At 55.8% G+C, this 57,671-nt stretch carries 49 protein-coding genes and 2 pseudogenes (1 of these 51 running past the window's edge); 41 read left to right on the top strand and 10 right to left on the bottom strand.

The annotated features are described in order from the left end of the window. The 13 genes from IAI51_RS13680 to IAI51_RS13620 all read left to right on the top strand — a co-directional run. Positions 1–3,644, top strand: the 3' portion of a protein-coding gene (locus IAI51_RS13680) for a hypothetical protein (protein ID WP_262410341.1). Its footprint begins 199 nt before the window's first position; the window shows 3,644 of its 3,843 coding nt (coding positions 200–3,843); its start codon lies off the left edge, out of view; the stop codon is at positions 3,642–3,644. Between the two features lie 110 nt (positions 3,645–3,754). Beyond that, entirely contained in the window at positions 3,755–5,053 is a 1,299-nt protein-coding gene (locus IAI51_RS13675; protein WP_187678967.1) for a glycosyltransferase, read from the top strand. A gap of 118 nt (positions 5,054–5,171) precedes the next feature. Then, complete coding sequence (locus tag IAI51_RS13670) at positions 5,172–6,062, top strand: phosphatidylinositol-specific phospholipase C domain-containing protein (protein WP_187678966.1); 891 nt, start codon at positions 5,172–5,174, stop codon at positions 6,060–6,062. A gap of 104 nt (positions 6,063–6,166) precedes the next feature. Next, complete coding sequence (locus IAI51_RS13665) at positions 6,167–7,078, top strand: phospholipase (protein WP_187678965.1); 912 nt, start codon at positions 6,167–6,169, stop codon at positions 7,076–7,078. A gap of 93 nt (positions 7,079–7,171) precedes the next feature. Continuing rightward, positions 7,172–8,074, top strand: a complete 903-nt coding sequence (locus IAI51_RS13660; RefSeq protein WP_187678964.1) for an AraC family transcriptional regulator — start codon at positions 7,172–7,174, stop codon at positions 8,072–8,074. Positions 8,075–8,329: 255 nt separating this feature from the next. Continuing rightward, positions 8,330–9,640, top strand: coding sequence for an ABC transporter substrate-binding protein (locus tag IAI51_RS13655; protein WP_187678963.1), 1,311 nt, complete (start codon positions 8,330–8,332; stop codon positions 9,638–9,640). Positions 9,641–9,814: 174 nt separating this feature from the next. Next, positions 9,815–10,741, top strand: coding sequence for a carbohydrate ABC transporter permease (locus IAI51_RS13650; RefSeq protein WP_187678962.1), 927 nt, complete (start codon positions 9,815–9,817; stop codon positions 10,739–10,741). An 8-nt stretch (positions 10,742–10,749) separates the two neighbouring features. Next, complete coding sequence (locus IAI51_RS13645; RefSeq protein ID WP_187678961.1) at positions 10,750–11,580, top strand: carbohydrate ABC transporter permease; 831 nt, start codon at positions 10,750–10,752, stop codon at positions 11,578–11,580. Between the two features lie 33 nt (positions 11,581–11,613). Then, the gene (locus IAI51_RS13640; protein WP_187678960.1) at positions 11,614–12,717 is read left to right on the top strand and encodes an ABC transporter ATP-binding protein; all 1,104 of its coding nucleotides are present in this window, start codon (positions 11,614–11,616) and stop codon (positions 12,715–12,717) included. 18 nt (positions 12,718–12,735) lie between these two features. Continuing rightward, positions 12,736–14,208 carry a mannitol dehydrogenase family protein gene (locus IAI51_RS13635; RefSeq protein ID WP_187678959.1) on the top strand — a complete coding sequence of 491 codons (1,473 nt, stop codon included), beginning with the start codon at positions 12,736–12,738 and terminating at the stop codon, positions 14,206–14,208. Positions 14,209–14,363: 155 nt separating this feature from the next. Then, the gene (gene xylB / locus IAI51_RS13630) at positions 14,364–15,860 is read left to right on the top strand and encodes a xylulokinase (RefSeq protein WP_187678958.1); all 1,497 of its coding nucleotides are present in this window, start codon (positions 14,364–14,366) and stop codon (positions 15,858–15,860) included. 13 nt (positions 15,861–15,873) lie between these two features. Further along, positions 15,874–16,812 carry a carbohydrate kinase family protein gene (locus IAI51_RS13625; protein ID WP_187678957.1) on the top strand — a complete coding sequence of 313 codons (939 nt, stop codon included), beginning with the start codon at positions 15,874–15,876 and terminating at the stop codon, positions 16,810–16,812. Between the two features lie 45 nt (positions 16,813–16,857). Continuing rightward, positions 16,858–17,478, top strand: a complete 621-nt coding sequence (locus IAI51_RS13620) for a hypothetical protein (RefSeq protein WP_187678956.1) — start codon at positions 16,858–16,860, stop codon at positions 17,476–17,478. Positions 17,479–17,621: 143 nt separating this feature from the next. Here the strand turns inward: IAI51_RS13620 and IAI51_RS13615 are convergent, their stop codons facing one another. Then, positions 17,622–18,923 (bottom strand): OprD family porin, encoded by a 1,302-nt coding sequence (locus IAI51_RS13615; protein ID WP_187678955.1) that lies wholly within the window; start codon positions 18,921–18,923, stop codon positions 17,622–17,624. A 375-nt stretch (positions 18,924–19,298) separates the two neighbouring features. On the opposite strand from IAI51_RS13615, the gene tssI reads away from it, so the two are divergent. The 10 genes and pseudogenes from tssI (at position 19,299) to IAI51_RS13565 (ending at position 29,451) form a co-directional block, all read left to right on the top strand. Next, the gene (gene tssI, locus IAI51_RS13610) at positions 19,299–21,590 is read left to right on the top strand and encodes a type VI secretion system tip protein VgrG (RefSeq protein ID WP_187678954.1); all 2,292 of its coding nucleotides are present in this window, start codon (positions 19,299–19,301) and stop codon (positions 21,588–21,590) included. Continuing rightward, positions 21,587–23,149 (top strand): hypothetical protein, encoded by a 1,563-nt coding sequence (locus IAI51_RS13605; protein WP_187678953.1) that lies wholly within the window; start codon positions 21,587–21,589, stop codon positions 23,147–23,149. Before tssI ends, IAI51_RS13605 begins: the two co-directional genes overlap by 4 nt. Positions 23,150–23,154: 5 nt before the next feature. Next, positions 23,155–24,096, top strand: coding sequence for a PoNe immunity protein domain-containing protein (locus IAI51_RS13600; protein ID WP_187678952.1), 942 nt, complete (start codon positions 23,155–23,157; stop codon positions 24,094–24,096). A gap of 300 nt (positions 24,097–24,396) precedes the next feature. Next, positions 24,397–25,230 (top strand): type VI immunity family protein, encoded by an 834-nt coding sequence (locus IAI51_RS13595; protein WP_410458006.1) that lies wholly within the window; start codon positions 24,397–24,399, stop codon positions 25,228–25,230. Between the two features lie 17 nt (positions 25,231–25,247). Further along, a pseudogene (locus IAI51_RS13590) lies at positions 25,248–25,708 on the top strand (PoNe immunity protein domain-containing protein); the annotation flags it as partial. A gap of 40 nt (positions 25,709–25,748) precedes the next feature. Continuing rightward, on the top strand, positions 25,749–26,408 hold the full coding sequence (locus IAI51_RS13585) for a hypothetical protein (RefSeq protein ID WP_187678950.1): 660 nt from the start codon (positions 25,749–25,751) through the stop codon (positions 26,406–26,408). Between the two features lie 79 nt (positions 26,409–26,487). After that, positions 26,488–27,261, top strand: coding sequence for a PoNe immunity protein domain-containing protein (locus IAI51_RS13580; RefSeq protein ID WP_187678949.1), 774 nt, complete (start codon positions 26,488–26,490; stop codon positions 27,259–27,261). 32 nt (positions 27,262–27,293) lie between these two features. Further along, on the top strand, positions 27,294–28,100 hold the full coding sequence (locus tag IAI51_RS13575) for a PoNe immunity protein domain-containing protein (RefSeq protein WP_187678948.1): 807 nt from the start codon (positions 27,294–27,296) through the stop codon (positions 28,098–28,100). Then, entirely contained in the window at positions 28,097–28,630 is a 534-nt protein-coding gene (locus IAI51_RS13570) for a hypothetical protein (RefSeq protein ID WP_187678947.1), read from the top strand. The genes IAI51_RS13575 and IAI51_RS13570 overlap by 4 nt, the downstream gene beginning before the upstream one ends. Before the next feature lie 26 nt (positions 28,631–28,656). After that, entirely contained in the window at positions 28,657–29,451 is a 795-nt protein-coding gene (locus IAI51_RS13565) for a PoNe immunity protein domain-containing protein (RefSeq protein WP_187678946.1), read from the top strand. Between the two features lie 62 nt (positions 29,452–29,513). Here IAI51_RS13565 and IAI51_RS13560 read toward each other — a convergent pair whose 3' ends face one another. Further along, positions 29,514–29,810 carry a hypothetical protein gene (locus tag IAI51_RS13560; protein WP_187678945.1) on the bottom strand — a complete coding sequence of 99 codons (297 nt, stop codon included), beginning with the start codon at positions 29,808–29,810 and terminating at the stop codon, positions 29,514–29,516. A 496-nt stretch (positions 29,811–30,306) separates the two neighbouring features. Here IAI51_RS13560 and IAI51_RS13555 point away from each other — a divergent pair, with 496 nt between their 5' ends. Next, a complete protein-coding gene (locus tag IAI51_RS13555) occupies positions 30,307–30,576 on the top strand; it encodes a DUF2790 domain-containing protein (RefSeq protein ID WP_187678944.1) in 270 nt (89 codons plus the stop codon). Between the two features lie 91 nt (positions 30,577–30,667). After that, positions 30,668–31,066, top strand: a complete 399-nt coding sequence (locus IAI51_RS13550) for a hypothetical protein (protein WP_100846026.1) — start codon at positions 30,668–30,670, stop codon at positions 31,064–31,066. Here the strand turns inward: IAI51_RS13550 and IAI51_RS13545 are convergent. Beyond that, positions 31,063–31,332 carry a DUF1652 domain-containing protein gene (locus tag IAI51_RS13545; protein ID WP_187678943.1) on the bottom strand — a complete coding sequence of 90 codons (270 nt, stop codon included), beginning with the start codon at positions 31,330–31,332 and terminating at the stop codon, positions 31,063–31,065. The genes IAI51_RS13550 and IAI51_RS13545 overlap by 4 nt on opposite strands. Positions 31,333–31,703: 371 nt before the next feature. Here IAI51_RS13545 and eco point away from each other — a divergent pair, with 371 nt between their 5' ends. Next, entirely contained in the window at positions 31,704–32,189 is a 486-nt protein-coding gene (eco, locus tag IAI51_RS13540; protein ID WP_187678942.1) for a serine protease inhibitor ecotin, read from the top strand. Positions 32,190–32,406: 217 nt separating this feature from the next. Beyond that, entirely contained in the window at positions 32,407–32,883 is a 477-nt protein-coding gene (locus tag IAI51_RS13535) for a hypothetical protein (RefSeq protein ID WP_187678941.1), read from the top strand. A gap of 70 nt (positions 32,884–32,953) precedes the next feature. Here IAI51_RS13535 and ilvA read toward each other — a convergent pair. Beyond that, positions 32,954–33,937: pseudogene (gene ilvA, locus IAI51_RS13530) on the bottom strand (threonine ammonia-lyase, biosynthetic); the annotation flags it as partial. Between the two features lie 289 nt (positions 33,938–34,226). Here ilvA and IAI51_RS13525 point away from each other — a divergent pair. Further along, positions 34,227–34,562: a DUF2834 domain-containing protein gene (locus tag IAI51_RS13525; protein WP_187679004.1), complete on the top strand. Its 336-nt coding sequence runs from the start codon at positions 34,227–34,229 to the stop codon at positions 34,560–34,562. A gap of 61 nt (positions 34,563–34,623) precedes the next feature. Here IAI51_RS13525 and IAI51_RS13520 read toward each other — a convergent pair whose 3' ends face one another. Next, positions 34,624–35,397, bottom strand: a complete 774-nt coding sequence (locus tag IAI51_RS13520) for a class I SAM-dependent methyltransferase (RefSeq protein WP_187678939.1) — start codon at positions 35,395–35,397, stop codon at positions 34,624–34,626. 159 nt (positions 35,398–35,556) lie between these two features. Here IAI51_RS13520 and IAI51_RS13515 point away from each other — a divergent pair, with 159 nt between their 5' ends. Genes IAI51_RS13515 through pncA form a run of 4 tightly spaced genes read left to right on the top strand, consistent with a single transcriptional unit; the run spans position 35,557 to position 38,073 of the window. Beyond that, positions 35,557–36,090: a tetratricopeptide repeat protein gene (locus IAI51_RS13515; protein ID WP_187678938.1), complete on the top strand. Its 534-nt coding sequence runs from the start codon at positions 35,557–35,559 to the stop codon at positions 36,088–36,090. Between the two features lie 19 nt (positions 36,091–36,109). Continuing rightward, positions 36,110–36,640: an RNA polymerase sigma factor gene (locus IAI51_RS13510; RefSeq protein ID WP_410458005.1), complete on the top strand. Its 531-nt coding sequence runs from the start codon at positions 36,110–36,112 to the stop codon at positions 36,638–36,640. After that, positions 36,637–37,395: an anti-sigma factor family protein gene (locus IAI51_RS13505; RefSeq protein WP_187678937.1), complete on the top strand. Its 759-nt coding sequence runs from the start codon at positions 36,637–36,639 to the stop codon at positions 37,393–37,395. The genes IAI51_RS13510 and IAI51_RS13505 overlap by 4 nt, the downstream gene beginning before the upstream one ends. A 51-nt stretch (positions 37,396–37,446) precedes the next feature. Continuing rightward, positions 37,447–38,073, top strand: a complete 627-nt coding sequence (gene pncA / locus IAI51_RS13500; protein WP_187678936.1) for a bifunctional nicotinamidase/pyrazinamidase — start codon at positions 37,447–37,449, stop codon at positions 38,071–38,073. Positions 38,074–38,104: 31 nt separating this feature from the next. Here pncA and IAI51_RS13495 read toward each other — a convergent pair whose 3' ends face one another. Further along, positions 38,105–39,406, bottom strand: a complete 1,302-nt coding sequence (locus IAI51_RS13495) for an ATP-binding protein (protein WP_187678935.1) — start codon at positions 39,404–39,406, stop codon at positions 38,105–38,107. 4 nt (positions 39,407–39,410) lie between these two features. Beyond that, on the bottom strand, positions 39,411–40,112 hold the full coding sequence (locus IAI51_RS13490; RefSeq protein ID WP_187678934.1) for a response regulator transcription factor: 702 nt from the start codon (positions 40,110–40,112) through the stop codon (positions 39,411–39,413). A gap of 293 nt (positions 40,113–40,405) precedes the next feature. Between IAI51_RS13490 and IAI51_RS13485 the strand changes: the two genes are divergently transcribed. The 4 genes from IAI51_RS13485 (at position 40,406) to IAI51_RS13470 (ending at position 46,334) form a co-directional block, all read left to right on the top strand. After that, on the top strand, positions 40,406–41,563 hold the full coding sequence (locus IAI51_RS13485) for an efflux RND transporter periplasmic adaptor subunit (protein WP_187678933.1): 1,158 nt from the start codon (positions 40,406–40,408) through the stop codon (positions 41,561–41,563). Between the two features lie 15 nt (positions 41,564–41,578). Beyond that, entirely contained in the window at positions 41,579–44,677 is a 3,099-nt protein-coding gene (locus tag IAI51_RS13480) for an efflux RND transporter permease subunit (RefSeq protein ID WP_187678932.1), read from the top strand. 171 nt (positions 44,678–44,848) lie between these two features. After that, a complete protein-coding gene (locus IAI51_RS13475) occupies positions 44,849–45,490 on the top strand; it encodes a DUF1345 domain-containing protein (RefSeq protein WP_187678931.1) in 642 nt (213 codons plus the stop codon). A gap of 379 nt (positions 45,491–45,869) precedes the next feature. Further along, a complete protein-coding gene (locus IAI51_RS13470; protein ID WP_187678930.1) occupies positions 45,870–46,334 on the top strand; it encodes a hypothetical protein in 465 nt (154 codons plus the stop codon). A gap of 63 nt (positions 46,335–46,397) precedes the next feature. Here IAI51_RS13470 and IAI51_RS13465 read toward each other — a convergent pair whose 3' ends face one another. The 3 genes from IAI51_RS13465 to IAI51_RS13455 form a co-directional block, all read right to left on the bottom strand. Beyond that, the gene (locus IAI51_RS13465; protein ID WP_262410339.1) at positions 46,398–48,806 is read right to left on the bottom strand and encodes an autotransporter outer membrane beta-barrel domain-containing protein; all 2,409 of its coding nucleotides are present in this window, start codon (positions 48,804–48,806) and stop codon (positions 46,398–46,400) included. A gap of 133 nt (positions 48,807–48,939) precedes the next feature. Beyond that, entirely contained in the window at positions 48,940–50,949 is a 2,010-nt protein-coding gene (locus IAI51_RS13460; protein WP_187678929.1) for a hypothetical protein, read from the bottom strand. Between the two features lie 149 nt (positions 50,950–51,098). After that, positions 51,099–51,923 carry a hypothetical protein gene (locus tag IAI51_RS13455; RefSeq protein ID WP_187678928.1) on the bottom strand — a complete coding sequence of 275 codons (825 nt, stop codon included), beginning with the start codon at positions 51,921–51,923 and terminating at the stop codon, positions 51,099–51,101. A 230-nt stretch (positions 51,924–52,153) separates the two neighbouring features. Between IAI51_RS13455 and IAI51_RS13450 the strand changes: the two genes are divergently transcribed. The 5 genes from IAI51_RS13450 to IAI51_RS13430 all read left to right on the top strand — a co-directional run bounded on the left by IAI51_RS13450 (position 52,154) and on the right by IAI51_RS13430 (position 57,428). Further along, positions 52,154–53,179, top strand: coding sequence for a LacI family DNA-binding transcriptional regulator (locus IAI51_RS13450; RefSeq protein WP_187678927.1), 1,026 nt, complete (start codon positions 52,154–52,156; stop codon positions 53,177–53,179). A 110-nt stretch (positions 53,180–53,289) separates the two neighbouring features. Then, entirely contained in the window at positions 53,290–54,072 is a 783-nt protein-coding gene (locus IAI51_RS13445; protein ID WP_187678926.1) for a sugar phosphate isomerase/epimerase family protein, read from the top strand. Then, a complete protein-coding gene (locus tag IAI51_RS13440) occupies positions 54,065–55,084 on the top strand; it encodes a sugar kinase (RefSeq protein ID WP_187678925.1) in 1,020 nt (339 codons plus the stop codon). Before IAI51_RS13445 ends, IAI51_RS13440 begins: the two co-directional genes overlap by 8 nt. A 54-nt stretch (positions 55,085–55,138) precedes the next feature. Next, positions 55,139–56,437 (top strand): MFS transporter, encoded by a 1,299-nt coding sequence (locus tag IAI51_RS13435; RefSeq protein WP_187678924.1) that lies wholly within the window; start codon positions 55,139–55,141, stop codon positions 56,435–56,437. A gap of 13 nt (positions 56,438–56,450) precedes the next feature. Further along, positions 56,451–57,428: a 2-hydroxyacid dehydrogenase gene (locus tag IAI51_RS13430; protein WP_187678923.1), complete on the top strand. Its 978-nt coding sequence runs from the start codon at positions 56,451–56,453 to the stop codon at positions 57,426–57,428. Positions 57,429–57,671 lie beyond the last annotated feature (243 nt).

The raw sequence follows: 57,671 nt of genomic DNA, 5'->3' as shown, positions 1-57,671 counted from the left end.
GATCGACACTTGAAGATGCCATACTCCCCGGCAGGCACTTGCTGCAACGAATGTCCGAACAAACTTCCTTCAAAAAACTGATGGCAACATTGAGACTTTCCGAACACTCAGTTTTCGAAGTGACAACCGAAGGCGAAATTAACGCAAAACACTCGGGTAATACCGTGGATTTGGCAAACGCCTTCAAACGCGCACCGGATCTGCAAGACGATCTGCAGATACTGGTTGAAATGGCCGAATTGACCGGTGGCACGATTTCCACCGCAGACCAGATCGATTTGGCGCAATGGCTGGCTTTCCACGGCTACATCATCCCTCACAATGCCGCCGAAGCGTCCCGTCTTGTGGCTTTCATGGAAGCCAAACCTCATGCAAGCCCAGAGTTGGGCAACTATTGGGAAATGATAAAGACTGGAGAAGGCAACTCGGCGACGCTTTCTGCAACTGAGCGCAGTGAGTTCCGCAAACTCATCGCCAGTTACATCAAGAATCAGTCGTTACTGGAGCATTTGTCGGAGAGCATTTTTGGCGGGCGAACTGCGCCCTTCACACGTGCCGAGGCTGAGGAAATTATTAAGGCACTTGTTTCCAGCCCCATCGCTGCTCACTGGGCCGACGCTTACGTAGTAGATCTCGGCTGGTACGGCGCTCGCGACAACCAACCGCAATCGGAAACGTCGCGCAAGCAGGTAATCCTGACTTCGCTGCTGCTCAATCTTCATCCTCAAGTCGGGGAAGATGTACCGCGAAATCATGTTGCCGGTTTCGATTTGTATGCTGCCGAGCATCTGGAAAAATCCTTCGCCGAGATTCAAACCGATTTCGAGAATCACCTGATCGAGCACCACAGGGTGAGTAAAAAGAATGCAGCATTGGCCGCTCACTTATTGCTGGCGGAGCCTGCGCCGGAATTTTTGGTCAAAGGTCTGCCTGCCACCCTGCTAGTGGGCACGCCGCAATGCGTGGAATTTTGCCGAATCGTGGCGGTGCAAGAAATCATTGCGCCAGGCTCGACTCGATCCATGACTTACGCGCAATTGCAGCAACTTTCGACACTGGAACCAGTGACCGAATCACGCAAGATGCTCGACGCTCTGGCCGCCGTGGATCCTGTGATTGATTGGGCTGTGCTCAACAAAATCGTCACGCCTGATGACGTCGAAAAATCTGTCACTGACTCACTGAAAGTCGCCACGGACGCCTACGCCCGACATGCGAGGACACTTGCCGAAAACGCTGAAACACTGACGCGTCCCCTGCCAACGCGCAAAAGCGTCGCACTGGATATCCTCAAGCAAGTTGCCAAGGGTTGCACTTATCTTGAAAGCGACGTCCTTCAGCAAACGCGTAATCGCCCGCTGGAAGACGCTTACATTTCGCTAAAAATGTCACCTGTCGAGTTGCATATGTCCAACGATCTGGCGACCGGCAATTGGGATTTGAAACAAGGGGAAAGCATCTATACAGCGTTCCCCAACATGCGCCGTAATCTGGTTTCTCCCGACGGTGAGTTCTACCGTCAGTTCAATCGGGCCTATCTGGTGCATGCGCAAGCGATGAATACGCATTTGAAGCAAGCATTTACTTCAATGCCATTGCTCGACCGGATTCGATTGCTGAAGGGTCAGGTGACGATGTTTACCGTCAGACCCTTGGTCGCGAAACGCCAATCGATTAACGGTATTTCCGCAAACCCAATCGCGTCGACCATTGACACCATCTTGAAGGTGACTGAGCGTGAACCGACGGAAAGTCATAGAGAAATAGATGATGCAAAGGGTCGCTACGGGGTAGTGATCTGCTGCGAATTCGAAGGCCGGGTAACCTGTTACGAATTATTCACTCTGCACGGAATCTGTCGCGAAAACACTGAACTGGCAAAGCTTGTTCAGAGGGAAAAGCTGTTAAGCGCACCCAGTCGCAGCAATGCGACGAACTACTCTGCGCCTGCGAAAGTTCATCAACTACCGACGAACATAGAGTGTTACACCCATGGTGTTACGCCCGGTCTCATCGAGGCCAGTTCCGGTGTGATCGACAAAATTGCCGAGTTGCCAGCCTTGGCGCCGCTGTCGCCAATCAACGGTTATTACCAGAGTTTCTACTCAACAGAGTTCGACCGCCTGGTGAACTTCGTACTCAAGCACAGACCCGTCGCGACTTACGATGAGTTGGTTAAAGAGTGCTGGGGACAGACCCGGCTGGAGGCATTGCGTGCAAAACGGGAAAAAGACCTGGATACGTTTCTGAACGTTGTCGTGCCCTTCAAGTCATGCATCGAAGATCTCAATTCAGGCGACCTGGATCGTCAATTTGACGGAATCAAGGCCTGTACCCTGGAAGCCGCCATGACCTTTCTGTTAGTAGTCGGAGCCATTGCGAAGATCGCCAGCCTGGCGGCCAAGAGCATGAGTATTGCCACGAAGGCCAGCAAGATAGCTTCCACAGGCGCTGGATTGGTCAGCAACTTACTCAATCCGCTGGATGGCGCAACCGATTTGCTTGTGAATGGTGCCAAACTTTTGCGCAAAGGTTGGCACAGCGGTGTGGCTGCACTCGAAAGCGCTATTTACGATGCACGCAAATGGTCGGGAAAGACGCCCTATCACGCACTTTCGGCGGCTGTCGATCCAGACACTATTCGCCTGGGCATCCGACAAACTGCGCAAGAATCCGCAGACGTATTCCAGGTTTGGGGAATACGCCACAGTGATGAATGGTACGCTTTGAACCGTTTGGGCGAACCATGCGGCCCCGAGTTAAGAAACCTGAAACTGGTCAACAAATTCAACGTTCCAAACCCTTTCAAGCGAGCAAAACCGTTCAGCTACACCCGTGGATATTTGAAAAAAGCCATTCCCCACGCCAAGAGTAAAATCGACAACACGATCCAGTTACTCTTGGATGGTCATAACGATGATGTCAGATCCGTCATCAAGCATGTCTTCGGCATTGATTCGAGTGAGGCCATTGAACGCATAACCAGGAACTTGCGCGCCATGCGCAAGGACCTTGATTCGGTAGGTTTGCATAACATGGTCTTTCGGCCACCTGGTTCCGATGTAATCGCTGCGTTACAACCTCAAGCCTATAAACGTTGGCAAGCGGCCGTACGCTCAGGCGAGAAGCTGGACATCAACTCAAGAACATTCCTGTCCATTTATCCTGACAACCTGGATGAATTTTACACGGTGGCGAAATTCGATGACGCCAGGGTCGGCGATGTCCTCGTGCATGAGATGTCTCATGGTGCGCCGGACACGCTTGATTTGTACTACAGTGAGATAGTGCGAGATGCCATCCCGGCAGAATACAACGCGGTCGGGTTATTGGAATTTGCCAGAGACGCGCACAAGGCCCATCCTCAAAATTTAAGTAACCCCCATTTCCGCTTCGGTGTTTTAAAGGATTTCGAGGAGTTTAAATCAACGATTTCGAGCCGACCAAAAATCGTGCAGGAGCACCCGGCATTGGTAAACGCCGAATCCTATTCATTGGCGGTTTCGTTGATCGACCAACATACAACCAGCCCTGCAACATTTATGTTCAACCTATCCACCATCACCAACTCGATCAATAACACAGCTCCCGGCGAATTTCTTTCCGGGCCGATCCTGCTCAATCTGGCCAAACCAAACTTTTAAACCCCGCAGATTTTCAGGGCCGCATCACTGATAGAGGGCGCAAGCAACCACCACTGTGGTTTAATTGCGCCCTTTTTTCGCCCCCGCTTTGCTGCATAGGATCATAGCTAATGACTCAGCCCGTCACCAAAGTCCTGGTCATCGGATATGTCTGGCCTGAGCCGCGCTCGTCAGCAGCCAGTGGGCACGTCATGCAGATCCTCGAAACATTTTTGCAGCAGGGTTGGGACATCACTTTCAGCAGCCCCGCCGGTCCCGGCGAACATAAGGCCGACCTGTCTGCGCTGGGCATTCACGAAGTACCCATTGAACTCAATAACAGCAGTTTCGACGTATTCATCAGTGAACTGGCGCCGGATATTGTGCTGTTCGACCAGTTCATGATGGAGGAGCAGTTCGGCTGGCGGGTTGAAAAGCAGTGTCCCCACGCACTTAGGGTGCTTGAAACCTCTGACCTGCAAAGCCTGCGGCATGCTCGCCATCAGCGACTCAAGGATCACCTGAAAGCCAGCAGCGACCAGAATGACTTCAGCGAGTTGTTTGCGCCTGCACTGCGCGAAGAGTTTGAGTTGATGGCCGATACCGATCTGGCCAAACGGGAAATCGCGGCGTTGTACCGTTGCGATCTGAACTTGATGATCTCCGAAGTTGAAATCGCGTTGCTGGTCCAGGAGTTCGGCTTGCCGCGTCAATTGCTGCATTGGTGCCCGCTGATGGTTGATTTACCAAGCGCCCCGCCTACCGCATTCGCCGATCGAGCGCATTTCCTGAGCATCGGCAACTTCCGGCATGCGCCCAACTGGGATGCTGTGCTCTGGATGAAGTCCACTGTCTGGCCGCTCATTCGTCAGCAATTGCCGGATGCGCAGTTGCACATCTATGGCGCGTACACGCCGCCCAAGGCCACGGCTTTGCACAACGCCGCGCAGGGTTTTCACGTCATGAACTGGGCCGAAGATGCGTTGCAGGTCATGTCGGCTGCACGGGTGTGCCTGGCGCCGTTGCGTTTCGGGGCCGGGATCAAGGGCAAACTGGTTGATGCGATGCTGTGCGGCACCCCAAGTGTCACGACGCCGATCGGTGCCGAAGGCATGTATGGCGAACACCTTTGGTCCGGTGCTGTCGCACGCACCGCAAGCGACATCGCCGACAGCGCCGTTCGGTTATATAAGGATCAAACACTTTGGCAAGCGGCTCAGCAGGCAGGAACCACGTTGCTCAGCGAGCGCTATCAATACGTTGTACACGGTCAGGCACTTATTGAAAGACTGCGCTATTGCCAGCAGCATTTACAAACACTTAGAACCAGCAATTTTACCGGAAGCATGTTGCGCCACCACTTTCATAAAAGCACCCAATACATGTCGCAGTGGATTGAAGCAAAAAACCGAAACTCACCTACTGACTGAACAGATAACTCCACCCCGTACACAGCTTGCATTAATACAAGCATTGGCCAAATAAGTATTAGGCACTATAAACCTCCTGCGCGCACAACTTAATTAATATTTAACGCAGGACAATCAAATGAATAACACCCAGTACGAAACCTCGCCTCTTCATCGATGGATGACCGCAACTCCACAAATCAACAACTTGTCACTACTGGAACTTACATTGCCCGGCACGCATAATGCCGGGTGTGACAAGAAAGCCTCTTACGTATTCCCGGTTGCAAACTGGACCGTATGCCAGGATGACTCTTTTTATTCACAGCTCAAACTTGGCTCCAGGGCTCTGGATGTACGACTCGAGTATCACGACAAGGCAAAAGGCTTCAATCAGTTCCGCTTTCAACATAACGGTTTCCTCTCCTCTCGAACGCTTGAGGACTTACTGCGCGACCTCAACAAATTTCTGGAAGAAAACCCGGATGAATTCATAATTCTGGACTTTCACGAACTGAAAAAAGGGGACAGTGAGTTCAATCAAATCAAATTCAGAGATTTGATGCTGCAACATCTCGGCCAACGGATGATTCCAGCCCGCAACGTGCACCTGACGCTTGGGGAGCTAAAGCAAGCAAGTCCTCTACAACGAATCGTGGTGTCCGCTTCCATGAGAACGGACGTGCTTGACTATCGGATTCACTCGCCTATTCGTCATAAGTGGATCGGGGAAACACTTGTTTCCACCTCTGATTTACATAAGTACATCAAAAGTGTGGTGAGCGAGCCTGTCAGCAAGTCGCAACTCTGGTCGCTGTCAGCAACGACCTATACTCGAGGCGGGCCACAACGAATTCTCAATGATCTGGACAACTGGTTCTCCCCTGCCAAATCGGACTGGGCCCAAAAGTGCAACATCATCAATTTCGACTTCATTAAAGACTCGAACATCGTGTTCTATTGCCAATCGGCCAGCATTAATAAAGCCAATGAGAAATCGCTGATAGCACCTCGTGTGCAAGCAGATTAAGTTCACTGTGTGAGCACTCCTTTACGAATTGATGGACGGCCAAACGGTTCGTCCATCCTCTAATGCCATTACGATTTCCAGTATTCCCACACAGGATTCAGCAAATGCATGATCTTGACCTTCAACACTTCCAGCCCAATCGATGGATGGCCGCCACACCGCCACTCGATAACTTGTCATTATTCGAGATGACTTTACCGGGCACGCATAATGCCGGTTGTGATTGGGAGGCCTCTTACAGCCCCTCGATCGCCGCAAACTGGGCGGTCTGCCAGGATGTGCCGTTTTACTCCCAGCTCAATCGCGGTGCCAGGGCACTTGATCTGCGATTGGTGTATGACAGCCACGCCACAGGGCTGGCGAAATTTCGATTCTTTCATGACAAGGTCTGGTCATCGCGCACATTGGAAGATCTCATTCGTGATCTCAAAGGTTTTCTTGAGCGCAGTTACAATGAATTTATCGTCCTTGACTTTCACGAATTAAGGGACGGCGACACGCCCTTCGACTTCAAGTACTTCAACGACGTGATGTTGCAACATCTCGGCGAGTACATAATTCCTGAAAAAAACAAACATCTGAGCCTCGGCGAATTGAAGAACATCAGCCGAATGCAACGTTTGCTGGTGGCAACCCCCTCTCATTCCAACATCGACTGGGAGTGGTTTTGCCACCAGGTGATTCATAAGTGGGCTGGTAACGCCTATGTTCTGGAAACATTGCTGCCGACGTTTACGCTACAAAACTACCTGACCGAGGTGATGAAGAGGCCGCCTTCGAGAACCTTGCTTTGGTCGCTCTCCGCAGCCATCTGGAATGCAACCGGCCCTCAACGGATTTATGAAAAGCTCGACGCCTGGTTTGATCCGGCGAACAGTGATTGGGCGCAAAACTGCAACATCATCAATTTCGACTTCATTAAAAATTCGAACATCGTGTTGTTTTGCCAGCAAGCCAACCTGCAGAAAGCGATTGCGAAGTCCACGGTAACGCTTCACCCGCAGCACGTTGGCTGAACCTGCGCAACGGATGTCCATCGCGGCAAACTGGCGCCCGGCAGGACAAACGAGGCATGATCGCAAGGCTCCTACGAAAAGAAGCTACCCGCCATGACCCGAACTGCCCGCGTGACCGACCCTTCATACGAGTTGATGGATGACCACAACGGGTTGTCCATCATCTACCGCCAGCATGGTTTCCCCTGCCCACTGGTGCGCTGGCATTTCCACAAGGAATACGAACTGCATCTGATCGTCGCCAGCTCTGGCAAAGTGTTCATAGGCGACTACATCGGCAACTTCTATCCCGAGACCCTGTTTCTGACGGGTCCCAATCTGCCGCACAACTGGATCAGCCAGGTGGCCGAAGACGAAGTGGTGGAAAAGCGCGACATGCTCGTCAATTTTACCGATGAGTTGTTCGAGAGCGGCCATCAGGTATTCGCTGAACTCCGAACGCTTGCACCGCTCTTGGAGCGCGCTCAGTACGGCATCGAATTCCGCTGCAAGCGTACGATCCGTCAAGCCATGACGTTGATGCAGCGTATCGCCGATACTCAAGGCATCACCCGGCTCGGGCACTTCTTCATCCTGATGGAGTTGCTCGCCGCCAGCGATGATTTCCAGTTGTTGTCCGGCGCCACCACGCCGCAACTGGCCGATGAACACAACATCGATCGCACCAACCGCGCCGTCGATTACATCTTCAGCCACTACGCCCGGGATATTTCGCTGGAAGAAGTCGCCGAGCATCTGGGCATGACGCCGACGTATTTCAGTCGCGTGTTCAAACAGGCGACCGGGCGCAACTTCATCGAATTCGTCAATCGTTTGCGCATCAGTAAGTCCTGCGAACTGCTGGCGGACGGCGATAAACCGGTGACCGATGTGTGCTTTGAGTCAGGTTTCAACAATATTTCCAACTTCAATCGGCGCTTTCAACAGCTCAAGGGCATGACCCCTTCGCACTATCGGCGCCTCGCCGTACAGCGACTGACTGAACAGAACCATTAATGAGACTTCCACAGGTTCTGACCTGTTTTTGCAGCGAAAACCTGTACGCATTCGTTAGGCTCCTCGCTCTGAAATCCCCTTCCCTGCGTTAACTCCCTCAAAGCTCAGTGCAAAAAAGTATTGATAAAAGTGCGATGGATGATTTGTCAGTCTGTCGATTGAAGGCTGTAATCAGTGCACATTCTTCCTGCACAGGAAGACACAAAAACAATAACTGTCCTTCTGCCCCCTCTGGGTTCAGAAAAGGAGTGCACGATGCAACCCACTGCAAAAGCTCTGCTTGCCCTCACCTGCATGACCCTCAGCAGCGTCAGCCTTGGCGCCCAGACCCTGACCATCGCCACCGTCAACAACAGCGACATGATCCGCATGCAAAAACTCTCGAAAACCTTCGAGACCGAGCATCCGGACATCAAGCTCAATTGGGTGGTGCTGGAAGAGAACGTCCTGCGCCAGCGCCTGACCACCGACATCGCCACCCAGGGTGGCCAGTTCGATGTGTTGACCATCGGCATGTACGAAGCGGCACTGTGGGGGGGCAAGGGTTGGCTGGAACCGATGAAGGATCTGCCGGCCAGTTACGCCCTCGACGATGTATTCCCGTCAGTGCGTGAAGGCCTGTCGGTCAAGGGTTCGCTCTACGCCCTGCCGTTCTACGCCGAAAGCTCGATCACCTATTACCGCACCGACCTGTTCAAGGATGCCGGCCTGACCATGCCCGAGCGTCCGACCTGGGAACAGATCGCCGGCTTCGCCGAAAAACTCACCAACAAGGATAAAGAGCAGTACGGCATCTGCCTGCGTGGCAAGGCTGGCTGGGGCGAGAACATGGCGTTGGTTACCACGGTCGCCAACGCCTATGGCGCACGCTGGTTCGATGAGCAGTGGAAGCCGGAATTCAGCGGCCCCGAGTGGAAGAACGCGCTGAATTTCTACGTCAACACCATGAAGAAATCCGGCCCGCCGGGTGCTTCCAGCAACGGTTTCAACGAGAACCTCGCCCTGTTCAACAGTGGCAAGTGCGCGATCTGGGTTGACGCTTCCGTCGCCGGCTCATTCGTGACCGACAAGACCCAGAGCAAGGTCGCCGATCACGTCGGCTTCACCTTCGCACCGCATCAGGTCACCGATAAAGGTTCGGCGTGGCTGTATTCGTGGGCGCTGGCGATTCCAACCAGCTCCAAGGCCAAGGATGCGGCAAAAGAGTTCAGCGCCTGGGCGACTTCCAAGGAATACGGTGAACTGGTGGCCAAAACCGACGGCATCGCCAACGTACCACCAGGCACTCGCGCCTCGACTTACAGCGACGCCTACATGAGCGCTGCGCCGTTCGCCAAGGTCACCCTCGAGTCGTTGAAAGCTGCAGACCCGAGCAAACCGACGCTGAAACCGGTGCCTTACATCGGCATTCAACTGGTGACCATTCCTGAATTCCAGGGGATCGGCACCCAGGTCGGCAAGTCCTTCTCGGCAGCGCTGATCGGCCAGACCACGGTCGACCAGGCGCTCACCGCCGCGCAGCAAACCACCGAACGCGAGATGAAGCGCGCCGGTTACCCGAAGTAACCGAACACTTCCCCTGTGGGAGCTGGCTTGCCCGCGATGGCGCCAGCAAAGTCAGCATCGCTGTCGGCTGACATACCGCTATCGCTGGCAAGCCAGCTCCCACAGGGTCCGCGTCGATGTCAGGAATGTTGTTTGTCCTGAACATGTATATGCACCCAACCGGTTGTGATCACCATGAATACTTCAACTGCCAAAGCCCACATCGACCTCGCCAAGCCACAGCGTAAAAACCGCGTAGCCAATCCCGGCTGGTTTCTGGTCAGCCCTTCGGTGGCCCTGCTGCTGCTGTGGATGATCGTGCCGCTGGGCATGACTATTTACTTTTCGATGATCCGCTACAACCTGCTCAACCCCGGCGAAAACGAGTTCGTCGGGTTTGAGAACTTCTCCTACTTCCTGACCGACTCGGGCTTCATGCCCGGCGCCACCAACACCCTGTTGCTGGTCGGCAGTGTGCTGCTGATCAGCGTGGTGTTGGGCGTGTTGATCAGCGCACTGCTGGAGGCCAGTGAATTCCTTGGTCGCGGCATCGTGCGGGTCATGCTGATCTCGCCGTTTTTTATCATGCCCACGGTCGGTGCGCTGATCTGGAAAAACCTGATCTTTCATCCGGTGTCCGGAATCCTCGCCTACATCTGGAAACTGTTCGGCGCGCAACCGGTGGACTGGCTGGCGCACTACCCGCTGCTGTCGATCATCATCATTGTCTCGTGGCAATGGCTGCCCTTCGCGATCCTGATCCTGATGACCGCCATGCAGTCCCTCGACCAGGAACAGAAGGAAGCGGCACGCCTGGATGGCGCAGGCCCGATTGCGATCTTCTGGCACCTGACCCTGCCGCATCTGGCCCGGCCGATTGCCGTGGTGGTGATGATCGAGACGATCTTCCTGCTGTCGGTGTTTGCCGAGATTTTCACCACCACCAACGGCGGCCCCGGCTACGCCTCGACCAACCTCGCCTACCTGATCTACAACCAGGCGCTGGTGCAGTTCGACGTCGGTATGGCGTCGGCGGGCGGCTTGATTGCCGTGGTCATCGCCAACATCGCCGCGATCATTCTGGTGCGGATGATCGGCAAAAACCTGACTGACAAAGCCTGAGGCCCGCCATGACTCTTCAACAATCCCGCCGGCTGCAAAGCCTGCTGCTCGGCACCTTGGCCTGGGCCATCGCGATCGTGATTTTCTTCCCGATCTTCTGGATGGTGATGACCAGTTTCAAAACCGAAATCGACGCCTTCGCCACGCCGCCGCAGTTCATCTTCACGCCAACGCTGGAGAACTACCTGCACATCAACGAGCGCAGCGACTACTTCAGCTTTGCCTGGAACTCGGTGGTGATTTCCTTCAGCGCCACAGCTCTGTGCCTGCTGATCGCAGTGCCGGCGGCCTATTCGATGGCGTTCTACGAAACCCAGCGCACCAAAGGCACGCTGCTGTGGATGCTGTCGACCAAGATGTTGCCGCCAGTGGGCGTGCTGATGCCGATCTACTTGCTGGCCAAGAGTTTCGGCCTGCTCGACACGCGCATTTCACTGATCGTGATCTACACGCTGATCAACCTGCCGATCGTGGTCTGGATGATTTACACCTACTTCAAGGACATCCCCAAAGACATCCTCGAAGCCGCCCGCCTCGACGGCGCCACGCTGTGGCAGGAAATGATCCGTGTGCTGCTGCCGATCGCCAAGGGTGGTCTTGCCTCGACCGTGCTGCTGTCGCTGATCCTGTGCTGGAACGAGGCCTTCTGGTCGCTGAACCTGACCTCGTCGAAAGCCGCGCCACTGACCGCGCTGATCGCCTCGTATTCAAGTCCCGAAGGATTGTTCTGGGCCAAGTTGTCGGCGGTGTCGACCCTGGCCTGTGCGCCGATCCTGATCTTCGGCTGGATCAGCCAGAAACAACTGGTGCGCGGCCTGTCGTTCGGCGCCGTGAAATAGCCCTCAAAGAATAAGCACAAAAGGAGCGCCACCATGGCCAACCTGAAAATCAAGAATCTGCAAAAAGGCTTCGAAGGTTTTTCCATCATCAAGGGCATCGACCTTGAGGTGAACGATAAGGAATTCGTGGTCTTCGTCGGCCCGTCCGGCTGCGGCAAATCCACCCTGCTGCGCCTGATCGCCGGCCTGGAAGAAGTCAGCGGCGGCACCATCGAACTCGATGGCCGCGACATCACTGAAGTCAGCCCGGCCAAGCGCGATCTGGCGATGGTGTTCCAGACTTACGCGCTGTATCCGCACATGACCGTGAAAAAGAACATGTCTTTCGCCCTCGATCTGGCCGGCGTACCGAAAGCCGAGGTTGAGAAAAAAGTCGGCGAAGCCGCACGCATTCTTGAACTGGGGCCGATGCTTGAGCGCAAACCGAAGCAGCTCTCTGGCGGTCAGCGCCAGCGTGTCGCCATCGGCCGCGCGATTGTGCGCAACCCGAAAATCTTCCTGTTCGACGAACCGCTGTCCAACCTCGACGCCGCACTGCGGGTGCAGATGCGTCTGGAACTGCTGCGCCTGCACAAAGACCTGCAAGCCACGATGATCTACGTCACCCACGACCAAGTCGAAGCGATGACCATGGCCGACAAAGTCGTGGTGCTCAATGGCGGCAAAATCGAACAAGTCGGCTCGCCGCTGGACCTGTATCACAACCCGGCCAACCTGTTCGTCGCCGGGTTCCTCGGCACGCCGAAGATGGGCTTCCTCAAGGGCAAGATCGCCCGGATCGATGGCCAAACCTGCGAAGTCGCACTGGACGCGGGCACCCGCATCACCCTGCCCTTCAACGCCGCCAACCTGGCCGTCGGCAGCGCCGTGACTCTGGGCATTCGCCCGGAGCATCTGGAACTGGCACAACCGGGGGACGGCACCCTGCAAGTCACCGCCGATGTCAGCGAACGGCTGGGCAGCGACACCTTCTGCCACGTCAAGACCAACGCCGGCGAAGCGCTGACCATGCGCGTGCGCGGTGACCTGGCCAGCCGTTATGGCGAGCAACTGAACCTGTATCTGGACGCCGCCCACTGCCACTTGTTCGATGCCGAAGGTGTGGCGCTGACCCGTCCGCTGCGTGCTGCGGCCTGATTTTTCGAGACTTGCCCAATGAAACTGAATAAACAGAACCTCAACCGCCTCGCCCCAGAAGTGAAACTGCCGGCCTACAGCCTCAGCGACACCCGTCAGGGCATCGCGCACATTGGCGTCGGCGGTTTCCATCGCGCGCATCAGGCGTATTACACCGATGCCTTGATGAATACCGGCGAAGCGCTGGACTGGGCGATCTGCGGGGTCGGCCTGCGCGCTGAAGATCGCCGCGCCCGCGACGACTTGAAGGAACAGGATTACCTGTTCACCCTGTTCGAACTCGGTGACAGCGACGATACCGAAGTCCGCGTGATCGGCGCGATTCGAGACATGCTGCTGGCCGAGGACAGCGCACAGGCGTTGATCGACAAACTCGCCGATCCGCAGATCCGCATCGTCTCGCTGACTATCACCGAGGGCGGTTACTGCATCGACGACAGCAACGGCGAATTCATGGCGCATCTGCCGCAGATTCAGCACGATCTGGCCAATCCCGACGCGCCGAAAACCGTGTTCGGCTTATTGTGCGCGGCCCTGGAAAAACGTCGGGCGGCGGGCATTCCGGCCTTCACCGTAATGTCCTGCGATAACCTGCCGCACAACGGCGCCGTGACTCGCAAGGCATTGCTGGCATTCGCCACGCTGCTCCATAGCGACCTGTGCAGCTGGATCGACGCCAACGTCAGTTTCCCCAACGCCATGGTCGACCGCATCACGCCGATGACCAGCACCGCGCATCGCCTGCAACTGGCCGACAAACACGGCGTAGACGACGCCTGGCCAGTGGTTTGCGAACCGTTTGTGCAGTGGGTGCTGGAGGACAAATTCGTCAACGGTCGCCCGGCCTGGGAAAAGGTCGGCGTGCAGTTCACCGACGACGTTTCGCCGTATGAAGAGATGAAGATCAAACTGCTCAACGGCAGCCATCTGGCGCTGACGTATCTGGGCTTTTTGAAGGGTTATCGCTTTGTCCACGAGACCATGAATGACCCGTTGTTCGTGCGTTACATGCGCGCTTACATGGATCTGGATGTCACGCCGCAACTGGCACCGGTACCGGGCATCGATTTGACCGAGTACAAGAACACGCTGGTGGCGCGGTTCTCCAATCAGGCGATTGCCGATCAGCTTGAGCGAGTGTGTTCGGATGGTTCGTCGAAGTTTCCCAAGTTCACCATTCCGACCATCAATCGATTGATTGCCGATGGCCAGGAAACCAAACGCGCGGCGTTGGTGGTCGCGGCTTGGGCGCTTTACTTGAAAGGCGTGGATGAGAATGGCGATACGTATTCGATTCCGGATCCTCGGGCGGCGTTTTGTCAGGCGTTGGTGGCGGATGACGCGTCGATGACTCAGCGTTTGCTGGGAGTTGAGGAGATTTTCGGGACGGCGATTGCGCAGTCGGCGGAGTTTGTGGCGGCGTTTGAGTGGTGCTGTGACAGTTTGCGCGAAGAAGGTGTGACGCGCACTTTGCAGCAGATTCTCGTCTGAGCGTTGCGTCGCAACCACTGGCGCCATCGCTGGCAAGCCAGCTCCCACAAGGTTCTCGGTTGCTTACACATTTGAGTACACCCAAAAACCTATGGGAGCTGGCTTGCCAGCGATTAGCTGCAACCGGATTGAACTGACACCCTGAGGATATCCCAGTGACAACCCGACATCTCTTCCTCGGCATCGACTGCGGCACCCAAGGCACCAAAGCGATCATCCTCGATGCCGCCAACGGTCAGGTGCTCGGCCAAGGCGCCGCCGCGCACACCATGATCAGCGGCGCCAACGGCCGCCGCGAACAAGACACGCAACAATGGCTGGAAGCCTTCGCACTCGCCACCCGTCGGGCACTGTTGGCGGCGAATGTCGACGGCCAGTCAATCCTCGGCATCGGCGTATCCGGCCAGCAACACGGCCTGGTTTTGCTCGACGATCAAGGCGAAGTCCTGCGCCCGGCCAAGCTCTGGTGCGACACCGAAACCAGCGCCGAAAACGATCGACTGCTCAGCCATCTGGGCGGTGAAGCAGGTTCGCTGGAACGCCTCGGCGTGGTCATTGCACCGGATTACACGGTGTCGAAACTGCTGTGGACCAAAGAGCAGCATCCGGAGGTGTTTTCACGCATCGTCCGCATCCTGCTGCCCCACGATTACCTCAATTTCTGGCTCACCGGCCGTTCGTGCAGTGAATACGGCGACGCCTCCGGCACCGGCTATTTCAACGTGCGCACCCGTCAGTGGGATTTGCAGCTGCTGCGCGACATCGACGCCAGCGGTCGCCTGCAAGCCGCGTTGCCTGAGTTGATCGATGCGCATGAAGCCGTGGGCACGATCCTGCCGGCCATCGCCGAACACCTCGGCATCAACCGCAACGCACTGGTCGCAAGCGGTGGCGGCGACAACATGATGGGCGCCATCGGCACCGGCAATATTCAACCCGGTGCGATCACCATGAGCCTCGGCTCTTCCGGCACCGTCTACGCCTACGCCGACGCGCCGAAAGTCAGCCCGGACGCCTCGGTCGCGACCTTCTGCTCCTCCAGCGGCGGCTGGCTCCCGCTGATCTGCACGATGAACCTGACCAACGCCACGGGCGCGATTCGCGACCTGTTCGACCTCGATCTCGAGCAATTCAACGACCTCGTCGCTCAGGCACCGATTGGCGCCGAAGGCGTGAGCATGCTGCCGTTCCTCAACGGCGAACGCGTTCCCGCCCTGCCCCATGCCACTGGCAGCCTGCACGGTTTGACGCTGGATAATCTGACCCAGGCCAATCTGTGCCGCGCCGCCGTCGAAGGCACCACCTTCGGCCTGCGTTATGGACTGGATTTGCTCCGTCAGAATGGTTTACAAAGCCGCAGCATTTGCCTGATCGGCGGCGGTTCGAAAAGTGCGGTGTGGCGACAGATCGTCGCCGACATCATGAACACGCCGGTGATCTGCACTGAGCAAAGCGAAGCTGCGGCCCTTGGTGCGGCGATTCAAGCAGCGTGGTGCAAGTCATGGTCGAACGGTCACGAGGACACACTGGCCGGCCTGTGCCAGCGCTGCGTGAAGCTCGACCTGAACAGTGAAACCCTGCCGGTCGCCGCCAATGTCGCGGCGTTTCAGCAGGCTTATGAACGCTATCAACAGCATGTCGCAACCCTATAAAGAGCAAACAATTATGTATTTGGTGTGTGGCGAAGCCCTGTTTGATTTTTTCAGCGAAGACGACGCCAGCGGTCTGGCATCGAAAGTGAATTTCAAGGCGATTGCCGGCGGCTCGCCGTTCAACGTCGCCGTGGGTTTGCGCCGTTTGGGCGTGGATTCAGCCTTGTTCGCCGGCCTGTCCACCGACTACCTCGGCCGCCGCTTGCAGCAAGTGCTTAAGGAAGAAGGCGTACGCCCGGACTTTCTGGTGGATTTCGCCGCGCCGACCACTCTGGCGATGGTCGCTGTCGGTGCCAACGGCTCGCCGCACTACAGCTTTCGCGGTGAAGGCTGTGCGGATCGGCAACTGAATCCAAGCCATCTGCCGTCGCTGGGCGACGAGGTGCGCGGCTTGCACATCGGTTCGTATTCATTGGTGGTGCAGCCGATTGCCGACACCCTGCTCGCCTTGGTCCAGCGTGAAAGCGGCAAACGCCTGATCACCCTCGATCCCAACGTACGCCTCAATCCCGAGCCGAATATCGACTTGTGGCGCGAGCGAATCGCCACGCTGGTGCAACTGGCGGATCTGATCAAAGTCAGCGACGAAGACTTGAGCCTGCTCTATCCCGAACAGGATCCGCAGCGCGTCATCGACGGCTGGCTGGAACATCGCTGCCAAGTCGTTTTCCTCACTCGCGGTGGCGAAGGCGCGACCGTGTTCAGCCGCGCCCATGGCTCATGGTCGGTGCCAGCCTGCTCGGTGAAGATCGCCGATACCGTCGGTGCCGGCGACACCTTCCAGGCCGCGCTGATCACTTGGCTGACCGAGCACGGTCTGGACTCGGCTGAGGGCGTGCAGCAACTCGGTCGCGAGCAAATCGACGGCATGCTCAAGTTCGCCGTGCAAGCCGCAGCGCTGACGTGCAGCAAGACCGGTCCGGATTTGCCCTATCGTCACCAATTGACCTGAGCGCGTAGACTGTCGCCCTTTTTCGCGCATGACGGATGACGGCTTTTGAATTCAGGGCAAACAGTTGGACTACTGGTACTCGCGGCGCTGTTGACGGGTTGCGGCACCTCGCCGCCCCGTTCGCCGGAAAACATCTGCGAGATCTTCCGGGAGAAAAGCGACTGGTACGACGCCGCGCAAGTTACGCAAAAGCGCTGGGGAGTGCCGATTCAGGTGCCCTTCGCGATCATGTATCAGGAATCCGGCTACCGTTACGACGCCAAGACCCCGCGTAAATACCTGCTCTGGGTAATTCCGTGGGGCCGGGTGTCGACCGCTTCGGGTTATGCCCAGGCCAAGGATGAAGTCTGGTCTGACTATCAGAAAAGCACCGGCAGAAATTGGGCAGACCGCGAAGACTTCGACGACGCCATCGACTTCGTCGGCTGGTACATGGACAAAACCACGTCGATCAATGGCGTCTACAAATACGACGCCTATGGCCAGTACCTCAACTACCACGAAGGCTGGGGCGGCTATCGCAACAAGACTTACGCCGCCAAAGCCTGGCTGATGCCGACGGCGCGCAAGGTGCAGAATCGCTCCGACATGTATGCCCAGCAATATGCCGGGTGCAAGGAAGATTTGAATCGCGGGTTCTGGAGCCGGTTCTGGCATTGGTTGTAACGGTGACTTCAAGGGCCTCATCGCGAGCAGGCTCACTCCTACATTGGATCAATGTCGAACACGATATCCGCGTCCACTGAAGATCCCCTGTAGGAGTGAGCCTGCTCGCGATAGCGCCCGATCAAGCACTACACATCTAAGGCTTACAACACCGAAAAGTTGTAACTCACAATCAACCGGGTCTCATCCACATCCCGGGCAAACTTCTCGTAGTTCGTCCGGTAAGTCGCATTACGCAAACGCACACTCACATCCTTGAACGTTCCCGCCTGAATCACGTACTTCAACTCACTGTCGCGTTCCCACTCTTTACCTTCCTGATCGCTGCCCAACACCTTGATGTGATCACCATTCACATAGCGGGTCAGGAAGCTCAGGCCATTGATGCCGATCGCCTTGAAGTCATAGTCATAACGCAACTGCCAGGAGCGCTCCTGCGCAGCAGCGAAGTCGTTGACCTGCACATAGTTGACCAGATACGGGTTGCTGCCATCGAGGTACGGCATCGAGTTGTCGCCGTTCATGCGCTGCCAACCGCCACTGAACGTGTGGCCGCTGATGGCGTAAGACAGCATGCCGCTCAACGCGCGGTTATCGATGGAACCGGCCCGTTCTGCGCCGCTGTCGGCACTCTTGATCAGGCGTACATCGGCCTTTAATACGCCGCCGCCCAAAGGCTGATTCCCCAACAGCCCGACGAAGTGCTGACGATAAATGTCCTCAAGTTCCGCGTAGTGATACTGCGCGGTCAGGCGATCATTGATCTTGTAGTCGAAGCCGTACATGTCGAAATGGTCGGCAGTGGTGTTGCACGCGTAGCGCTTGTTCTTGCAGTGCACGCGGATGTCTTGCGAATCGGTGGAATCACGCGCGGTGTACTTGTCCAGCCGCGCGGCCATGAAGGTCAGGTCCTTCACCTCTTTTGAGGTCAGCATCGCACCGTTGAACATCGTTGGAAGCAAACGCCCGTCGTTGTATTTGAGCAACGGCAGATCCGGTAGCAGCGCGCCGTATTTCAGCACCGTATCGGAGACGCGCACCTTGGCGGTCAACCCCAGCTTCGCGTACTGATCCTTCGATCCACGCGGGTCCTGCCCGCTGGAAGGCAGCAACCCGCTGTTGCTGCTGTCGGCGCTGGAATCGAGCTTGAAGCCGAGCATACCCAGCGCATCGATACCGAAACCCACAGTGCCTTCGGTGTAACCCGATTGCAGATTGAGAATGAAACCCTGAGCCGACTCTTCGCGCTTGGACGCGCCTTGATCGTTGGACGTGTGCCCATCACGGAAATCGCGGTTGAAATACACCGTGCGCGATTCGATTTTCGCCGTGCTGTCTTCAAGAAAACCGCTGGCCTGAACCGGCGCGGCAAAACCGGCGCACAACACAACGGCTCCGAAGCCCAATGACAGGCGCGGGGTGATGAGGGGAAATGGGGGACGCATCAAAAACTCCAACAATGCAGCGTTTGCGCACAGGCGCAATAAGCCAGAAAAATAGCTCCCGTCCCGGGTCAATACTGAGCCGAGAGGAAGTGAACACGCGGGGGTGAGTTGCAATGATGGCAGATGGCTTTGACGTGCCACAGGCGACTTTAGTCTGAAACTGACTGGCAATTCTTTAGCGCATGGCCAGTTGATTGCACCTGAACTTTTGTCGTAAAAATCCAGCAAACGCCCGGATTCATTAGAAAAAAAGGCCTGCCTAAGGGTTTTCCCTATGGGTCACGGGGCGCCTTCCTACGGCATTTGCGCCTTGAATGAGGCGGTTTAATCCTCCATCATCCGTCTCCTGCTTATTCAACGGACGGAATTCAAGGCATGCTGGACGCCAACGCAACCCACATCACCCTCACGCTCGAAGGTGCCAACGCCGACCTGCAAGTCCTTAGCTTCACCGGTCGCGAAGCCCTCAACGAACCGTTCCGTTTCGACCTCGAACTGGTCAGCGCCCGTCCCGACCTGAAACTCGAAGAGCTGTTGCACAAGCCCGGCGTCCTGACCTTCGGCGCCACTGGCGAAGGCAAGATCCATGGCCTGGTGTACCGCATCGAGCAAGGCGATTCCGGCAAAACCCTGACCCGCTACAGCATCAGCCTGGTGCCGCAACTGGCCTACCTGCGGCACAACCACGATCAGCAGATCTTCCAGCAACTGACCGTGCCGAAGATCATCGCCAGGGTGCTGGAGGATCGCGGCATTCTCGCCGACGCCTACAGCTTCCAGCTCGGCGCCGAATACCCGGAACGCGACTACTGCGTGCAGTACGACGAGTCCGACCTGCACTTTATCCAGCGACTGTGCGAAGAAGAAGGCATCCACTTCCACTTCCAGCACAGCAGCAGCGGCCACAAACTGGTATTCGGCGACGACCAGACCGTGTTCCGCAAACTCAAAGCCGTGAGCTACCAGCAAGACTCCGGCATGAGCGCCGACAAACCGGTGATCAAACGCTTCAACCTGCGCCTGGAAACCCGTACCACCCGCGTCAGCCGCCGCGACTACGACTTCGAAAAACCGAAGATCCTGCCCGAAGGCGCGGTCAAATCCGAGTTCGCCCCGGACCTTGAGGATTACGACTACCCCGGCCGTTTCACCACCCGCGAGCGCGGCAAGTTCCTCTCGACCCGCGCGCTGGAACGCCATCGCAGCGACTACAAACTCGCCGAAGGCAAAGGTGACGAACCAACCCTCACCAGCGGCCACTTCCTGACCCTCGCCGAACACCCGCGCGCCGAGTGGAACGATATGTGGTTGCTGCTGGAAGTCTTCCACGAAGGCAAACAACCGCAAGTGCTCGGCGAAAACGTCACCAGCGACGTCACCGACAACAAAAGCGATTTCCACCAGGGCTACCGCAACAGCTTCCTCGCCACCCCGTGGGACGCCCACTACCGCCCTGCCCTCGAACACCCGAAACCAAAAGTCCTCGGCAGCCAGACCGCCATCGTCACCGGCCCGGCCGGCGAAGAAATCCATTGCGATCAATACGGCCGCATCAAAGTCCAGTTCCACTGGGACCGCGACGGCCAGGGCGACGACAAAACCACCTGCTGGATGCGCGTCGCCAGCGGCTGGGCCGGCGCAGCCTACGGCGGCCTCGCCATCCCGCGCATCGGCATGGAAGTCCTCGTCACCTTCCTCGAAGGCGACCCCGACCAGCCACTCGTCACCGGCTGCCTGTACCACAAGGAAAACGTCGTCCCCTACGACCTCCCGGCGAACAAAACCCGCAGCACCTTCAAAACCCTCAGCTCACCGGGCGGCAAGGGCTATAACGAATTCCGCATCGAAGACAAAAAGGGTGTTGAACAGATCTACATCCACGCCCAGCGCGACTGGGACGAGAACATAGAGCACGACCAGAAGATTCGTGTCGGCAACGAGCGGCATGACACGGTTGAAGCCAACACCCTGAGCGAATTCAAGGTTGAGGAACACCGGATTACGCATCTGGATCGTATCAGTGAGATGCGTGCGGATGATCACCTGACGGTTGCGGTGACACAGCATGTGAAGGTGGGTACGGCGCAGTTTGTTGAGGCTGGGACGGAGATTCACTATCACGCTGGCGAAAAGGTTGTGATTGAGGGTGGCATGGAGCTGACCGCCAAGGCTGGTGGGAGTTTTGTGAAGGTTGATGCGGGTGGTGTGACCATCAGCGGGGCTGAGGTGAAGGTGAATACCGGCGGTGCGCCGGGTGTGGGGACCGGGATTGGGATTTTGATTCCGTTGATTCCGGGGTTGGCGGCAACGGACATTGCCGGCAAGTTGATGGAAACGGCCAAGGCCAATCCGACCTGGCTGGAACTCAACCTGCATTACGACAACCTTGAACCCGTGCCCGGCGCCTCATATCGCGTTGACTTTGCGGACGGCTCGACACGAGAAGGCGTGCTGGATGACGACGGGTTCGCCCGGTTGGAGGACGTGCCAAAAGGTCCGGCCAAAGTGTATTACGGCGAGGACCCGAGGCCGTACACCCGCGAAAGCGTCGCAGTCGTGCAGAACTCGGACGAAAAAGTTAACGAAGATTTACGCAAGCTCGGCCTGGACCCAAACCAGGTTGATTTACAAGCATTAGTGGAGAAAGCCGCAGGGAGGCTGACATGAGCGAGGCAGTAGCTGAGAGCGCAAACGACGGCGGCGAAGACCGTAGCGCCGCCTATCAAGAAGCCGCCGTTGAGCTGGCAAAAGGCATCGCGCTGGGTGCAGTGCCTTTCCTGGGTCAGGCCATCGACGCCTACGACACCATCGAATCCTCAATCGTCCTCTACAACGCAGAGTCGACCGATGGCAAGGAAGACGCACAGTTCGACCTGCTGATGGCCGTCATCGGCTGGATTCCCGGCCCGGGCGACGGTTTGAAAAAGAGCCTGCGAATCGTCAACAAAGACCCGCAACGCTATGCGCCAGTCCTGTTCGACCTGCTCCGCTTCGTCCTGCAAGAATGCGGAATCAAAACCAGCCCGGAAGAATTGCTCAAGCAAATATTCAACGCTGGCAAGCTACGCGGCGAACTCGATGAAATCATCACCGGCGTCAAAGGCTCCTCGACGTTCCAGAGCCTGCCCAACTGGGCAAAAACCTCCGTCGTCACCGTCCTCGCCTCCTCCCGCGACAACATGCCGGCCATGGTCGGGATCGTTGAAAAGCGACTGGTGAAATGGAAAGGCATGCAGCGCAATAGCTCGGCGGCCCCTTCCGGATCCAGCCACCCGAAAAGAGCGGAAAAACCTGCCAACAAAGACCCCGCCGTCGCCGTCAAGGGCACCGATAGCGCGAGCGGCACCCATTCCAACCAGGTCGAAGCCTCCAAAGTAGGCCTACAGGCCCCCTCCAGCATTTTGAATGAAGGATTGGGGGTTAGTGGCGAGCACATTGCGGACTACATCTGCGCAGTAGAGTTTGGCTGGGGCAAGGATTGGGACGGTCATGACAAGGGCGCTGATGGGAAGTGGCTTGAGGGTGAACCTAGTGCGAATAAGCTGGGGAAACTTTCCGCAGGCGGAAGTCCTAAAGCCAACCATATCCTTTATAAATTAACTGACGGTGCTAACGGAACGGGCATTGATGCGATCTGGAGAGCAAAGCCAGAAAATAACGGCGGGAAGAAATTTGCGATCGTCGAAGCGAAAGCGAGCCGTGATGAAGATGCACCAAAGTTTATGCGCAAACCAAATAACAAACGCCAACCAGGAATCAGCTCGAAATTGGGGGTATCCGGGGCGGTGGAGCCTAGCGAATTAATTGAGCCCATCGAACAAGAAACGCCTACGTCTCCGGAAAAAAGGTCCCTCAATTCTGGAAGACGCCAACCTTCGTCCGTAAAAGCAGTAAAAGCACCGACTGACAAAGCCATTTTGATATTCGTTCAAATGAGCAGACAGTGGATTGATAAAAATATCAAAAAATCTGTTTACGGGCCGACATTGACTCTTCTAATCAAGAGTTCGTATAGCCGTCATCTTTTTTATTGTCCTTTATACCACCCCAGTTTGAGCCCGAAAGAACATGCAAGCGCTAGACTAAGCAGCTCTAGCGAGGAGACTCATAGGGGCCACAAGGCATTCCATTACGGCGAAGAAGAAGTTAAAAAATTTGTAAATAAGCGCAAAAAATCGCTAATCAAAAAGCACGGGGCTTTAGCTTCCCTCGCGCTAGAGGCATAACGACTATGAAACAACGGCAAAAATTTTACAGCGAGAACCAGTACAGAAATTTCCTGAAGGAATATAACGAGGTTCTTGAACTATGCAAAACAATCACATTTGAATCAGACACCCCAGAAGAAGAGGCCTCATTAAGAGCAGGACATCTACAGAATCTGCTGCTTGATAAAATATTCGCTTCTTATACCGCCGGGGAAGGTATCGAGAGTCTGATACCTTTACTAGAAGAGCTTATTGAAAAATATGAAATATGGCAGAAAAATCTTGCCATTTCCGAGGCAACCCCCAATATTTCACCTCTTTCCATTGAGGACTGGCCCGACCAATATGAAGAATGCGTTCAAGTGATAAGTCTATGCATACTTTTACATCGGCCTGACCTGTTAAAACGCTTCGTTCACATCACAGACAATGCGGGCTTTGCAGGTGATGATACATTATATGAAGATCTGTTAAAAAAAGTGTTGCCAGGCAGACACGATGTCGACCAATGGTACCATGACGTTTACACACCCCTGATCCAGGCAACATACTCTGACAGCAAAGAGAAAGCCTCCGAACTACTAGACAAATACTGCAAGCAATGGTATGCCGCTTTTAAGCAAGCGCCGTGGCATGACACTCACTTGCAAGGTGAAAAAGGAAGTTATGTTGGGTACTGGGCGTTAGAGGCCGGAGCAATTGCTTTTCTTTATGGAATAGATGACAGCAAAATTAACCACATGGTCTATCCAAAAGAACTAGTAGAGTACGCGAGAAACCACAAGCCAATTAATGCAGCTGAAACCCCCAGAATAGATGCAGGTCAACCATGTAGCAAGACAGGTTTTTGGTTCTCTCCTGCCCAAGCAGACTCCCGCAGGCATTTTAATCAAGGGGATATCATGCCTAAGTTTGACGAATCCACTTGGGGCGATACGATTTGGTATTGGTCAGGCGAAGAGTAAAGCGTCCTATTTTTCGCTCAGCACTTGCCTGAAAGTCCTGAGCGAAGTATTCAAGATCAGGATTTAAAACTGAATAACATCCTTAAATCCTGCAAAAAAGAGGAATCCAAGTCACGTTGGAGGCCACCCCCACACTAACCTCGCGCTAGAAACGTCGAGAACCATCGTGAACAAAACAATCAAAAACCTCGAAAATTGTGCCGAAGATTTGTCATTTGAGCTCTCAGACGGGCCACCCGTAATCAAACTTGGCGTGATCGCCACTCTATACTTTAAAGAAGGCTATACAGCCGAAAAAAACTGAAGATCATTGACTGCTTTCGAAAATTCAACGATGACTTCGGAACGCATTTAAAAGGGTTGCTTCAGGACAGCTACAAAAAGCTGACCTCGCAGTCACTAGAAAAAGCCCTCAACAAAATTCGCTCAACATCGGGTAATGAACGGTGCGAATTGCACCTGACGAGTGCGCCCAGCTCTAAAGAAGCTGCGAATTATGGAATATCCTTACTTAACTCCCGCGAAACCCATGAGGATAGCGAGCGCTCATATATAAAATTAATCTTCCCCTGGAGCTTTATTACATCAAAAGAGGGGCTAACCACGTACAGGGCCTGGGTAAAATACCTGTGCAATCAAGTCGAAGCAGTGCACGGGTATGGTGGACTATCCACGATACTACCGTTCGACTATGACGGCTATATGCATATCGAGTATGAACTTGCGCAAAAATACACCGGCCTAGATATCGATTCCATGCCTCACAGCTTAGCCTCAGATCTTATTGACCATATAAAAGGCGTTAACTGGCAGACCATTATCGGAAGTTCATTTATTGCGGACCTCGGCGAGGAACATGCTTTGCGACGGACGCTAAGCGGGCGCGGTGACATCGAATTTGTTAACTATGACAGTGGGCTGATTATTCAAGCGGGTGAGTACCCACAACTCGGTGTTGCAGGCATAGATGAGCTCAACGCTTACATTGCAGTAAACCGAATATTAAAACCACTGCGCATCCCAGAACCGGATCAATTTCATCACTACTCCCCCCATGGAAATTGCTTCGACGAAGCAAGTACTAAATTATGGTACGCACGCTTTGATCGGGACAACAGCGGTACCAATGAATAGAGCATGTGGCTTACTACTGGATAGACCAGTACGAAGAATGCGTACAGGTTTTTAGTCTATGTATATTGCTGCAACGCACCGACCTGCTAACCCGCCTTGTTGCGCTTATTGACCCCGCAGGTTACGGCGGAGATGACACATTATATGAAGACCTACTTCGTAAACTGTTACCCGACCGCTACGATATTGATCGCTGGTATCACGACGCCTATACACCGTTAATCCATGCCATTTATGAAGAAGATAAAGAAAAAGCGTCGGATCTATTAGAAAAATATTGCGAAGGTTGGTATTCCGCCTTCAAGCAAGCTCCTGGCACGATACTCATTTGCAAGGCGATGATGGTAATTACGTGGGCTACTGGGCTTTCGAGGCAGGAGCAATTGCTTTCCTATACGGCATAGACGACAGCGAAATAGATCATATGGTCTACCCAAAAGATCTGGTTGAATACGCCAGACGTAAAACAAACCCGTAAACTCCACCCTTTCCAGAAAACGGATTTCGGATTCACTACCATGGAATTGCAATTCACCATCACCCCCGAACACACACAGGCCAGAATCGGCAAGCTGGTTGAGCAGGAAATACTCAAGGATGATCAACTGAGGGCCCGGCTACTTGGCAAGCTGACTCGCATTGAGGATCGTCTGCTCGCGCCGGTCTTGTTTTTGCTTGGGTTGGTTGGCGGCATGCTGGGCGCCTATTTCCCTTCGCGTGAGTTGAACCCGGAGAAACTCATCGCCCTGGTGTTCTTCACCGTGGCATACGTGGTGTGCTGGCGGTTCTTCTCCGAACGCCTTCTAAATCGCTTGCGCAAGCGGATTGCCGCCAACCGTGCGAAACCTCGCAAGCCTTTTCAAAAGGTAAACCTGCGCCTGATCGAATCAACGGTACGTGCCCGACTCAAGGCTGCTGAAGGCGCTTATCGCCTGGAATTCGATGAAGATGGTTTTACCTTGTTCTTTACCAAGGGCAAAGGCGCCAAAGGCGGACTTGCGTGGGGTCAGATTGTGCGGCTCAAGGTAACACCCGACTTCTACTCCGTTGCGTGCGCAAAACTGGACAGAAAGGGCAAGGCCTATCACATCCCCAGGCACAGCGATGTGATGGACGCGGACTCGTATCAGCAGGGCTTGGAACTGTTCTTGAGCCGGGTACCGGTCTCGGCAACTTGACGTAAAACCAAGCTCTACGCGAATAATGAAGGCCAGAAATCCGACATCTAATTGGATATGGCGCAAGCATGTGACCAGAATGAAATTAAGACAGCATCTTCTTAGTAGCGATCATTTCAAAAACTTTCACAAAGAGCATGACGAAGTCATCGAACTCTGCAAGACAATCACTTTTCAGTCCGACTCCCCGGAACAAGAAGCCTCACTTCGTGCAAGGCACCTGCAAAGGCTCGCATTGCACCGAATCCTGGCTTGTTATACCGAGGGATGGGAAATCGTTACCCTGATACCCTTGCTTGAAGACTTGATTGACAAGTACGAAATCAGACAGGCCACGTTGGAAAAGTACGAAGACTACCCTGACATCACCCCACTTATAATTGATGACTGGCTTTATCAATACGAAGAATGCGTGCAAGTTATAGGTTTTTGTGTACTTCTACATCGTACAGACCTGCTTGAACGCTTTGTAAAACTGATAGATCGTGCAGGCTACGCCCGTTGCGACACGTTATATGAAGACTTACTGACCAAGTTGCTACCTGACAGACACGATATCGATCAATGGCTCCACGACGTTTACTCACCGTTGGTTCAGTCTATTTATGCAGATAGCAAAGAGAAAGCTTCCGACTTCCTGAGCATGTACTGTAATCAATGGTACTCAGAATTTGAACAAGCCCCTTGGCACGACTCGCATTTACAAGGGGAAAATGGAAATTACGTGGGGTATTGGGCCATCGAAGCCGGGGCAATTGCCTATTTGTATGGCATTGATGACAGCAAAATAGACGATAGGGTTTACCCAAAGGATCTGGTTGCATACGCTAGATCGCAAGCTCCAACCCCATAAATTTCAACCCACTCTCGTCATGGACTTGACACTTGAATAGCAGACAAAAACATTTCACTACCGCTCGATACGAAAGTTTCAAGTCGTACTTCGAGGAAGAGTTCGAATTCTGGAAAGATAAGCTATTCACGGCTGACTCTCCGGAGCAAGAGAAGTCTTTGCGAACCAGAAACTTTCAGAGCCTGCACCTCAAGCACATTTTGATGCTTTACACCGCCGGAGAGGATATACAAAGCCTGGTTCTTCCTCTGGAAACCCTGATTACCAGTTACGAAGAACTGCAAAAACATCTAGCCATCTACGAACAAATCCCCCACATCACGCCGCTCATAATTGACGACTGGCCTGACGAATACGAGGAATGCCTGCAAGTCATCAGCCTGTGTATCCTGCTGCACCGCACTGACTTGTTAAAACGCTTTGTCTATTTAATCGACAATGCGGGATACGCCGGCATTGATACTCTATACGAAGATTTGCTGACCAAAGTTCTGCCTGGGCGGGTGGATATTGATCAGTGGTATCACGACGTCTCCACGCCGCTTATCCAGGCCATCTACGCTGGCGACAAGAGCGAAGCGTCGCGTTTTCTCAGTGAGTACTGCCACAACTGGTATTGCGCCTTTGAACAGGCGCCATGGCATGACACGCACCTTGACGGTGAAGAAGGCAGTTATGTCGGCTATTGGGCTCTGGAAGCGGGGGCAATTGCTTACCTGTATGGCATAGACGACAGCCAACTCGACCATATGGTCTACCCGAAAGACCTGGTCGAGTACGCAAGAAGCCATAAGCCGACCACTCGCAATAACGTCTATGAAATCGGCCTCATCAAATGAACAAGGTGTTTTTCCTTTCGCTGATCACGCTGATGTGTCACCCGGCGTGGGCAGACTCGCAGAAAACGCTCTTGGCCTGCCCGCTTTCGGACGGAACCAAAATAGCGTTGCTCGCCATCTCGAGTGCAGACGGGCAGCGTCTGTTTGTGAAATTCGACGGCAAAATCGAAACAGCCTTTACGGACATGCCCGATGAAGATTTTGTCGGTGACGTGAGGTTGGCAAAGTGCACAGGCGCCACTTTGATTTTTGCGTTGAGCTACGGATCGCCTTATACCAAAGGGGTCGTCTTGCGCAAAAACCCAACCAGCCGCGTGCTGGAACGTATTAATTTTGCGGAGAAGGCCTTGCCGCGTTTTTTGTACTTGAGCGCTGAGCAGATGCGTCTGGTCATCCCCAACGAAGGGTACGAGGTGCCCGAGCAATACCTCGTCTATGACTATTTCTCCAGGAAACACCAATCAGATGAGCCGCAAGGGTTTGATGTCTTGCCCGATCAGGGTGAATTCACAGTGATCGATTTGAAGTAGTTTGCATGAACAAGGAAGGTTCCCCTATGCGTAAGCGCCAAGCGCTCCTGACTGACTCGTACTATCGAAAGTCCATCCGGCTTTATGACGAAACCGAGTCCCGCTGGTTAGGCCAAACCATGCAGGCTGACAGCCCCGAAGAGGAACAGGCACTGCGTGCGGCTTATTTCAAGGAAGCCGCGTTTAATGCGTTGCTGATCAGCTATACCGCAGGTGAGCCGATTGCCTCTTTGGTGCCGCGACTAGAGAAGCTGGTGGATTGCTATGAAATCCATCAGCGGGCACTGGCTCTGGACGATGATCCCAATGTGTCGCCTTTGGCCATTGACGATTGGCCAGATCAATATGAGGAATGCGTTCAGGTCATGAGCTTGTGCATTCTGCTGCGACGCACCGATTTGCTGGCGAGGTTCTGCACCCTGACGGATCGGGCCGGCTACGCTGGCGAGGACACGTTGTATGAAGATCTGTTGAGCAAGGATTTACCCGGCCGGGCAGACCTTGATGAGTGGTACCACGATTTGTACACCCCGCTGATCAGGGCGATTTACGCGGCAGACGCCTCAGAGTCCAGTGAGCTGCTTCGGCAATACTGCGAAGGTTGGTACGCCGGTTTTGAAGGGGAGCAAACTAACTGGCATGACAGCCATCTCGACATTGAAGACGATGACGGCAATTACGTCGGTTACTGGGCGTTCGAGGCCGCCGCCATTGCTTTTCTGTACGAGATTGATGATCGCCAGAACGATCATTGGGCTTACCCGAAGGATCTGGTCGAGTACGCGCGGAACCTGCAATCGAATGAGGTGATTTGCCGCTGAAGCGACCTTGCAAACCACTCAGCCTGCCCTCTTTCGACGGCAGGCTTTTTTGAGCGAAAAATTCAGGCCGGTGCCTTCCAGTTCAACATCTGCTGCTGCGCCACCTGCAGCAAATCGTTGCCATCCTGCGTCAGCAGGTACAGCGCATGGGTAATGTGTGGAATGTCCTGAACATCGGCGTGTTTGAAGCAGAGGCAATGCAGGGTTTCGAGGAGATCGGCTGATGCGCGGACGCGCTGGACGGCGGCTTCGAGGATGTCTTTGGGGTTGGCTTCGGTGTCGATGACCAGGGGCGCGCTTTCGGTGACGCCGCTGTTGAGGGGGATGTAGCGATTGGGGAGCGGATTAATGATAGGCATGGGTGATTACTCATAATGGGGCAAAAGTAACCGCCGGCACTGTGACCAAACAATGGGAGGCGGACTGTATACAGGCTTGGTCAACCGAGATAACCCCAACTCAGCTCGCTCGAAAGCGATCCTGCACACAGCCGCCACAACAGAGCACTGCGAGGACATAGATGTCCGCAGCGCAAATGATGGCACATTTGCAATGGGGTGAACGCTCAGGTGACCAAACCCGAATCGCTGATTTTGCAGCGACGCGAAACCATAACCGCCCCTCTACAGCAGCCGAAAGCAGACAAGGCATCTGTCCTTGTAGGAATCCGGCCTGCGTCCGCAGGAAATCGCCCCGCTCCCTGACAGCCGGCATTCAGCGTGGTTAACCATCGCTTAACGCTGCGGTCAAAAACTCTACTGAACCGCACGCCCTCAGCGCTTCTGGCTGACGCCCAGTGCGGCAGGTTTGGCTAAATCACGCCGAACTCTAGAACCGCCACACGGGAGTTCCCTTATGAACATTCGTCCGTTTCTGCTGACCACCGCCCTCGCCTGCACCGCGCTCGTCGGTTTGGCCCAGGCCAAAGACTCGTCTGCCACGTCCAAAGCTGTGCCTTATGAGTACGGCATGCCGCTGCATGTGGCGAAGGTCGTTTCGCTGACCGAGCCGCCCACACTGGATTGCAAGGTGATCACCGCCGACATGAAGTACATCGATAACAACGGTAAGCCTGCGGAAATCAGTTATCGGAAGTTGTCTGACGCGTGCAGTTATCAGAACTGACGGAAAGCTCTGATTTGCGGCTTTGCGGTAGGCGGGGAGTGTTTCGCGGGGTTATGCTCGGGGCCCTTCCTCACTGCCGCAAGGATTCGCCATGCAGTTGTCGTTTCGCACGTTGTCGACTCTAACTTCTTCGTTGTGTTTTCTCTTGGCGTTGGTCTGGGGCTTTTTCCCCGACGTGTTGCTGGCGATCTGGAGCATCGCGTATTCCGACGCAGCCGGTTTTGTCGCACGGCGCAGTGCGGTGCTGTTTGCGGCGCTGGGGCTGATGTTTTATCTGGTGCGCAGTGCGCCGCCATCGCTTGGGCGCAACGCGCTAAGCAATGGGTTTATCGTTGGCTGTTTTGGTTTGGCGGTGCTGGGTTTTGCAGAATGGCTCAACGGTCACGCCGGCCCCGGGATTCTGCTCGCGGTGCTGGTCGAGTTCGCGCTGGGCCTTGGTTTTGTGCAGGCCCGGCGCGTGACGGTCGAACTGGGTGAAACGGTGCGTTAAACGGCTCTGGATCGTGGACTGTAGTGATGTGGCGTCGCCTGTCGCTCCAGATCCGAGCGTAGCCTGGCGATCAGTTCGTTGATTTCGCTACAGCCGTTGAGGTGGCTGGCATCAATGCCGCTGACGAGTAGATCGACCTGATCGGTCTTGGTATCGCAGTAGACCTTGACGGTCATCGACAAGTCCGGCGACAGCGTGCATTGGCAGCGTTTGGGCAAAAAGCTGCTTTCAATGATATTGCGTAGTTCCAAGGCAGACAGAAACATGGTGAACCTCTCCTTCTAAATGAAACTGCCAATCAACGCTTCACGTTGACCGCTTTTGCTGCCCCTGCACGGGTGTGTCCCCGCTGTTTCCCTGGTGCGGCAAGCGGTTGTACTGCGAAATGCCTTTTGGAGTGTAGGCGCCCGAACCCGGTGCGCTGCACCAAACAGACGCATAAAGCGTGCCTTCCATCGGATCGTTTTGACCCTCGTAAAATCAAGCACTTGGCGATGAGGCCAGCATTTGGCCAGTTGCAAAATGCAAGAAAAGGACTTCCAGGCCCTGCAAATTGCAACTCGGCGTCGGTTTGCATTCGACGCGCGTGAGGGTAAGAATGCCCCTCAATCCACACTACACCCGCAAGGAGGCTTCCATGGGTTCTTTCCGTACTTACGCGACCACCGGCCTGATCGTTGCCAGCCTGTCCTCCCTCGCCCACGCGGCCAAACTGGAAGATGTTGCGCCGTATCCAAAGGCTGAAGCCGGTTTCACTCGTCAGGTCATTCATCTGCCCAAGCAGGATAAGGAAGAGAACTTTCAGGTCGAGATCCTCGCTGGCAAAACCCTTGAAGTGGACTGCAATCGTCAACGTCTGGGTGGCATGCTGGATGAGAAGAACCTCGAAGGCTGGGGTTACTCGTTCTACCGACTGGAAACAGTCATCGGCCCGATGAGCACGAAGATGGCCTGCCCACCCGGCTCCCAGAAGAAGCGCGCGTTCGTGCCCGTGGTCGGGGATGGCTTCATGCTGCGTTACAACAGCAAGTTGCCAGTGGTGGTTTATGCTCCGTCGGACGTCGAAGTGCGTTATCGCATCTGGTCCGCCTCGGACAAAGTCGGCACTGCCCTTCAGGAATGATCTGAGCAGGGAGCGTCTTGCGTGATTACTTGCCACGTCAGAAACTTGATCGCCTTTAACCGTTGGCCCGAACGGCTTACCTGGAAACTCAAAAAAGCCAGTATCAACTTATATATACCTGTCAACTCTGACAGTTATGCGGCGGATGCTGATGCAGTAGTTTGAACGCTCGACGGGAAATCCTTCCCAGAGTGTTCATACCACAGGAGCATTTGCGATGACTGATCCCAACAAAGGCAAGGGAGGCACGTTCAACGCTGATGTAAACGGAAGCGGATATCCCCTGTTTGTAGCGGAAACTGCGGACATCGTTTTAAAGGAACCTCCAGACGGAAATGATTATTGGCAAGGCATTGGAAGCCATACCGTCGGCGAGCTTCCGGTAGTGAACACTTACCTCAGTGTCTATGTCGTCAAAAATACAAAACCGGGAACCTATAGGCTGGAAGAACATAAAAAGACTGTCTGGGCAAGCTATGGCGTCCAAACGGCCGGTAATATCGAGGCGTACTTTTCCGTATCGGGTGAGGTAAAGCTGACCGTCGTGCCATCGGACGCTGATCAACGACTGGAGGGAACTCTTTCGTTTACAGCTGAATACAACGATCGCCAAGTCCATGTCAGCAACGGTCAATTCAATTTGACCAAGACAAACCAGATCACTTCTTCGCTCCTCGATACACCCCGCACTTGAACCCCTGGGGCCCTCTTCACGCAAGTGGAAGCCAATAGATCGACTTCACGCCGTGGCGCCGCACAACAGCGGCGCGCTCGGCGACATGGCGCAAGCTGTCGAAGTTGATGTTGGCACCTGAGTCGATCGCCACGAAGGTTTGCCCCCGCACACCGCTTCGCGCCACGTACTGTTTGATCCCGGCCACCGCCAGAGCGCCGGAAGGTTCGGTGATCGAGCGGGTGTCGTCGTAGATGTTCTTGATCGCCGCGCAAAGGTTGTCGTTGCTGACGGTGATCACTTCATCGACGCAAAAACGGCACACCTCAAACCCATATTCGCCGATCTGCGCCACGGCCACACCGTCAGCGAAGGTGCCGACGCTCGGCAGTACAACGCGCTGATCCGCCTGCATTGCGGCTTTCAGGCAGGCGGAGTGCTCGGACTCGACGCCGATGATGCGCACTTCCGGGCGCAGGTATTTGACGTAGGCGGCGATGCCAGCGATCAAACCGCCACCGCCGACCGGAACGAAGATCGCGTCCAGCGTGCCTTGATGCTGGCGGAGTATTTCCATCGCCACCGTCCCTTGCCCGGCGATCACGTCCGGATCGTCGAAAGGCGAAACGAAGGTTCGCCCGGTCTGTTCGGCCAATTGCAGCGCATGGGCCAGGGCGAACGGGAAGCTCTCGCCGTGCAGCAGTGCTTCGCCGCCGCGACTTCGTACGCCAAGCACTTTGAGTTCGGGTGTCGTCGACGGCATGACGATGGTGGCGGCGATGCCCAACTCCCGCGCTGCCAGCGCCACACCTTGAGCATGATTGCCGGCGGATGCGGTGATCACCCCGCGCGCCTTCTGTTCGTCGCTCAACTGCACCAGTTTGTTGTAGGCGCCACGGATCTTGAAGGAGAACGTCGGTTGCAGGTCTTCCCGCTTGAGCAGGATGCGGTTGCCCAGTGCTTCGGACAACGCCGGCGCGGCCTGCAATGGCGTGCGTATGGCAATGTCGTAGACCGGCGCGGCCAGGATCTTCTTCACGTACTGCTCAAGCAGGGTTTGTTGCTCATTCATCATCGTCGTCTCCTGACTCACCTCCCCTGCGGCAGCTCCTACAGGGGGCAAGTGTTTTTGGTTAAAACCCGGGAGACAGAAAATGAAAACCCGCCTCTAGGGCGGGTTGGGTGCTGCAGTCGTGAGCTAGCCCGCCAAATGAGGAATGGCGGTAATAATGCTTGGCTGGCAGCGCAATACGGTGGAAGTCATGGGCTGGAAATTAGCCCGAGCGGTGATCGCGCGTCAATGGCCAATTCCGCGCGACAAAGGTAGGCTGGCGATTCTGCTCATCACTTCAAGGAACGAATGCATGATGCCTATCGCCCTGCCCCTCACGGCTTTGCTCGCGTTTACCGGTTATACGGTTTCGGTGATGCTTCAGGCTGAGCAGTCGTTGATCGACTTCGGCATCAGCCTGATGTCACGGCCCGATACCGCTCAGGTGGTGATTGATCTGTACTTGCTGGCGACATTGGCCGGGGTGTGGATGGTCAAGGATGCCAAGGCGCGCGGGCAGACTGTGTGGTCGGTGGTACCTTATTTGTTGCTGACGGCGGTTTTTGTGTCGATCGGGCCGTTGTTGTATCTGGTGGTTCGTGGGGTACGGGAGCGGAAGAACGTTGTCGATGCGCATCAACTGAGCTGATCCGGATTGTATGTTGATGTTGGAACAGCCTTCGCAAGCAGGCTTGCTCCCACAGGGAGACTCAACCAAGTTTTACGGCGAAGAAGGCTGCGGTTTCGTACGGTACTGTCACCACATCTTTACCGCGTAGCTCCGGCTCGGAATTGATCAGCGCGCGAATCTGCTCGTCGACCTGCGCCCGCTGCGCGTCTGGCAACGCGGCGATAAAACTGGTGGAGCGCACTCGATTGAAAATCACATCTTCCGGCGATCCGGTGTGGCCATGGTGAAACTGCTGGAGTTGCAACGCGCCGAACGCCGGATGCGGAAACGCCGCCCGCCAGGCACCGGTGTAATAGCGCGGCGTGTCGCCCTCCAGTGCGTTGACGATTGCATCGAGTTTCGGCACCCAACTGACTTGGGTATCGCGCAGGTTCCAGATCAGCGCCAACTTGCCCCCGGATTTGAGCACTCGGGCGATTTCGGTCAGCGCCTCAGTGCTGGCGAACCAGTGAAACGCCTGGGCGCAGACCACCACGTCCACTGAAGCATCGGGCAATGGCAAGTCCGTTGCCGTCCCGCTCACCGCCAGTACCTGCGGCCAGGCATCAGAGAGTTTTTCCAGCATCTGGGTCACCGGTTCCACGGCAATCACTTGCGCGCCGGTCGCCACCAGCCGCCCGGTGAACTTGCCAGTGCCAGCGCCCAGATCAATCACGGTTTTATGACCATCCAGACCCAATGTGGCGGTCAGCCATTCGCTGACCTGCGGCGGATAATCCGGCCGTCCTTTGACGTGGGTATCGGCAGCGGTTTTATAGCCGGCGGCGGCTGAGTGATGGACCTGATCTTTCATGGCAACTCCCCTTGCGGCAAAGCTTCGGATCAACGGCGGATGCCCACGAGCATAGCGCTTGAATTTACGCCTACCTTGAACAGTCACTGACAAAGCAATGAATAAAATTTCACCCTGTGGTGTTCAAAGTCAGACATAACCCTCTGTGGAGCCTTGCCCATGACTATCCGTTCCGTTATGTTCGCCGCCCCGTTGCTGCTGGCCGCTGCCCTGTCCAGCCATTTGGCGTTTGCCGATGGCGATGAAGACGAGCCGGTCAAGAAGCCCGAATGCACCAACGGCCAGGTCTGGGACAGCAAAACGCAGAAGTGCGTATTGCAAACCAGCAGCCTGTTGCCCGACGCTGATCGTACCGACTACGCCTATCGCCTCGCCAAGGACGGTCGCTACGACGAAGCGCTGGCGCTGCTCGATACCCTGCAACAACCGAACACCGCCAAGGCCCTGAACTATCGCGGATATGCCACGCGCAAACTGGGCCGTACCGACGAAGGCATCAGCTATTACCTGCAATCGGTGAAACTCGATCCGCAATATGCGCAAGTGCGCGAATACCTCGGCGAGGCCTATGTGATCAAAGGCCGCGTCGACCTGGCGCAGGAACAGTTACAGCAGATCAAATCGATTTGCGGCACGTCCTGCGAGGAGTACCAGGATTTGGCTGAAGCCATCAACGATTCATCGAAAACCTGAGCATCAATCAACGGAGGCGATCATCGTCAGCGATCAGGCATTCAGAGCAGAGCTCGGCCAGCATCTGGCGCGATTGTGGCGCTACGGTTTGCTGCTGTCGCGCAATCGACACGTGGCCGAGGATCTCGTGCAGGCCACGTGCGTGCGGGCGCTGGAGCGTTCTGCGCAGTACGCGGCCGGCACGCGCATGGATCGTTGGCTGCTGAGCATTCTGCATTCGATCTGGCTCAATGAAGTGCGCGCTCGCCGCGTGCGCCACGGTACCGGTCAGGTCGATGCCGATGGGCAACTGGCGTTCGACGGTGAGCACGCGGCGCAGACGCACGTCATGGCGGCGCAAGTAATTCGTCGGGTCGATGCGCTGCCTGAAACTCAGCGTGAAACCGTGTACCTGGCGTATGTCGAGGGCCTGTCCTATCGCGAAGTCGCGGAGATTCTGCAGGTGCCGATCGGCACCGTAATGAGTCGTCTGGCCACCGCCCGCCTCAAACTCGCCGAATATCCGCCGCTGCAATCCGTGCCGAAACCTACCGAAGGAGACCGCTCATGAACACACCTTCGGACGAGCAACTGGTGGCCTATCTGGACGATGAGCTCGACCCGGATTATCGCCGCCGACTCGACAACGCAATCGCTGACGACCCGCTGCTCAACCTGCGCGCGCAGTGGTTGAGCCGCAGCAGCCTGCCGTTCAAGAACGCCTACGATGAACTGGCGCAACAAGCGCCGCTGGATCGTCTGCAAGCACGCCTGGATGCCATTCCTTCGCCACAAAAGCCGGGGCTGAGTCGCCGCTGGTTTATCGGTGCCACAGCAGCCACGTTGGTGGCTGGCGGGGTGCTGGCGGACCGATTGTTGCTCGGCTGGCAGGCGCAGCAATCACACAACTGGCGTGGGTTGGTTGGCGACTATATGGCGCTGTATGTGCCGCAGACACTGGAGCATTTGCCCACTGACGACGTTACACAGCGCGCACAGTTACGCAGCGTCGACGCACGCCTTGGCCTGAATCTTTCCGCTGCCGCGCTGAAACTGCCGGGCGCCGAATTCAAGCGCGCGCAAATGCTTGAGTACGACGGCGTACCGATTGCGCAGATCGTGTATCTGGACGCGAAACATGGGCCATTGGCGCTGTGCGTCAGGCGTTCGAACAGCGGCAGTCAACCTTTGGCGCACGAACGCCGGCAAGGGATGAATGTGGTGTATTGGACCGAGCGAGAGCATGCGTGGATGTTGATCGGCCATGACACCGCCGCAGGGCTCGAAGAAAAGGCAAATTTGTTGAGAAGTCGTTTAGCCGTATGAGAAAAACCACTTCTATGCTGGAAAAGTAATCTTCCAAGGAGTATTTCACCGATGCCGATTTCGTCTCGCACTGCATTACTCGTGATCGACGTTCAGAACGACTTCATTCCCGGCGGTCAATTGCCGGTGCCTGAAGGCGACCAGATTGTGCCGCTGATCAATCGCATTGCCGGCCACTTCAAACAGGTTGTCATTGCCCAGGATTGGCACCCGAAGGAGCATGTCTCTTTCGCTTCCAGCCACCCCGGTCGTCAACCCTTCGATGTCATTCAACTGCCTTACGGTGCACAGACACTTTGGCCCGACCATTGTGTGCAAGCCACTCCCGGTGCCCAGTTTCACCCGGAGCTGGATCTGCCCCACGCCCAGTTGATCATCCGCAAGGGCTGCAATCCCGACATCGACAGCTATTCGGCGTTTCTGGAGGCCGATCGGCGCACCACCACCGGACTGGCCGGCTACTTGAAAGAGCGCGGCATAGACACGGTCTACATGGTCGGTCTGGCATTGGATTTCTGCGTGATGTTTTCCGCTCTGGATGCGCGGGCGGCGGGGTTCAATACGTTTGTGGTGCTGGATGCCTGTCGGGCGATTGATCTGGATGGATCACTGGCGGCGGCGATGGACCGGATGCAAGGCGCCGGGGTCGGGTTGATTCAATCCACTGAAATCAGCTGATCCGCGACCATTCCCCTGTGGCGAGCGGCCGTCAGACTGACGTTGGCAGCCACAGTCGGAATCGCGCGCCCCCCAGCGGAGAAGACTCGACCGTCAACGTCCCGCCCTGCGCTTCCAGTGCGCGGCGGCTGATCGCCAGCCCAAGCCCGAACCCACCTGTGGCCCGATCACGGCTGCGATCAAGTCGATAGAACGGCTCGAAAATTCGCTCGCGCTCATCGTCGGGAATGCCGATGCCGTCGTCATCCACCCAGATCTCGCAACCTTTTGCGCAAACCTGTACGCCGATCTGAATGCGCTTTTCGCAGTACCGCATGGCATTACGCACCAGATTCTGGATCGCCCGGGCAGTCAGTCGCGGATCAAGCGAGAAGCGCTCGAGCTGTCCGTGCAGCAGCACATCAATGACGATATCCGGCGACTCCAGTTCCTCGTCGACGCTGCCCAGAATACTGTCTATGAATTCGTCCAGCGACACTTCGACCTGCTCCGGACACTGCGCAGGGTTCTGCAAGCGGCTGTAAGACAGCAATTCCAGTACCAATTCATCCAGCTCACGAATATGTGCGACCAACCCTTGCAAACGCTCACGGCTCGCTGCCGGCAAGTCATCGGACAGCGCCAGCGCCAAGCCGAAATCCAGACGGGTCAACGGTGTGCGCAGTTCGTGGGAAACCGCATTGAGCAGGTCGCGCTGTTGGTTGAGCAAGTTCTCGATGTCACCGGCCATGGTGTCGAACACATTGGCCAGGCTGCCGATGTTCGAACTCGAGGCGATATTCGTGCGTTCGCTCAAATAACCTTTACCAAAACGCTCGGCAGTGCCCTTGAGGCGCTCCAGATCGCGCCAGTGTGGACGCAGCCACATCAACAGACAGGCGAGCAGCGTTGCGCCGATCAATACGTTAATGCTCCAGTACAACAGATCGACGTCCATCGGGTCGGGCGGCACCACCATTTGCACCGCCATGGTGTCGTCCAGCGGCGTGACCGCGAGTGTGCGCCAGCCCCAATCGCCGATGCGCACCACGTTCTCGCCACGCCGCAGTCGCTCACGTTCAATGGCGGTGAAGTCGGCATCGTCGATGCGCGCCAGCACGATGTTCAGTGGCTGGAAGTCCTTGTCCATCGACGCTGCCACGGCGGGCCATTGTTCCTGCGGCACGGCGTGAAACTGTTTGGTGATCAGCGATTGCAGACCACGGGAGTAGTCGAGGTTGTAGGTGACAAAGCGCTCCCGGAACGCCATGACCACCAGATCCGGCACCAGATAGATGGCCGCGCTGTAAGAGACAATCGTCACCAGATACAGACGAAACAGGATGCGAAACATCAGATCAGCATTCCCATTCGGAACGGCTGAACAGATAACCCTTGCCCCACACCGTCTTGATCTTGCGCGCCTCGCCGGCATGGTCATCGAACTTGCGCCGCAGCTTGGAAATCGCCACATCCACCGAACGATCAGTGCCGTTGAATTCGATGCCGCGCAGGCGTTGCAGAATCTGGTCGCGGCTGAGCACTTCGCCGGCGTGTCGCGCCAATACCACCAGCAAGTTGTACTCGCCGCTGGACAACTCGACCGGCTGATCGCGCCAGCTCACGGTGCGTTCGGACAAATCGATGCAAAGGTTGCCCATGACGATGCGGTCGTTGACCGTCAACGGTTCGCCCAGGCTGCTGCGGCGAAGCAAAGTACGCACCCGTGCAAGCAACACGCGCGGTTCGCAGGGTTTGGTGACGTAATCGTCAGCGCCCATTTCCAGGCCCAGCACCTGATCGTGGCTGTCATCGCGAGCGGTGAGCATCAGGATCGGCAGCGTCGCCGAGTCGGCACGCAGCAAACGGCAGACTTGCAGGCCATCAAGCCCCGGCAACATCAGGTCGAGGATCACCAGATCCGGCGGATTGACCCGCGCCCGTTCACGCACATGGTCGCCACGGCCGATCACGCTGACGGAATAGCCGTTGCGCTCCAGGTAGCTGGAAATCAGTTCGGCGAGGGCGGTGTCGTCTTCGACCAGGAGGATGTTGGGCATGGGTGTTCCAGAAAAAGTGCTGTGGCGACTGGTCGGGCCTCATCGCGAGCAGGCTCACTCCTACATTGGTTCTATGTCAGCCACAAATTTTGTGACCGCCACAAACACTGTAGGAGTGAGCCTGCTCGCGATAGCTATTGAACTGTCGCAATAAATTTCAAGGGCTAAAGGATATACGCCCTCACCCACTCCTGAGTAAAACCCTTACACAATTTCACACAGCGCCTACAAAGCTTCACCGCTACTCTCGGCAACTGCCCGTAGGATGCGGGCATCAATATTGGGGGTGGTAAATGTCGAATAAACTGCTGGCCGGGCTCGGCCTGATCGCCATGGCGCTGACGCTGAGCGCCTGTGACTCGTCTTCGAACGCCGAAGAGCAGGCGCCGCCAGCCACCGTGCGCACGGAGACCATCGAAGCCCGCCCCCTGTCGATCAGCAGCGAACTCAGCGGCCGCATCGCCGCGCCGCGCATTGCCGAAGTGCGTGCCCGGGTGCCCGGCGTGGTGCTGCAACGCACCTACCGCGAAGGCAGCGACGTGAAAAAGGGCGACGTGCTGTTCCGCATCGATCCGGCACCGTTCAAGGCTGATCTGGACAGCGCCGATGCCGCCTTGCGCAAGGCCGAGGCCAATGCCTTTCAGGCGAAGTTGCAAGAGCAGCGCTACGCCCAGTTGATCGACGACAAGGCCATCAGCGCCCAGGACTACGACAACGCCCGCGCCAATGCACGGCAAACGGCCGCCGATGTCGCCGCCAGCAAAGCCGCGGTGGAACGGGCGAAGCTGAACCTGGGTTATGCCACCGTCACCGCACCGATTTCAGGGCGTATTGGCCGTGCGCTAGTCACCGAAGGCGCACTGGTCGGCCAGAACGAAACCACGCCGTTAGCGCTGATTCAGCAACTCAACCCGATTTATGCCGACCTCACCCAGTCGACCCGCGAACTCAACGAATTGCGCCGCGCATTCCGTTCCGGGCAATTGCAGGAAGTCGGGCAGGATCAGGTCAAGGCCACGCTGATTCAGGACGACGGCAGTCTGTATCCGCTGCCGGGCAAACTTTTGTTCAGCGACATCACTGTCGACCCGGGCACCGGTCAGATCATTCTGCGCAGCGAGTTCCCCAATCCCGATCTCGACCTGTTGCCCGGCAGCTTCATCCGCGTCCGCCTGGAACAGGCAACTATTCAGAACGGCATCACCGTCCCGCAACGCGCCGTGCAGCGAGACAGTGCCGGAGTGGCGAACGTGTTGACTGTCGACGAACAGATGCGCGTGGCCGAGCAACCGGTGCAACTGGGCGCGGTGCAGAACAATCGGTGGATCGTCACTGGCGGCCTCAAACCCGGCGACCGCATTGTCATCGAAGGCCTGCAGCACGCTCGCCCCGGCGAGAAAGTACAGATCGACGAGACCCCTCTTCCACTTGCCCAGACCTCTGGTCAGTAAGCAGGACGCTTTTATATGCCGCAGTTCTTTATCGACCGCCCGGTGTTTGCCTGGGTAGTCGCACTGTTCATCCTGTTGGCCGGTGCGCTGGCCATCCCACAATTGCCAGTGGCGCAATACCCCGACGTCGCACCGCCACAGATCGAAATCTACGCCGTGTACCCCGGCGCGTCGGCGCAGACCGTCGATGAAAGCGTGGTCAGCCTGATCGAGGAAGAACTCAACGGCGCCGATCACCTGTTGTACTTCGAATCGCAAAGCAGCCTGGGAAGCGCCACGATCAAGGCAACTTTCCAACCGGGAACCAACCCGGAACTGGCGCAGGTCGACGTACAAAACCGCCTCAAGGTGGTCGAATCGCGCTTGCCGCAAGCGGTGAACCAGCAAGGTTTGCAGGTGGAGAAAGTCTCCTCCGGTTTCCTGTTGCTGATCACCCTGACGTCCAGCGACGGCAAGCTCGATGACGTAGCGCTCAGCGATTATCTGGCGCGCAACGTGATGAACGAAATCAAGCGCCTGGAGGGTGTTGGCAAAGCGCAGTTGTATGGTGCCGAACGGGCCATGCGCATCTGGATCGATCCGCAGAAGCTCATCGGTTTCAACCTGACCCCGGCAGACGTCAACGCCGCCATCGTCGCGCAGAACGCCCAGGTGTCGGCGGGCAGCATCGGCGATCTGCCTGCGCCGTCGACGCAGGAAATCACCGCGACGATTCTGGTCAAAGGCCAATTGTCGACGCCGCAGGAATTCGCCGACATTGTGCTCAAGGCCAACCGGGACGGTTCCACCGTTCGTATTGGAGATGTGGCGCGGGTCGAGATCGGCAGTCAGGAATATCAATTCGGCACTCGCCTGAATGGCAAGCCGTCCACCGCCGTTGGCGTGCAGTTGTCGCCGGGGGCCAACGCACTGAACACCGCGACGCTGGTGCGGGCGAAGATGGATGAGCTGGCGCGTTACTTTCCGGCCGGCGTGGAATACAAGATCCCCTACGACACCTCGCCATTCGTGAAGGTCTCGATCACCAAGGTGGTCTATACCCTCGGCGAAGCGATGTTGCTGGTGTTTGCGGTGATGTACCTGTTCCTGCAAAACGTGCGTTACACACTGATCCCGACACTGGTGGTGCCGGTGGCGCTGATGGGCACGTTCGCGACCATGCTGGCGCTGGGATTCTCTATCAACGTGCTGACCATGTTCGGCATGGTGCTCGCCATTGGCATTCTGGTGGACGACGCCATTGTCGTGGTGGAGAACGTCGAAAGGATCATGGCCACCGAGGGCTTGTCGCCCAAGGAAGCGACCCGAAAGGCGATGACGCAGATTACCGGCGCCATCATCGGCATCACCCTGGTGCTGGTGGCGGTGTTCATACCGATGGCGTTCATGCAGGGTTCGGTCGGGGTCATTTACCAGCAGTTCTCGTTGTCGATGGCAACGTCGATTCTGTTTTCGGCGTTCCTCGCCCTGACTTTGACCCCGGCGCTGTGCGCAACGCTGCTCAAGCCAATTGCCAAAGGCGAGCATCATGAGAAGAGCGGCTTCTTCGGCTGGTTCAACCGCCGCTTCGAGCAATTGACCCACCGCTATCAGGGTTGGGTCGGTTATGCGCTGAAACGTACCGGGCGGTATCTGCTGATCTACGTCGTGTTGCTGGTTGGCCTCGGTATTTGCTTCATCCGTCTGCCCTCCTCGTTCCTGCCGGTGGAAGATCAGGGCTACACCATCACCGACATTCAATTGCCGCCCGGCGCCACCAAGAACCGAACGGTGCAGGTCGCCGAACAGCTTGAAGCACATAACGCTGGCGAGCCAGGCATCAGTGACAGTGTGGTGATTCTGGGTTTCAGCTTCTCCGGTAGCGGACAGAACGCGGCATTGGCGTTCTCCACGCTGAAGGATTGGTCGCAACGCGGTAGCGACGACTCGGCCAGCTCGATTGCCGACCGCGCCAACATCGCCTTGAGCCAGATCAAGGACGCCATGGCGTTTTCCGTGCTGCCGCCCCCCGTGGACGGCCTCGGTACGTCCAGCGGTTTCGAATTCCGTTTGCAGGATCGCGGCGGACTCGGCCACGCAACACTGATGCAGGCCCGTACCGAGTTGCTGGCAGCCGCCGAGAAAAGCCCGGTGCTGATGAACGTTCGTGAAAGCGCGCTGGCCGAAGCACCGCAGGTGCAACTGGAGGTGGACCGCAAGCAGGCCAATGCCTTGGGCGTGTCGTTCGCCGACATCGGCAATGTGCTGTCCACCGCTGTGGGTTCGGCGTACATCAACGACTTCCCCAATCAGGGGCGCATGCAGCGGGTTGTGGTGCAGGCTGAAGGCGATCAACGCAGTCAGGTCGATGACTTGCTGAAAATGCACGTGCGCAATAACGCCGGAAAAATGGTGCCGCTGTCGGCATTCGTCCAGGCCAACTGGATTCAAGGCCCGGCGCAACTGACTCGGTATAACGGCTATCCGGCGATTGCGATTTCCGGCGAACCGTCGCCCGGTCACAGCACGGGCGAAGCCATGGCCGAAGTGGAACGACTTGTTGCGCAAGGGCCAAAAGGTCTGGGGCAGGAATGGACGGGCCTGTCGTTGCAGGAGCGCTTGTCCGGTAGTCAGGCACCGATTCTGCTCGGGCTGTCGCTGCTGATCGTGTTCCTGTGCCTGGCGGCGTTGTATGAGAGCTGGTCGATTCCGACCTCGGTGCTGCTGGTGGTGCCACTTGGCGTGCTTGGTGCGGTGCTGGCGGTGACGCTGCGCGGGATGCCCAACGACGTGTTCTTCAAGGTCGGCCTTATCACCATCATCGGCCTGTCGGCGAAGAACGCGATCCTGATCATCGAGTTCGCCAAGAGCCTGTACGACGAAGGCCACGACTTGATCGACGCGACATTGCAGGCCGCACGCCTGCGTCTGCGCCCGATCGTAATGACCTCGCTGGCGTTCATCCTCGGCGTGGTGCCGTTGGCCATCGCCACCGGCGCCAGCTCAGCGAGCCAGCAAGCCATCGGCACCGGGGTGATCGGCGGGATGATCACGGCAACCTTGGCGGTGATCTTCGTCCCGGTGTTCTTCGTCGTCGTCATGAAGCTCGTACAAAGATTCACCAAACCCCACTGACTCTGTATGAGCTGCCGCAGGTTGCGATCTGATCGTTCCCACGCTCTGCGTGGGAATGCCGCTGGGGATGCTCTGCGTCCCAGGGCCAAAAGATCGCAGCCTGCGGCAGCTCCTACAAAATCAGGGTTGCGTGCGCTATGGTGCAGGGATCGATCACTGATGTGAGCCACCATGCGCTTCCTCGCCCGCACCCACCCTCGCCTCTCTGCCGCCGCCCTGCTTGGCCTCGCCACGGGTCTTGTGGCCCCCGCCGACTCGATCGTCAGCAAAATCCTCATCGGCTGGAACGCGGGCGTCTGGACTTACCTGATACTGATGTTCTGGCTGACCGTTAGCGCCAAGGCACCGGACGTCAAACGCATCGCCGAAGTCGAAGACGAAAACGCCGGGCTGGTACTGTTTGTGGTGTGCATTGCCGCGCTGGCCAGTCTGGCGACCATCACCTTCGAACTGGCCGGCAGCAAGGATCTGGAAACCACCCGCAAGCTCATGCACTACGGTTTCACCGCATTGACCGTCATCGGCTCATGGTTGCTGATCGGGGTGATTTTCTGCGTGCATTACGCAAGGTTGTATTACACCTGGGACGGCAAGGAACCGGCATTGCGCTTTGCCGAGGGCCTGACAACGCCCAACTATTGGGACTTTCTATACTTCTCGTTCACCATCGGGGTGGCGGTGCAGACTGCCGATGTCGGCGTGGCGTCGCGGGACATGCGCAAAATCGTGCTGGCGCAATCGTTAATCGGGTTTGTGTTCAACACGGCGATTCTGGGATTTTCAATCAACATCGCGGCGGGTTTGTTTGGTTGACAGTCACTACGACCAACCCGCCAGCCGCGCAAGTCCGGCGCCGTCTGGATGCCCCTGACATACAGCTGCTGTATCAGCGCTCCTGATATACACGAATGAACATCCCCATACCCTGAAGCTTTAAATCCAATAGTTGCCTTTATATGAATGACGATGGGACCGTCAGTACATCTGATTATAAAGTTACGTGCAATTGCTTTGCTCGCCCTACAAGACAGCCATCGATGCTAAAACCTCCAACACATATTCCACATCTTGTATAGCTGCTATATCTGACAGTTTACAAAAGCAGGGCATTGGTCTTATATGAAACATCCAAGCAACTCACATCGAAAGATGCGGCCTGGACTTCCCTGTCACAAATATGGAGAGTTTAATCATGAGCAATACCGCCTTGAATGCTTGCGCCTCCTCGACTCTTGAGGAAACCTTCAGCGCTAACCTGGAAGATGGCACAAACTTTGTCGCAACGCTCACTGAGCTCAGGAGTTCGTCAACCCCAGGTCGGGGCGACATCTGGGTTGTCATCGCCACTGACCGAAGAAACGACAGTGCAAAGACATTCACCATCTCCTTCGCGAAAGACATTGTCAGTAGTATCGGCAAAATCACCGACGGTGATAATGAGGTGTCGCTTTTCTACAACAATTATGCAGATATTAACAATCCAACCCTGCAACAAGCCAGAGCAGGTACGATCCAATATACACTGGATCTTAATGAGATGACTTTGAGGGGTACATTCAACGCCGACATAGACAAATCTGATGGCTCCGGACAGTACCTGTGTACAGCTCACTTCGATACGAAACTCAGTCGTTCCAGCCCTACGCTTGTTCGATAGCGCAAAAAAGGGCCTCGGTATTTAACCCAGGCCCTTTTACATCTAATTACACGACACAGTTGACTACCATTTTAATTGCACACCTAAAGTGGCACCCATTGGCATTTCAATATTTTTACCACTCATATACTCAATTTCTGCGTGCGCCTGCCAGCGTTCCGAAAGATTAATCGCGATGCCCGCCCCGACCTCAGCCCTTGAGCCTGAAAGGTTGTTGTTGAACACGTTATTATTGACCTCGACTTTGTTGTTCGATGAAAACTCATGGACGAACGCTCCGCGAACATAAGGTTGTAACTTCGTCCCCCCCTTCAACTGCATATCACGCCCAGCAGTCACCCCGATCTTGCCAAGCAAAGAGCGGGTGAGATCACCTTCAGCCTGCAGTCCATTGTCCAGCTTGTAATCTTTACCTTGAATACCTACGGCGGACCACTGAGTAAAAGGTTCGATGAAATAACCTTCTTCCAGTTTGATATGTCGACCCACTTCCACAGAACCACCGATGCCCGTGTTGTCGTAATCGCCTTTGGATCGATTGCCGTCAGTCATACCGACCTTGGCATCGTTCTGGAACCGATTGAGTTTAAGCACGCTGTCAACATAGTAGCCACTTACGTCATCCATCCACGTCAGATATGTGCCCACGTAGTAACTTTTAATGGTGCCGGAGGTGCCACGATGCAGATTCAGATCTGATGAACTGTGGCCAGCCATCACACCCAATAGCCATTGCCCGTCACCCAGATGCAAAGGAGCATCGGCACCGAGCGTAAAACCTTGCTGGGTTTGTCGATATCCATCACCAAAAGCATCGTTGACGTTGTACTTGTTGCCATAAGCTCTGAGCCACGCACCTGACTTGTCCGGATTGAATCGAAGTTCGCCCATACGACTGCGCAACGACGTCAATTCGCCGTACCAAACAGTGGGAGCAGTATTGAACAGTGCCGTCACTGCACGTGTAGAGGGACTTATCGTGCGAGTTTCAGGGTCAAGAAACCAGTCGTTGCCGGTTCCGCCCTGTATCAGTCCATAGGAATATGTCCCCAGATCGACTTGGCCCTCAGCATTGGCCAACGAAAATCGGGCATCTCCGCTTTCGGTGTGGACAACCTGAATGGGCGCGCCGCTGGCTGGTTCGGTGCCGGCGCTGGCAATCAGCAATTGGTGGTCACCGGTGGCCGTACCGGTGACATTCAGAAAATCTGTCTGGTTTGTCGTGAAGTTGGTTCCCATCTCAAACAAACCGCTGCCGGACAGATTATGAACGTTCAACCGGAAGTACTCGTTATCAGCCCCCAGTTTCACCGTGCCACCGCTCAACACTAAGTCACCGACCTGGCTGTTACCTGTCAGGTTCCATCTGGAGGTGGCATCAATGCCAACTGTGGCAACATTACTCATTACACCACTTAGTTGCGAACCTTGCTGAAGCGAGATAGTTGCTGTGCTGCCGGTATCTGCGCTCACATCTCCAATGAGCGAAGCCTGGGTAAAGCTCAATGTTGCGCGGCTGTTGTCCGACACTTGGAGATTGCCTGTCAGATCACTCCGTTCGACGTTAAACACAGCGTCGCCCGAGCCCTTCACGTCCAGAATTGTTCCATTGCTACTGGTCAGTGTTGATCCATTGAGTACATCAATTCTAGAAACTGGCACCGCATTACCAGCATTGTCAACAACGACGGCAGAACCGTTTTTGCCTTCGACACTCGATTGATCCAGTCGCAATTGACTGGCCGTTAATTCCGCACCCTCCAGGCCCAATGTCACGCCGCTTTGCGCGCCGACAATGTGTGAGCCGTTTACCGCGGACGCAGTCGCGCTGAGCAAAGTGAGGCCATTGCTGCCCGCCCCCGTGCCCTCCAGCGTCGAATTGTCTAACTCAAGCGTGCTGAAAGCCGTTACGCGCGCACCGCCGGTTACACCAGTGACATTGCTATCCGATAGCGCGGCACTCGACCCCGTAGTTGAGCCAACCAAATGCCCCACCTGCAAACCTAACCGATTACCACTGATCGTACTGCCAATGATAGACGCAGTGCTGTTGGCCAGTTCAAGACCCGCGCGTGCGTTGCCTCCCACGACGGTAGTGTTGACGAGATTGACTGTCGACCCCTGGTTAACAGAGATCTGTTGAGTCTCCGCGCCATCAGCGTTCAACGTTGATTGAAACGCAGTGATACCGAGTGTTTGAGCTCCATCGACATTCAAAGTGGCGTTTTGGGAAAGAGTCCAGCCCTCCACGTTGGAGCCATTTGTAATCGTTTGGGTGCCGCCCACCAATGTTCCGGCGTTAGCGGTTTGAGACATCAATAATGAAAAAAGACATACCGAGGGCCCATCCGCCCACCTTCTCGCTATCGTCGTTTGGGAGAGATTTTTTTTGTCCACATAATAGAGTTTTCCGCTTTTTTCGTACTGGAGAAACGAGGAGGTGAGATTGGTGAGCAACCATTTGTCGCCCATTAACGCCGGCACACTACAACTAAGCGTAACCCCGGTATGTAGGAATAATCCGAGATTCAACAGGGAAGTCTTACCTACTGCAATGGGAAAAATACCGGGAGAGCGTGCTCCCCCGGTAAATGCTCAGTCAGATTTAATTGGTTGGCGTTCCTTCACAGTAGTTTCCGCTATCGTTCAGCAAGGAAACCTCATTAAGGAATTCCAACGACGGTGTCGGCACACCAAAAATAGTGACCTCATACCAGATCTTGATATATCCATTCGGAAGACCGGAGCTGAATGGAGGCTGAATGGGTTTCAACTTCGTCAAATATGGCTGGATATTTTCTACAAACTGACCACCTGTTTCAGAACCGGTAATAGTGTAAGTTTTGCTGAACTCAGTACCTGGAATTTCTATGAGGCCTTGTGAGTCCGAAGTGCCTACCGATTTTAATGTTACGACCGTGTTAGTCGGCATATAAGTCGCATCAATAGGAACTGTCACTGGCAACTCACGATCGCCGAGAGTCAAGTACCGGCATGATACGAGATTGTTAAACAATCGAACTGATGGCGCGGGCAGCGCGACCCGGACATTATCAATAGTCACTTCCGTGTCCAGCGACTTCATTACATTGCGCCCACCCGTTTCTTCAATCGTCCAGTAAGCGATTTTTGTACCTGGGCCCGCTAAGTCAATAACAGCAGGAAGCAGCGTAAAGGATAGTGGTGTAACTGCACCGGCAGTAAGCAACTGGGTATCTACAGCAACGCCATTGAACCAGAGTTTTGCAGTTTCGTCCCCTATTGGCGTCCACACTACGGGAGCAGTAATCATTGGTGTGCTGATTTCCGCGTTTTTACCTCGGTCATCCGCAATAATATGATTAGGTGTTTTAGAATCCCCTAGAATGGTGACCTTCGTCATGTTTGGGTTTTCCCTTCCAGGGAAGACCGGATTTATAGGGCCTCGGTAGGTAAAGTCCAGAGCGGAATTCGTATCGACTGAGTCAATCAACGGTTCAAGGCCACGTGAAAATTTGTAATTGGCGGTAATCGGAACTTCCGCTGTAGCGTTGCCCCAAAGCGCCAACAATCTACTGGTAGTAATCTGGAACTGAAGTGTTCTTGGCGCTGTGCCCAAGGGTTGGTTACCCAGTGAGATCGGCAATGTACCATTGGTGACCGATGCGATAATACGGTCATTATCATTACCATTGGTGGTATACGGCACATTCACGAAAACAGGAGTTTCAATATCTTCAAGGTCGATGACATCCGGCGAAATACCCTTGGGAATCACACAAGGAATCAAAGAAGGGGGCGGAAGGCGCCGAACATTAAACGATCCGGAAAGAGCGGGATCACTTTCATTACCCACTACATCGCGCAATACGTACCAGATAAAGTAAAGTGAATCGAGCTTTGGAAGTTGGGCTTGTGGAATATTCACAGTGGCCGAGGTCAGCGGTTGACTATGGACAGCTGTGCCTGCCCCATAGTTAGTATCGATAAAGATATCAATCACATCATCAGGGCGATAAAATTCATAGCCAATATTGACACTCAAAGAAAGTTGCGAGTTATTCTTTAGCCACTCATCATCAATCAATCTGGGCGCTGGCAAGTTCAAGAAGATCAATGCCTCCGGCTTGTACTTAACACCGGAAACTTTATCCTCTTCAGGCGCAGTGCGATCAATCTCCGCCGTCACCCACGCAGTTTCGTCTGGATTGCCATCGCTACCTTTGTAATGTATGAACTGAAATTGATAAGTTGTCGACATCTTCGTCAAATCATCATCAAGAAGCCCTGTTGTAGGCACTGGAATGTCTACAAATTCAGGACGAGTTGCTATAGGCCCAAAAACATCAGAGTCAACTAATGTTCCAGCCCCGGACGTTCCTTTGCGCTGCAAAAGCTCCCATTCATCGTCAGCGTGAGGAACCGCAATTGTTTTAGTGTCGAATCTGACTATCATCGGCCCTGGGTCCAGAATCGATTTTGGAATCAGATTGTCGACAATCTGCCCCACAATGATGGGTGATTCAGCGAGAAGGCCAACGTTAACGGTGGACGTACGCAATTCCAACCGAGACTTCGCGGCCACTTCTTGGGCTGTCAGTTTCTTTCCTTTACCGATTTTCTCTTCAATAGTCATGTTTTTTCTCCAAATAAAACATCCAAGCCAAATCAATCCCGGCTTATCACGAAGTTTGACGAAACGGCATAAAAGTACATCAACACTCGCACCGGGCGACTGGCGACCTGTTTATGAAACACAACGGCACCGCAAAACTCAGGAAAACTTCAAACTTTTTTATGTCCCAATGGGAATCCACCGCAGGGAATGGGTTCACCATCGATAACTCGATCTATCTTCACATAACTTTTAATAGACCTTGCAAACGGCACTCCATTTCTAACTATCGTGTATTGCGCTGTACCCGAGTGTTCGTCAAACATCGGCCTTACATACGGCTCAAAAGGTATCTCAAAGAAAAACCCATCTCTCGTGTCCGTTAAACTTAATGTTTTGGTTAACCGAAACAACTCGGTTAGCGGGGGCGGTGCGATGTTGAGATTCGGGAAGCCCTGCCACTCAAGGACAAACTCGTCGAACTCTCGAAAAACGAGTTCCGCGGAAATTTTTAATCTGATGCACACCCATATAGGCGGACTGTCTGGGTTATAAGGAGTGCATCCAATATATCCGGATTTATTTGCGTCAGGAAAGCCGGGCGCCTTAAGAGTTAGTGGCAAAGCGTGATCAATTGTCAGCTTCTTTATAGGAGATGGATCATCGTTCCCATCATAGCCTTCAAGGATATAATAGATAAAAGCGACCCCATCCTCCCTCATTTGTTGGGGCGTCAATGGAAAAGTAAACTCTGGCTGGTCATCTACTTCGGTGTATATCTCGGTATATATTTCCTTCTCAACATTGTTCTGTAACCAGAAGATATGAAGGATCGAAAACCGATCGGGTCCATTAGGGAAACGATCCCACTTGGGAATTCTGATGATCGTCCCATTGATCAGTTGCTCCAAAGGTACACGGCCTTCCGAATCGCTCTCGCTTACACCGTCAATTTTCAAACCTGCAGCGGTGACGTGTTCATTAGGCCCCGGCATCTCAGATTCTCGCTCTGTGAGGTGGTCTCAGCGCATATTCTTGTTGAATGACGCTTTCAGATATTGAGCGCCGATTCACTCCAGCTGCCTACTGTCATATCTGACAGGTAATGCGACCGTCTGTCGGGAGTTAGAGGGAATTCTGCGCGAGAGTGGGTTGACGCGAGTGAGGTTTATCGTGTCTTCTGAAACCGGTTTCAGGCGTTTCCTACAAAAATAAGGTCAATCCCTTGAACGATTTCTCTGCCGCCCAACGCAGCCGTGTCACCATGCTAGATGTCGCCGAACGCGCCGGTGTTTCCAAGGCCAGCGTCTCGCGCTTTATCGGCGATGACCGCGCCCTGCTCTCCGACGCCATTGCCTTGCGCATCGAGCAAGCGATCAGCGAACTGGGCTATCGGCCCAACCAGATGGCTCGCGGCTTGAAACGCGGGCGCACTCGCCTGATCGGCATGCTGGTGGCCGATATCCGCAACCCTTATTCGATCGCCGTGATGCACGGGGTGGAAACCGCCTGCCGTGCGCACGGCTACAGCCTGGTGGTGTGCAACACCGACCGCGATGACGAGCAGGAACGCCAGCACTTGGCGCTGCTGCGCTCGTACAACATCGAAGGGCTGATCGTTAACACCCTCGGCCATCACCGTGACGAATTGCACGAGCTGCACCGTGAGATGCCGCTCGTTCTGGTGGATCGCAAGGTCGACGGGCTAGACAGCGACATGGTTGGGCTGAACAACCCCCAGGCAGTGGAGATGGCCCTCGCCCATCTTGAGCAGCGTGGTTTTCGCGACGTGTTGCTGGTGACCGAACCGTATGACGGCACCAGCTCGCGGATCGAGCGGGTCAGCAGTTTTCAAGCGCAGGTTGCGCAGCGTTCAGGGTTGACTGGGGCGGTGCTGGAAACCGGCGCTGATCTGGCCACTCATCTTCAAACCTTTTTAAACACACCTGCTGCTGGGCCAAAGGCGCTGTTTTGCGCCAATGGAGTCGCGGCGCTGGCAGCGACTCATGCGTTGCGCAGGATCGGTTCACGGTTGTTTGAGGATGTCGGGCTGATCGCCCTGGATGATCTGGATTGGTATCCGTTGGTCGGCAGCGGGATTACGGCGCTTGCCCAGCCGACGGAAGAGATTGGCGCGCGAGCGTTTGAGTGTTTGCTCAAGCGTTTGCGTGGGGATGATGAGGCGGCGCGGGTGCTGGATTATGCGCCGGTGTTGGTTGAGCGGGGTTCGACCATCGGGAATTTGCGGTGACTGATCGGGCCCCATCGCTGGCTTGCCAGCGATGAGGTCCGAAAGAACAACATAGAAACATCTGAAAAAAATTTGAACAAAAATGAAACCGGTTTCAGAGGTAAACAACAATGACTAAACCTGCCGTTTCCATCAGCCTGTCCAGCTACGGCGCCGACCTTGTGCGCCAACGCGGGCAAGATTTTTTTATCGACGTATTGGCCGCTGCCGGTGCCGATCGCATCGAGTGGCGCGAGGAATTGCTGACCCGCGAAGTGCCCGCCCAGTTAAGCGCCGCCACCCAGGCGCAGGGCCTGCAAAGCATCTATTCCTCACCGACCGAACTGTGGCTCGCCGGCCAGGCACAACCCAATCCCGAGTTGATCACCGCCCTGCAGCACGCCGAGGCGTTCGGTTCGAAGTGGCTGAAAGTCTCCCTCGGCTACTTCACCGACAACTGTGATCTGTCAGTCCTCAAGCAACGGCTCAATAACAGCCCGGTGCAATTACTGGTGGAGAACGACCAGACCCTGCACGGCGGGCGGATCGAACCTTTTCAGCGTTTCTTCACCGCCGTCGAACAGCACAACCTGCCAATCAAAATGACGTTCGACATCGGCAACTGGCAGTGGCAAGACCAGTCCGCCACCAGCGCCGCACGCCTGCTCGGTCGCCACGTCGGCTACGTGCACTGCAAGGCCGTGGCCCGGCGTGCCGACGGCAAACTGGTAGCCGTGCCGCCCGCTGTCAGCGATTTGCATCTGTGGGAACAACTCTTGCGGCACATGGCCCAAGGCGTTATGCGCGCGGCCGAGTATCCGTTGCAGGGTGATGATCTGGTCGAGTTGACCACAGCACACGTCGCCGCCCTCGCCCGCCTCGGCCAATCGCGTCTGGAGCCTGCTCATGTCTAAGATCGATATTTTGTCGTTTGGCGAAACCATGGCGATGCTCGTAGCCGAGCAATGCGGTGATCTGGCGGCGGTCGAGCACTTTCATAAGCGCATTGCCGGCGCCGACAGCAACGTTACGATCGGGCTTTCGCGGCTGGGTTTCAATGTGGCCTGGCTGAGCCGGGTGGGTGCCGATTCGCTCGGGCGCTTTGTGGTTGAGACACTGGCGAAAGAAGGTCTCGATTGCAGCCATGTCGATGTCGACACGGCGCACCCCACCGGTTTCCAGTTCAAGTCGCGCACCGACGATGGCAGTGATCCGCAAGTCGAATATTTCCGTCGCGGTTCGGCGGCCAGTCATCTGTCACCACGCTCAATCACCGAAAACCTGCTGAGCGCCCGGCATCTTCATGCCACGGGCATTCCGCCAGCGCTGTCGGCGTCTGCGCGGGAAATGTCGTTCGAGCTGATGACCCGCATGCGCAATGCCGGGCGCAGCGTGTCGTTCGACCCCAATCTGCGCCCGAGCCTGTGGGCCAGCGAGCGTGAAATGATCACCGAGATCAACCGCCTCGCCGCCCTCGCCCATTGGGTGTTGCCGGGGTTGAGCGAAGGTCGCCTGCTCACCGGTTTTGAAGATCCTGCGGACATTGCCGCGTTTTACCTCGATCAAGGCGCCGAAGCGGTGGCGATCAAACTTGGCCCACAGGGTGCCTATTACCGCACGCATCTGGATCAGGGCTTTGTCGCCGGGGTGCCGGTGGCCCATGTCGTCGACACGGTGGGTGCCGGTGACGGCTTTGCGGTGGGGATGATCAGTGCCCTGCTCGAACACCAGAGTTTTGCCGAGGCGGTGCAGCGTGCGAACTGGATTGGCAGTCGGGCGGTGCAGAGTCGCGGGGATATGGAGGGGTTGCCCACCCGCCTGGAGTTATCGGTTGAATTTGAGTCTGCCTTCGCGAGCAGGCTCGCTCCCACGTTTGAAATGCATTCCCTTGTGGGAGCGAGCCTGCTCGCGAAGAGGCCAGCCTAGTCAGCGAAAATTTGAACCTGCTGCGACAAAAACAACAAGCTCAGGAGCAACACCATGAAAACCGCAACCCTCGCCACCCGCCGCTGGTGGTACATCATGCCGATCGTGTTTATCACCTACAGCCTGGCGTATCTCGATCGCGCCAACTACGGCTTCGCCGCCGCCTCCGGCATGGCCGAAGATTTGATGATCACCCCGGGCCTGTCTTCATTGCTCGGTGCGCTGTTCTTCCTCGGCTACTTTTTCTTCCAGGTGCCGGGTGCGATCTACGCGCAAAAGCACAGCGTGAAGAAGCTGATTTTCGTCAGCCTGATCCTCTGGGGCGGGCTCGCCACGTTGACTGGCGTGGTCTCCAACGCCTATTGGCTGATCGTTATCCGTTTCATGCTCGGCGTGGTCGAAGCCGCCGTGATGCCGGCGATGCTGGTCTATCTGTGCCACTGGTTCACCCGTGCCGAACGCTCGCGGGCCAACACCTTTCTGATCCTCGGCAACCCGGTGACCATGCTGTGGATGTCGGTGGTCTCGGGTTATCTGGTGCAGCATTTCAGCTGGCGCTGGATGTTCATCATCGAGGGCCTGCCGGCGGTACTCTGGGCGTTTATCTGGTGGCGTCTCGCCGATGATCGTCCAGCCCAGGCCAAGTGGCTAAACGACCAGGAAAAGCAGGACCTGGAAAGCGCTCTGGCCGCCGAACAGGTCGGGATCAAAGCGGTGAAGAACTACGCCGAAGCGTTCCGTTCGCCGAAGGTGATCATCCTGGCGTTGCAGTTCTTTTGCTGGAGCATCGGTGTCTATGGCTTTGTGCTGTGGCTGCCGTCGATCCTCAAGGCCGGTGCGCAAATGGACATGATCGAGGCCGGCTGGCTGTCGGCGCTGCCGTATCTGGCGGCGGTGATTGGCATGCTCGTCGTGTCGTGGGGCTCGGACAAACTGCAGAAACGCAAACGCTTCGTCTGGCCGCCGCTGCTGATCGCCTCGATTGCTTTCTACGGTTCCTACGCACTGGGCGCGGAGCATTTCTGGTGGTCGTACACGTTGCTGGTGATTGCCGGCGCCTGCATGTACGCACCCTACGGGCCGTTCTTCGCGATCGTGCCGGAGATTCTCCCGGCCAACGTCGCTGGTGGCGCGATGGCGCTGATCAACAGCATGGGCGCACTCGGTTCGTTCGGCGGTTCATATCTGGTGGGTTACCTGAACAGCTCCACCGGTTCGCCCGGTTCCTCCTACCTGCTGATGAGCGGCGCGTTGCTGCTGTCGGTGGTGCTGACGATTTTTCTCAAGCCCGGCGCCAGTGATCGCGTCGTCGCCAAAGCCGTTGCCACGCGCCCCGTGCCGGCTCATTCCTGAAGAGATTTTTGCCATGAAAAAACAGGTCGTGCTGTACAAGAAACTTTCGCCCGCGCTGATGGCGCGCCTGCAAGAACAGTTTGACGTGACGCTGATCGAAAGCCTCGACGCCCAAGGTCTGATGCAACTGCGCGATGCCCTGCCCCACGCTCACGGCTTGCTCGGCGCCAGTTTGAAACTCGACGCCGCTTTGCTGGATCTGGCGCCGCAACTGGAGGCCATTGCCAGCGTGTCAGTGGGCGTCGACAACTACGACATCGACTACCTGACCCGCCGCAACATCCTGCTGACCAACACCCCCGACGTACTCACCGAAACCACGGCCGACACCGGTTTCGCGCTGATCCTCGCCGCCGCCCGGCGTGTGGTGGAACTGGCCAACATGGTGCGCAGCGGCCAGTGGCACCGCAACATCGGCCCGGCGCATTTCGGCACCGATGTGCATGGCAAGACGCTGGGGATTATCGGCATGGGCCGGATTGGCGAGGCGTTGGCGCAGCGCGGGCATTTCGGCTTCGGCATGCCGGTGATTTACCACAGCCAGTCGCGCAAACCGGCGGTTGAGGAACGCTTCGACGCGCAGTACCGCAGCCTGGAGGATCTGTTGCAGCAGGCCGATTTCATTTGCCTGACCTTGCCACTGACGGCACAGACTGAAGCCCTGATCGGCGCCGAGCAGTTTGCGTTGATGCGTGCGGAAAGCATCTTCATCAACATCTCGCGGGGCAAGGTGGTGGACGAGGCGGCAATGATCGATGCGCTGCGTCACAACCGGATTCGCGCGGCGGGGCTGGATGTGTTCGAGCGTGAGCCGTTGAATCATGACTCGCCGTTGTTGCAGCTCAACAATGTGGTGGCGACGCCGCATATGGGGTCGGCGACGCATGAAACGCGCGAGGCGATGGCGCGGTGTGCGGTGGAGAATCTGCTGGCGGCTTTGGCTGGGGAGAAGCCTTTGAATCTGGTGAACCGGGATGCCTGGCTGGGTTGAGATCTCCTGTGCCTAATGGGCCTCATCGCTGGCAAGCCAGCTCCCACAAGGTTTTGTGTCGTTCACAAATGTCATGAACACTGAAGAACCTGTGGGAGCTGGCTTGCCAGCGATGGGCATTGGTATCTACACATCTCCCGATCCTGGTCTATAAAAGGACGGCATGGATATCAAATGACCGGGCTAGATGCCCGACTGACAAAACGATACGACGAGTTAGTCATGGGACACAGTAATGGACTA

Source organism: Pseudomonas sp. N40(2020) (genome assembly GCF_014472415.1).
Lineage (GTDB): Bacteria > Pseudomonadota > Gammaproteobacteria > Pseudomonadales > Pseudomonadaceae > Aquipseudomonas.
The sequence above is the reverse complement of the archived record's forward strand: the minus strand, read 5'-3'. Positions and strand labels throughout refer to the sequence as shown.

What these genes read in the sequence shown, in the direction of transcription:
- IAI51_RS13605 (WP_187678953.1), top strand. Translation starts at nt 21,587, where the DNA reads ATGAGCGAGGCAGTAGCTGAGAGCGCAAACGACGGCGGCGAAGACCGT.
- IAI51_RS13505 (WP_187678937.1), top strand. Translation starts at nt 36,637, where the DNA reads ATGAACACACCTTCGGACGAGCAACTGGTGGCCTATCTGGACGATGAG.
- IAI51_RS13455 (WP_187678928.1), bottom strand. Translation starts at nt 51,923, where the DNA reads ATGCCGGGGCCTAATGAACACGTCACCGCTGCAGGTTTGAAAATTGAC.
- IAI51_RS13465 (WP_262410339.1), bottom strand. Translation starts at nt 48,806, where the DNA reads ATGGGCGACAAATGGTTGCTCACCAATCTCACCTCCTCGTTTCTCCAG.
- IAI51_RS13560 (WP_187678945.1), bottom strand. Translation starts at nt 29,810, where the DNA reads ATGCCTATCATTAATCCGCTCCCCAATCGCTACATCCCCCTCAACAGC.
- IAI51_RS13460 (WP_187678929.1), bottom strand. Translation starts at nt 50,949, where the DNA reads ATGACTATTGAAGAGAAAATCGGTAAAGGAAAGAAACTGACAGCCCAA.
- IAI51_RS13535 (WP_187678941.1), top strand. Translation starts at nt 32,407, where the DNA reads ATGACTGATCCCAACAAAGGCAAGGGAGGCACGTTCAACGCTGATGTA.
- tssI (WP_187678954.1), top strand. Translation starts at nt 19,299, where the DNA reads ATGCTGGACGCCAACGCAACCCACATCACCCTCACGCTCGAAGGTGCC.
- IAI51_RS13445 (WP_187678926.1), top strand. Translation starts at nt 53,290, where the DNA reads ATGACTAAACCTGCCGTTTCCATCAGCCTGTCCAGCTACGGCGCCGAC.
- IAI51_RS13475 (WP_187678931.1), top strand. Translation starts at nt 44,849, where the DNA reads ATGCGCTTCCTCGCCCGCACCCACCCTCGCCTCTCTGCCGCCGCCCTG.
- IAI51_RS13565 (WP_187678946.1), top strand. Translation starts at nt 28,657, where the DNA reads ATGCGTAAGCGCCAAGCGCTCCTGACTGACTCGTACTATCGAAAGTCC.
- IAI51_RS13485 (WP_187678933.1), top strand. Translation starts at nt 40,406, where the DNA reads ATGTCGAATAAACTGCTGGCCGGGCTCGGCCTGATCGCCATGGCGCTG.
- pncA (WP_187678936.1), top strand. Translation starts at nt 37,447, where the DNA reads ATGCCGATTTCGTCTCGCACTGCATTACTCGTGATCGACGTTCAGAAC.
- IAI51_RS13520 (WP_187678939.1), bottom strand. Translation starts at nt 35,397, where the DNA reads ATGAAAGATCAGGTCCATCACTCAGCCGCCGCCGGCTATAAAACCGCT.
- IAI51_RS13555 (WP_187678944.1), top strand. Translation starts at nt 30,307, where the DNA reads ATGAACATTCGTCCGTTTCTGCTGACCACCGCCCTCGCCTGCACCGCG.
- IAI51_RS13550 (WP_100846026.1), top strand. Translation starts at nt 30,668, where the DNA reads ATGCAGTTGTCGTTTCGCACGTTGTCGACTCTAACTTCTTCGTTGTGT.
- IAI51_RS13635 (WP_187678959.1), top strand. Translation starts at nt 12,736, where the DNA reads ATGAAACTGAATAAACAGAACCTCAACCGCCTCGCCCCAGAAGTGAAA.
- eco (WP_187678942.1), top strand. Translation starts at nt 31,704, where the DNA reads ATGGGTTCTTTCCGTACTTACGCGACCACCGGCCTGATCGTTGCCAGC.
- IAI51_RS13570 (WP_187678947.1), top strand. Translation starts at nt 28,097, where the DNA reads ATGAACAAGGTGTTTTTCCTTTCGCTGATCACGCTGATGTGTCACCCG.
- IAI51_RS13640 (WP_187678960.1), top strand. Translation starts at nt 11,614, where the DNA reads ATGGCCAACCTGAAAATCAAGAATCTGCAAAAAGGCTTCGAAGGTTTT.
- IAI51_RS13435 (WP_187678924.1), top strand. Translation starts at nt 55,139, where the DNA reads ATGAAAACCGCAACCCTCGCCACCCGCCGCTGGTGGTACATCATGCCG.
- IAI51_RS13580 (WP_187678949.1), top strand. Translation starts at nt 26,488, where the DNA reads ATGAAATTAAGACAGCATCTTCTTAGTAGCGATCATTTCAAAAACTTT.
- IAI51_RS13495 (WP_187678935.1), bottom strand. Translation starts at nt 39,406, where the DNA reads ATGTTTCGCATCCTGTTTCGTCTGTATCTGGTGACGATTGTCTCTTAC.
- IAI51_RS13615 (WP_187678955.1), bottom strand. Translation starts at nt 18,923, where the DNA reads ATGCGTCCCCCATTTCCCCTCATCACCCCGCGCCTGTCATTGGGCTTC.
- IAI51_RS13515 (WP_187678938.1), top strand. Translation starts at nt 35,557, where the DNA reads ATGACTATCCGTTCCGTTATGTTCGCCGCCCCGTTGCTGCTGGCCGCT.
- IAI51_RS13625 (WP_187678957.1), top strand. Translation starts at nt 15,874, where the DNA reads ATGTATTTGGTGTGTGGCGAAGCCCTGTTTGATTTTTTCAGCGAAGAC.
- IAI51_RS13490 (WP_187678934.1), bottom strand. Translation starts at nt 40,112, where the DNA reads ATGCCCAACATCCTCCTGGTCGAAGACGACACCGCCCTCGCCGAACTG.
- IAI51_RS13470 (WP_187678930.1), top strand. Translation starts at nt 45,870, where the DNA reads ATGAGCAATACCGCCTTGAATGCTTGCGCCTCCTCGACTCTTGAGGAA.
- IAI51_RS13525 (WP_187679004.1), top strand. Translation starts at nt 34,227, where the DNA reads ATGATGCCTATCGCCCTGCCCCTCACGGCTTTGCTCGCGTTTACCGGT.
- IAI51_RS13585 (WP_187678950.1), top strand. Translation starts at nt 25,749, where the DNA reads ATGGAATTGCAATTCACCATCACCCCCGAACACACACAGGCCAGAATC.
- IAI51_RS13440 (WP_187678925.1), top strand. Translation starts at nt 54,065, where the DNA reads ATGTCTAAGATCGATATTTTGTCGTTTGGCGAAACCATGGCGATGCTC.
- IAI51_RS13655 (WP_187678963.1), top strand. Translation starts at nt 8,330, where the DNA reads ATGCAACCCACTGCAAAAGCTCTGCTTGCCCTCACCTGCATGACCCTC.
- IAI51_RS13545 (WP_187678943.1), bottom strand. Translation starts at nt 31,332, where the DNA reads ATGTTTCTGTCTGCCTTGGAACTACGCAATATCATTGAAAGCAGCTTT.
- IAI51_RS13675 (WP_187678967.1), top strand. Translation starts at nt 3,755, where the DNA reads ATGACTCAGCCCGTCACCAAAGTCCTGGTCATCGGATATGTCTGGCCT.
- IAI51_RS13650 (WP_187678962.1), top strand. Translation starts at nt 9,815, where the DNA reads ATGAATACTTCAACTGCCAAAGCCCACATCGACCTCGCCAAGCCACAG.
- IAI51_RS13660 (WP_187678964.1), top strand. Translation starts at nt 7,172, where the DNA reads ATGACCCGAACTGCCCGCGTGACCGACCCTTCATACGAGTTGATGGAT.
- IAI51_RS13645 (WP_187678961.1), top strand. Translation starts at nt 10,750, where the DNA reads ATGACTCTTCAACAATCCCGCCGGCTGCAAAGCCTGCTGCTCGGCACC.
- IAI51_RS13480 (WP_187678932.1), top strand. Translation starts at nt 41,579, where the DNA reads ATGCCGCAGTTCTTTATCGACCGCCCGGTGTTTGCCTGGGTAGTCGCA.
- IAI51_RS13600 (WP_187678952.1), top strand. Translation starts at nt 23,155, where the DNA reads ATGAAACAACGGCAAAAATTTTACAGCGAGAACCAGTACAGAAATTTC.
- IAI51_RS13665 (WP_187678965.1), top strand. Translation starts at nt 6,167, where the DNA reads ATGCATGATCTTGACCTTCAACACTTCCAGCCCAATCGATGGATGGCC.
- IAI51_RS13430 (WP_187678923.1), top strand. Translation starts at nt 56,451, where the DNA reads ATGAAAAAACAGGTCGTGCTGTACAAGAAACTTTCGCCCGCGCTGATG.
- IAI51_RS13670 (WP_187678966.1), top strand. Translation starts at nt 5,172, where the DNA reads ATGAATAACACCCAGTACGAAACCTCGCCTCTTCATCGATGGATGACC.